Source organism: Bradyrhizobium sp. 14AA (genome assembly GCF_054185205.1).
This window is the reverse complement of the sequence record NZ_JAVAYM010000007.1, coordinates 1-57,671: the sequence shown is the minus strand read 5'-3', so window position 1 is coordinate 57,671 and position 57,671 is coordinate 1. Positions and strand designations below refer to the sequence as shown.

Genomic DNA, 57,671 nt, shown 5'->3' with positions numbered 1-57,671 from the left:
GAGATCGGCATCCTCTGCGACGTCGCGCTCGACCCCTTCACCAGCCACGGCCATGACGGGTTGATTTCCGACGGCAAGATCCTGAACGACGAGACGGTGGCCGTGCTGGTGCGTCAGGCACTGGTGCAAGCCGAAGCCGGTTGCGACATCATCGCGCCCTCCGACATGATGGACGGCCGCGTCGCCGCGATCCGCGAGGGACTGGATCGCTCCGGACTGCTCGACGTGCAGATCATGGCCTATGCGGCCAAGTACGCCTCCGCATTCTACGGTCCGTTTCGCGACGCCATCGGCTCGGCCAAGACGCTCACCGGCGACAAGCGTACTTATCAGATGGACAGCGCCAACACCGACGAAGCGCTGCGCGAGGTCGAGCTCGACATCGCCGAAGGCGCCGACATGGTGATGGTGAAGCCCGGCATGCCCTATCTCGACGTGGTCCGTCGCGTGAAGGACACCTTTGCGATGCCGACCTTCGCCTACCAGGTCTCCGGCGAATACGCGATGATCGCGGCCGCCGCGAACAACGGCTGGCTCGACGGCGAGCGCGCGATGATGGAAAGCCTGCTCGCCTTCAAGCGCGCCGGCGCCGACGGCGTGCTGAGCTATTTTGCGCCGAAGGTAGCGGAGAAGCTGCGGGCGCAGGGGTAAGTTACGCGGGTCGTCCCGGCGAAGGCTTAGCGAAACGCTGAGTGGGTTTTGCGCCCCTGCCTCCACAGCGTCGTCCTGGCGAAAGCCAGGACCCATACCCACCGACTTCCATTTGACGAAGACTCGTGATGGGCGTTTCGCGACGATCACTCCCTCTTGGGGTAATGGGTCCTGGCTTTCGCCAGGACGACACCGGGGTTGATAGCTCGCCCCAGTCCCCCGCCCCCGAATCGCCGGAATATTTCGGCTTGTTAATGTCCGCACCCTTGGCACCGGGATGACCTGTTCCCATGTCGTGCTTCGAGGGTTTGCCCCTCTGTTTCCCCTTGGGAGGACGGACATGTCGTATGACTCGGGTGGTGCCTGGCGCAACGATGGCGGCGCACAGCCGCATGCCTACGATCCCTATCTGCACCCGGAACTGTTCCGCGGCGTTGCGACACGGCGCGCGTTCGCCTTCCTGATCGACATGGTCGTGATCTCGGTACCTGTGATCCTCGGCTACCTTTTCATCGCATTGTTCGGCGTGGTCACGCTCGGCCTCGGCTGGGCGCTGTTCTGGCTGGCCTGGCCGGCGTCCGTGGTCTGGGCCATCGTCTATTACGGTGCCTGCATCGGCGGCCCCTCGTCCGCGACGATCGGCATGCGCGTGATGGATCTGGAATTGCGCACCTGGTACGGCGCGCCCGGCTACTTCGTGCTCGGCGCCACCCATGCCGTACTGTTCTGGGTGACGGTCTCGTTCCTGTCGCCCTTCGTGGTGCTGGTCGGCCTGTTCAACGGCCGCCGGCGCCTGCTGCATGATTTCGTGCTGGGAACGGTCGTGATCAACAATTCCGTCCGCGCACCCGTGCCCCAAGGCGTCAGAACCTAAAGCCGCCAGAACCTACTGAGGATCTGGCGATCAAGGACCTATCAACCAGGACCGGCTAAACTGACTGATCTGACCTGCCGAGTAGACCGATTGACCAGGGGCTTTCGTAGCGCGATGCTGATACCCACTTCGGAGGCCCACGACGTCCCTTGACCCAACACTCGCGCGACACCCCACAATTTTACCTCACTGCGCCCTCTCCCTGCCCCTATCTGCCGGGCCGGCATGAGCGCAAGGTGTTCACGCACCTCGTGGGGGAGCGCGCGGGCGATCTCAACGATCTCCTGACCCATGGCGGGTTCCGCCGCAGCCAGTCGATCGCCTATCGGCCGGCCTGCGACCAATGCCGCGCCTGCGTTTCGGTCCGGGTGGTCGCCAACGAGTTCCGCCCCTCCCGCAACTTCCGCAAGGTGATGGCGCGCAACTCCGACATCATCAGCGAACAGCGCAGCGCAGTGCCGACGTCCGAGCAATATTCGGTTTTCCGCGCCTATCTCGACGCTCGCCACCGCCACGGCGGCATGGCCGACATGACCGTGCTCGACTACGCCATGATGGTCGAGGACAGCCATGTCGAGACCCGCATCATCGAGTACCGCAAGCGCGGCCCCGACAGCGGCATCACCGGCCGCGGCGAGGAGCTGATCGCGGTGGCGCTCACCGACGTGCTCAGCGACGGCCTGTCGATGGTCTATTCGTTCTTCGAGCCGGGCCAGGTCAGCCGCTCGATGGGCACCTTCATGATCCTCGACCACATCGCCCGCGCCCGCCGGCAAGGGTTGCCTTACGTCTATCTCGGCTACTGGATCGAGGGCTCCAAGAAGATGGACTACAAGGCCCGCTTCCTGCCGCAGCAGCGCCTCGCGCCCTCAGGCTGGCTCCGCATCGACGCGCAAGGCGATGCGGCCTCCGAGCCGCAGGATTAGTTCGTTCACCCGAACAGCGTATCCACCAGCAGCTTCACATTCAGCACCACGATGATGCCCGCGACGATCCACGCGATCGCGGCGACGGATGTCGGTATCGCGAACTTGCCCATCTTGCGGCGGTCGGAGACGAAGCGGACCAGCGGGATCACCGCGAAGGGGAGCTGCATCGACAGCACGACCTGGCTGAACACCAGCAGATCCGCGGTGCCGCGCTCGCCATAGATCGCGGTAACGACGATCACGGGAACGATGGCAATGCCGCGCGTGAGCAGGCGGCGCGCCCAGCTCGGCAGGCGCAGGTCGAGAAAGCCCTCCATCACGATCTGGCCGGCGAGCGTCGCCGTCACCGTCGAGTTGAGGCCCGAGGCAAGCAGCGCCACGGCGAACAGCGTCGAGGCGATCCCGAGACCCAGCAGCGGCGACAGCAGCTCGAACGCCTGGCCGATCTCGGCGACATCCGAATGGCCGCTCTTGTGGAATGTCGCAGCCGCCACCACGAGGATCGCGGCGTTGATGAACAGCGCCAGCATCAGGGCGATGGTCGAATCCGTCGTCGCCCATTTGATCGCTTCGCGCCGGCCTTCATCGTTGCGCTCATAGGCGCGCGTCTGCACGATCGAGGAGTGCAAATAGAGATTATGCGGCATCACCGTCGCGCCGATGATGCCGATCGCGATGTAGAGCATCTCCGGATTGGTGAAGATCTCGGTCTTCGGCATGAAGCCGTGCAGAACTTCCGCGACCGGCGGCGCGGCGGCCACGATCTGGACCGCGAAGCACACCGCGATCACGGCGAGCAGCGCCATCACGAAGGCTTCGAGGAAACGGAAGCCGCGGTTCATCAGGAGCAGCAGCAGGAAGGCATCGAGCGCGGCGAGCAGCGCACCGCCGATCAGGGGAATGCCGAACAGAAGCTTGAGCGCGATCGCGGTGCCGATGACCTCGGCGAGGTCGCAGGCGATGATCGCCGCCTCGCAGGCGAGCCAGAGCAGGAAGTTGACGGCGGGTGAATAGGTGGCGCGGCAGGCCTGCGCGAGGTCACGGTCGGTGACGATGCCGAGCCGTGCCGCCAGCGACTGCAGCAGGATCGCCATCAGGTTCGAGAGCAGGATGACCGAGAGCAGCGTGTAGCCGAACTTCGACCCGCCAGCGAGGTCGGTCGCCCAGTTGCCGGGGTCCATATAGCCGACCGAGACCAGATAGCCCGGGCCGACGAAGGCGAGCAGCCGTCGCCACCACACCCCTGCCGTCGGGATGGCAATCGTGGAATTCACCTCGGCGAGGCTCTTGGTGACGGGCGCATCAGCGCGCCAGCCGGCGGCATCCTGGGTCATTTCGGGCGAGCGAGCATCCATAGGGCGAGAATACCGAAGTCGAGGCTTATTGCAACTCATTTGCAACTGCATCTAGCCGCGTCGGTTCCGGCGCGGCCGGTTTGCCCCGCCGTGTCGGGAAGCGGGTGGGTTTGGCGGTCCTCGGAGGCCGATACTGGCGCGAACCCGACTTTGCAGGAAATGAGCCATGTCAAATCCGCTTCGCCTCCCCGACACATTCAACCGTCTCGCCTGGTCGAACCTCGCGGCGCAGTCGGCCGAGCAGATCGCGCTCGCCGCAGCCCCCATCGTCGCCGTGCTCACGCTGGGCGTGGCCGAGGGGCAGACCGGCCTGCTCCAGACCGCGCTGACCCTGCCCTTCGTTCTCTTCGCCATTCCGGCCGGTCTGCTCGCCGACCGCATCTCGCGCCGCTCGCTGATGGCGGGCGCCGAGGCGCTGCGGGCTGCCGCCCTTGCGGCGATCGTGCTCCTGCTCGCGCTCGGCGCGCTCAATCTGCCGCTGCTGGCGCTGCTCGGCTTTGCAGCGGTGTGCGGCACTGTCGTCTACAGCGTGGCCGCGCCGGCCCTCGTGCCCTCGCTGGTGAGTTCGGATCTTCTGCCGGCCGCCAATGCCCGCATCGAGCTTGCGCGCACCATCGCGTTTGCGAGCGGACCTGCGTTCGGCGGCGCGCTGGTGGGATGGTGGGGCGCGAGCCCGGCATTCGGCTTTGCCGCGGCGCTCTCGGCGATCGCCGTGGTGCTGCTCTCCGGCATCTACGAGCCCGCCCGCACACCCGCGCCGCGGCGGCACCCGTTCCAGGACATCCGCGAGGGCGCAGCCTTCGTGTTTCACCATCCGCTGCTGCGGCCGGTGTTCATCACCCAGTTCATCTTCAACACCGGCTGGTTCCTGCAGATCGCGGTATTCGTCCCCTACGCCGTGCGCCATCTCGGCCTGACCGCCGCCGGCGTCGGCGCGGTGCTGACGATGTACGGCGTCGGCATGGTGATCGGCGCGCTGGTCGCCACGCGCGTGATGCAGCGCATCGCGTTCGGCACCGTGGTTGGCCTCGGCCCGGTGACCGGCTTCATCGCCGCGCTGGTGATGGCGCTGACGGTGCTGGTCCCCTCGCCCTGGCTTGCGGCCTTGAGCTTCTTCCTGCTCGGCGTCGGGCCGATCCTGTGGGTGATCTCGACCACGACGCTGCGCCAGTCTGTGACGCCGCCGCGCCTTCTGGGCCGCGTCTCCGCCATCAACATCATGAGCTACGGCGCCCGCCCGCTCGGCTCGGCGCTGGGCGCGATCGTCGGCGGGTTCTGGAGCGCGGAGGCGTGCCTCTATCTCGCGGCGGCGGTGTTCGGCCTGCAGGCATTGGTGATCTGGCTCTCGCCTGCGGTGGCGCTCGACCGGCAGCCGGACATGGTGGGGGATGAGGTGGCGGCAAGGTGTTAGCTGATCCCTCGAACGAGGAGCAAAACAAAACTCCATCGTCGTCCCGGCGAAAGCCGGGACCCATAACCACCGAATTAAATTGGGCGAAGACTCGTAGTTATCAACTCTTCGCGTGGGACTAACGCCAACCCACCACCGATAGATCACGCGGTATGGGTCCCGGCCCCCCGTGCGCAATTGCGCACTAGGCCGGGACGACATCAAGGCTAACTCGCCAGATATCGCTCGTAACTCCCCGTCACCGGCTCGCTCGCGTCAACCTCCGGATCGAGCGTGTAGAGATCCTGCGCGCGGCCGATGCCGCGGAGCGCATAGCGGCCGGTGGAGACGAGGTAGCGGCGGCCGGCGGCATCCAGGCCCTTGTAGAACTCGGACGATGCCAATAGCTCGCGATCGACCGAGCGGCTCATCGAGGCGATGCGGCTGACCTCGTTGACGGTCGGGCCGACCACCGTGAAATCGAGCCGGTCCTCGCTGCCGATATTGCCGTAAAAAACCTGACCGACATGCAGGCCGATATAGGCTGTCGTGGTGGGGCGGCCATCGGCCTCCCGCCGCTTGTTCAGCGCCGCGACGTTCTTGCGAGAGAGGTGTTCGGCGCGCAACGCGGCGCGGCGCGCATCCGCCATGTCCTCGCCCCAGAACATCGCAAGCACGCCGTCGCCGATCAGCTTCAGCACGTCGCCGCCGGCATCGTGGATCGCGTCGATCACGGCCTGCGCATAGTCGTTGAGGAACGGGATAATCTCGTCCGGCCCAATGCTCTCGCTGATCCCGGTCGAGCCGCGCAAATCCGAATACCACAGCACGGCATTGATGCGTTCGGTGACGCCGCGCGAAATGCGCCCGCGCAAGACCTGCTCAGAGGCATCGCGGCCGAGATAGACGCGCCCGAGTGTGCGCACGATGTCGACCTGCTGCGCCGACTTGATCGCGAGCCCCAGCACCGGCACGAGATCGCGCAGCGCGGCAAGCCCGGCTTCCGTAAAGCCGTCATCGCGTCGCGTCGTCCAGTACGAATAGAGACAGTCCATCTGCCCGAGCGCTCCGGTCTCGCCAAAGCGGTGCACGAAAGCGAGGAAATGCCGGTGCCCGTCTTCCGCGAGGTCGCCGATCTGCGAGAAGTCGAGCGAAGGCGCGTCGGCGAGATCGATCACCATCTCGTCGTTGCCATGCTCGAGCAGGTGAAAGAACACCGAGCGGCGCCAGTTCTTGGCCGCGTCGCCCTCCGCCGTCGAGCCGTATTCGATGACGTCGCTCTCGTTGGTCGGTGTATCGCTCCAGCGGAAGGCGCGCCCCTCATAGATTGGGTGCAGCGTATCGATGACGACGAGCCCGCGCGAGAGTTCCAGCCCTTCGGCGCGGCAGCGCTCACAGAAGCCGCGCAAGAGTTCGGGTTCGGGAAGGCCGGTGAGCCCCTGGCCGGCCAGCCAGTTCATCAGCGCAAGGCGGGAGGTCAATTGCATGCGCCATTATGGCGTGCATTCGTGACGAGCGAAAGGCTGCGCGCCGAGCGCGTGCGACGAGGCTCCCGCTCGCAGCAGGTCGAATATGCCGCAGGCGCTGTTGACGCGCTCTCGCCGCCGCTGCAAATGCTGGTCGATGACCCCGCCGACCAGAAATACAGGGATATGAGCCAGCGCCAGCTTCCGATCATCCTGGCGCTCGGCACCACGCAGACCCTGGCCTGGGCTTCCAGCTACTATTTGCCGGCGCTGCTCGCCGACCCCATGGCGCGCGACCTCGGCGTCTCCTCGAACTGGATCTTCGGCGCATTTTCGGCCTCATTGGTGATCTCGGCGATGCTCGGCCCTCGCATCGGGCGGCAGATCGATCTCGTCGGCGGAAGGCAGGTGCTGTCGGCCTCCAACCTGACCATTGCCGCCGGCCTCGCCCTGCTTGGCGTCTCGCAATCCGTTCCGGTGATGGCGTTCGCCTGGCTCGTGCTCGGCATCGGCATGGCGATGGGGCTCTATGACGCCGCCTTCGCCGCACTCGGCCGCATCTACGGAACCGAGGCGCGCAGGCCCATCACCGGCATCACGCTGATGGCGGGCTTCGCCTCGACCGTCGGGTGGCCGCTCACCGCGTGGGGCCTGTCGCATATCGGCTGGCGCGACACCTGCTTTGCCTGGGCGGCCGCCAACATCCTGATCGGCCTGCCCCTCAACTTCTTCATGCTGCCCGCGATCAAGGGGGCGAAGCAGGCCGCGGCAACGGCCGAGAAGCCGCATCTGCCGCTCGATCGCACCATGATCCTGCTCGCCTTCATCTTCGCCGCAGTCTGGACGGTGACCGGCGCGATGGCCGCGCATTTCCCGCGGATCCTGGAGACGACGGGCGCGACGCCGGTCGAGGCGATCGCAGCCGGCGCGCTGATCGGTCCGGCCCAGGTCGGCGCGCGAATCCTCGAAGCGGGATTTCTCAGCCGCTTCCATCCGCTGTGGTCGACGCGGCTCGCCTGCCTCACCCATCCGATCGGCGCGGTGGTCGTGGCGATCTTCGGCGGCGCCGCGGCGAGCGCGTTCGCACTGTTCCACGGCTCGGGCAACGGCATCCTGACGATTGCGCGCGGGACGCTGCCGCTGTCGATCTTCGGACCGAAGGACTTTGGCTACCGGCTCGGCATCATCGGCGCGCCGGCGCGCATGGCGCAAGCGGTGGCACCGCTGGCGTTCGGCCTCCTGATCGACGTCATGGGAGCCAAGGTGCTGATCGTCTCGTCCGCGCTCAGCCTGTCGGCACTGGCGGCGCTGTTCCTGATCCGCCCCGAGCGGCGGCCGGATTGACCGCGCCACGGCTTTCGCGCACAAGCGGGCCATGACTGAAAACGCCGGCCCGCCCCGCACATTCAAAGGCCTCCTGCGCTGGGCGACCACGCCGCCGCAGGCCTGGGGCGTCTATCTCCTCGCCATCCTCCTGGTGTGGCTGCTTTCGTTCTATGCCGGCACGCTGAAGCCGAAGAAGACGCCGGAAGCAAATCCGCCCGCAGCCGCAGCGCCGAAAAGCTAGGTCGCCTTCGCCTCGCTGGTCGCGATCCAGATGCCGGCGAACACGGCGACCAGCCCGATCAGCAGATTTGGCGTGATCGGCTCGCCGATCAGCAGCGCGGCAAGCAAGGCGGCGGCGATCGGATTGACCGTCATCGTATTGGCGACGCGCGTCGGCGTTGCCCGCGCCAGCGCCATGACCCAGAGGATGAAGGCGAGCGCACCGCCGCCAATGCCGAGATAAATGCCGGCGATCCACTGCCCCGTGGTGAAGTGATCGAGCGCCGCATAGCTGCCCTTCACCAGCCCCGCCAGCACCAGCACGACGGCGCCGGCGCCCATGCCGACCGTGAGAAAGCCCAGCGCACTGGAGCGCTGCATCAGCGGCCGCGACAGCACGTTGTAGAGCGCCATGCAGAACACCGCGCCGGTCATGATCAGCTCCCCGCGCCAGGCGCCGGGCGGGCTCTGCGCAAGGCCTGCGGCCAGCGCCGCCGCCACGCCGAGCACGGCGATGCCGACACCGGTGATCTTGCGCGCCGTCAGTCGCTCGACGCCGAGAATTGCGCCGACCACCATGGTGTGGAGCGGCAGCGTCGCCAGCGCGAGGCTGGCGCGCGCGGCCGTCGTGTAGGACACCGCGATGTTGTAGAGGATGAAGAACAGCCCGAAGAAGCAGATGCCGAGCCCCGCGACGGCCGGCCAGTCCGGCCGCTGCGGCCAGCGCACGCCAAGCATCAGCGCGCACGGCAAAAGGCAGAGAAAGCCGATCCCCCAGCGCAGGATCGCCAGCAGGATGGGATCGGCACCGCCGACGAGATAGCGGGTGATCGCCGCGGCCGTGCCGCCGAGGCTGCTCGACGCCAGCGCGATCGCAACCCCTGCCCATTCCCCCACAATCGTCTCCTGTCGCGGAGCTTTTCGCGGGCCCTAGCACGCTGCTGCTGCCAGCATCATGGCAGCAGCATCAGCACAAGGTCAGTCGTAAAACTCCGGCGACATCTTCTGGCTGTCGCGCTGGGCCTTGTCGTGGTTGATCCAGAGCTGCGCCTTTTCCTTGGCGAGCGTGTCGGCGATCTTCTGCATCGAGGCCGCGCTCTGGTCCTTGTTGGCGTTCATGCTGGGCACGCGGCGGTTGTCCCAATTATCCTTGAAGTGCACGGCATCACCGGATAGCACCACCGCGCCGGTCTTCGGCAGCTTCACCAGCAATGACTGGTGTCCCGGCGTGTGGCCGGGCGTCGACAGGATGGTCAGGCTGCCGTCGCCGAACACGTCCTTGTCGCCCGCGAGCAGCTCGACCGGATGCGAGGGCTTGAAGCGCGGCTCGTTATTGGCGCCGGGCCAGTCATATTCGGCCTTCTGCACGTAGAGCGTCGCCTGTGGGAACAGCTCGACGTTGCCGGTGTGATCAGGGTGCGTGTGCGAGACCGCCATCGCCTTGACGTCGTCAGGCTTGAGGCCGAGCTGTTCGAGCTGGGCGGCAAGCGTCTTCGGCCGGCGCCAGGTCACCGCCTTGGGATCGGCGGGCACAAGACCGTTGGGCATGCTTGCGACGGAATCGGCGATGCCGGTGTCCCACAGGAACCAGCCCTTGCTGTGCTTGACGAGATAGCAGGTGTCGACGAAGTCCATCGTCTTGCCTTCGTTCAGGCCCGGCGTCCAGCGCGAGATGTCGCCGGCGGTGCCCTCGCCGCAATTGAGCACGTAGAGCCTTTCGACACCGGGCTTTTCCGATTGCGCCAGCGCCGCAGAGCCGGACAGGACGAGTGCGGCGATGGCGAGAGCGAGCTTGATCCTGGGCATTATGTCATTCTCCCTTGCAGCCCATGCAGGCCGCGACCGAGGATCAACCCCGGCCGCGCCGCAGAATTCCGGTCATGTCAATGCGGGCAGGTCTCGACCTCGACCGTGACGTGGCTGAGGCGTTTCAATCCGGCGAGCCGCCGCTTGTAGACGGCCGGCTGTTTCGGCTTGTCCGACACCACCGAGAGCAGCACCGCACAATGGCCGGGGCCGACCTGCCAGAGGTGCAGGTCGGTGACGCGATCCTCGCCGACCTCCATGCGTGCCCGGATCACCCGCTCCAGCTTCTCGTCGGCACGCACGTCGAGCAGCACCGCGCCCGACGTCTTGATCAGGCCGAACGCCCAGCTCGCGATCACCACGCTGCCGATCAGGCCGACGGCCGGATCGGCCCAGACCCATCCCGAATACATCGCGACAGCGAGAGCCGCGATCGCCAGCACCGAGGTTGCGGCGTCGGCCATGACGTGGACATAGGCCGCGCGAAGGTTGTTGTCGTGATGGTGATGATGATGGTCGTGATGACCGTGATCGTGATCGTCGTGATCATCATGTGCATGGGCGTGGCCGTGATGGTGATGATCGTGGCTGCCCCGCAGCAGCCAGGCGCTGGCGAGATTGACGCACAGCCCGAGTGCCGCCACCGCGATCGCCTCGCCATAGACGATCGGCACCGGGGTAATCAGCCGCAGCACGCTCTCATAGGCGATCTCGACCGCGATCAATCCCAGGATGACCGCGCTGGAGAAGGCGGCGAGATCGCCGAACTTGCCGGTGCCGAAGGTGAAATGCGCGTTGCCGAGATGCCGGCGCGCGAAGCGGTAGGCGAAGGCGGCAATGCCGAGCGCTGCCGCATGCGTGCCCATGTGCCAGCCGTCGGCAAGCAGCGCCATCGAGCCGAACAGCGAGCCCGCCACGATCTCGCCGACCATCATGACCAGCGTCAGCACGACCACGAGCCAGGTGCGCCGCTCGTTCTCGTCGTGCTTCTCGCCGAGAAAGGCGTGGTCGTGGGTCCATTGTTCGATGGAATGGGAATGCATCGGCTCAGATCTCCGGAAAACAGAATCCGCGAGGCCTCAATATAGGCCCCGGCAGCATATCTTTCTAACGTCAATTGCCGGCAAAACCGGCGGTTGACAGGCTGACGCGGTTTCGCTGTAATCAGGCCCATGGGGATTTGAGCGATCTCCCCACGAGGCGACATGCCCAAGTATCGCGTCCCGTTCGATTTATGCGAGGACGCATCATGTCAACGTTCACGACCATATCATCTGACAAATTGGCACGGCTGATCGGCACGGCGAATGCGCCGGCCCTGATCGATGTGCGGACAGACGAGGATTTTACCGCTGACCGGCGGCTGATCCCCGGCTCCATCAGGCGCAGCCACGAGACCGTTGCGGAATGGGGCGGCGAGTTCGCCGGCCGTTCCGCCATCGTCTCCTGCCTGCGTGGCGCAAAGCTCGCGCAGGGCACCGCCGCCTGGCTCCGGCAACTCGGCGTGCAGGCCGAGACGCTCGATGGCGGCTTCGAGGGCTGGAAGGCGGCCAAGCTGCCGTTGCTCGATACGCGCAAGCTGCCGCCCCGCGATGCCAAGGGGCGCACCGTCTGGGTCACGCGGGCACGGCCGAAGGTCGATCGCATCGCCTGCCCCTGGCTGATCCGCCGTTTCGTCGATCCCAACGCGGTGTTCCTCTATGTGGCGCCGTCCGAGGTGGTTGCCGTCGGCGAGCGTTTCAACGCAGCCCCCTTCGACATCGAGAACGTGTTCTGGAGCCACCGCGGCGAGCTCTGCACCTTCGACGTGATGATCGAGGAGTTCGGCATTGCCACCCCGTCCCTCCTCCGGCTCGCGACATTGGTGCGCGGCGCCGACACCGCGCGGCCCGACCTCGCGCCGGAGGCGCCCGGCCTGCTCGCGGCCTCGCTCGGGCTGTCGCGGATGTATGACGACGATCTCGAACAGCTCGAGGCCGGCATCACGCTCTACGACGCGTTCTACCGCTGGTGCCGCGACGCCACCACCGAGACCCACAACTGGCCGACCAACAAGGTGAAGGCGTAATGGATATCCGCGCCAATCAGGCGGGAGCTGATGCCGGTCACGGCATCAGCTTCCGTGAAGCATTTCGCGTCTGGCTCCGCGTCGCCTGCCTCAGCTTCGGAGGGCCCGCGGGCCAGATCGCGGTGATGCACCGCATCCTCGTCGAGGAGAAGAACTGGATCTCCGAAGGCCGCTTCCTGCATGCGCTGAACTACTGCATGCTGCTGCCGGGACCGGAGGCGCAGCAGCTCGCGACCTATGTCGGCTGGCTGATGCATCGTACCGCCGGCGGGCTGATGGCGGGCGGGCTGTTCATCCTGCCCGGCATCATCGCCATCATGGGTTTGAGCTACGTCTATGCCGCCTACGGCAATGTCAGCTTCGTCGAGGCGCTGTTCTTCGGCCTGAAGGCCGCCGTGCTCGCCATCGTCGTCGAGGCCGTGGTGCGCGTCGGCAAGCGCGCGCTGAAGAACCGCATCATGATCGCGCTCGCGGCGATCGCATTCGTCGCGATCTTCTTCTTTGCCGTCCCCTTCCCGATCATCATCATCGCTGCCGGCGTGATCGGATATATCGGCGCGCGGCAAGGCCGTCCGGAGTTTGCCCCGGCAGGTCACGGCCCTGGCGGCAGCAGCGCCGTGATCGACAGCATGCTCGGCGATGCCGTGCCCGATCACGTTCGTCCCGACACGGGTCGCGCGATCCGCGTCGGCGCGCTGTGGCTGGCGCTCTGGCTGGTGCCGGTGATCGCGCTCCTATTGGTCCTCGGGCAAGCCAATGTGTTCAGCCAGATCGCGCTGTTCTTCTCGAAGATGGCGCTGGTCACCTTCGGCGGTGCCTATGCGGTGCTGGCCTATGTCGCCCAGCAGGCGGTCGAGCATTATCACTGGCTGAAGCCGCACGAGATGCTCGACGGGCTCGGCATGGCCGAGACCACGCCGGGCCCCTTGATCATGGTCCTTCAGTTCGTGGGCTTCATGGCCGCCTACCGCGATCCGAGCGGGCTGTCGCCGATGCTTGCGGCCACCCTCGGCGGCCTGCTCGCGACCTGGGTCACCTTCACGCCCTGCTTCCTCTGGATCTTCGTCGGGGCGCCCTATATCGAGCGCCTGCGCGGCAACACGGGATTGGCCGGCGCGCTCAGCGCGATCACCGCCGCCGTCGTCGGCGTGATCCTCAACCTCTCGATCTGGTTCGCGCTGCACACGCTGTTCCGAGAGACCGTGCCGGTGCACGCCTTCCCGCTGGATTTCGACATGCCGGTGCTGAGAAGCGTCGACGTGCCGGCGCTGGTGCTGGCAATCGCTGCGGCGACGGCGATCTTCCGCTTCAAGCTGGGGATGCTGACGGTTCTGGCGGGCAGCTGCGCCGCGGGCGTGGCGCTGCGGCTGGCGGGGGTGATTTAGGAGGTGTAGTCAGTGGTCGCGTTGCGTCCGGTTTGTTGTCGGAAGGCGACGTTGAAGCTGAGGGGCTGCATGGCGGCTTTGGGCCAATGCACAATAACAGACCATCTTCCCTGACCAGGTAGGGTCTGCTCACGGAGACCGTCGTGAGCGGCGGCATTCTCGGTACGTGTGGGGAGGCATCACCGACGTTAACCTTGTCGGCAAATGATTCGGCGTGGGTCGGCAGCCGCCGACAAGTTGCCTTATTGGAGCGGAGAATTCTCAGCGGCACTAACTTAGGTTAGAGGCGCATTATGCTGAGGATGGCGTTGTTGGGCCTCCTTATCCTGTTGAGTGTAGGAATGCTGTCAGCAATGGAACTGATAGCTCCACCACGTCGCGCAGTCGCGATCGTCCAGCCGCTTGCCGAGCAAAATGCGGGCATTTCTGCTTCACATGGCGCCTTGGCAAAGGCCGATCGCCTTGAAGTTGTTGTTGTGAGCAGCGGGATGCCGACGCAGGCTGCTTCGATCGAAGACCGCGTTGCTCCGCCAGAAGACATCCATATTGGTTCGTCCGAGCCGGAGCCGATCGCCCGTCATCGGCACAATTCGAAGAAGATCGCGACCGCTGAACGTCCCAAGCCGAAGCCAAGGGCAACCGTTATCAAGCAAACTGCCAATTTCCAGCGTTCAAAGGCCGCCAGCTACACCGAGCCCTGTCGGCTCAAGGCGTTTGGTGGCTTGCGCAAGGCATTGAATTTGACCGGTTGCGAGATCTGAGGACGCCTCTGGGCGGGGCAGATCGAAGTCGAACGATCTGAGTTCGTGGTCCGCTGTGGGGCAGCGGTGCGATGTCCGCCATGGATCACGGGCTGCGATCAGCAGGCCAATCGCGCGATGTTCGGTCTCCCTCCAACAGCCGACAGGGAAACGGCCCGCGCCTTGTGCAGCTAAGGGCCAAGAGCTTCCCTCCGCGCTCCATTCGCAACCTGCCAGCCAGGGCATGTCGGTGCGATCCTCTCGGCCGACTGGGTCCAACGGGGCTCACGCCCGCGCTTGTTGCTGGTCGCGTTCAGCAGCCTCGCAACCACGATCATCACCAGGATTCCAGTAAGACTGAGCACGATCTGCATCGCAAGCCGGTCCGAGATGTCGAGCGGAGCAAGATGGCTGGCGAGCGCCAGGAGGACGCCGAGACAATAGACGGGCAGCGAATTCTCGCCACAGCACTTCGCGCAGCGCAGCACCGGCGTCGATAGCCCTCGCCAATCCCGAGGAACGAGCCATAATGCCACAATTGCAGCAGCCAAAAAATGTAGCAGCCGCAAGGGACTAAGATTCGATTTGTCCAATGGAAATATCAGGTCCGTCAAAGTTTGCGGGACCAGCGGCTTGATGCCCAAGCTCAATGCGAGGACCAGGCTGAAAATCAGATAGAGAACGGCAAGAACAAGCGCCGAGGGCGACGTCAGCCATGGTCGGAACCTCTCCCCCTCGATGACGCACCACGCGCCCAGCACGATCAGAAGCTGCCAGGCCAATGGATTGAAGAACCAAACGCCGCTGGGCCAAGCCGGAACGCTCCAGCCGGCGACGTGCACGAGCGCATAAAGCAAAAGCGAGATGCCAAGCGTCACGTTTGGTGCTCGCAGCAGCAGCCACAACAGCGGTGCGAACAACAGGTGGAAGATCACGAAAACCGGCAAGACGTCGGTATTGACAGGGCGGTATTGCAGGATCGCGGCGTGCGCAAGCGCCGCGCCCGGACGTTCAAACAGAACCCTCGTATTGCTCTCATCTGCAAGATGATCCCTGCCCGTGAGGTAGACGAGGATTGTACAAGCGATCGTAAGCAGTAGAAACGCGGCATAGATGTCCCATCCCCGCCGCAGCGAACGGCCTATCATCCCGCTCCAGCCTTCGCGCTGACGTGCCCTGCCGTAAGCCAGCGCGCAGGTCACGCCCGAGATGAACATGAATATCTCGGCGGCATCGCAGAAGCCGTAGTTGCGCGGGGTTAGCCAGCTTCCGATGTTATTGGGAACATGGTCAAGAAAGATCCACCACAGCGCGATCCCACGACAGACATCAATGCGCAGGTCGCGGCCGGCCTCCCTGAACTCCGGCGGAGTTTCGCCGATCAACCGCTTCGAGGTGTGAGTTCGATCAAGCATCCGTCGACTTGCCCGCGTGCGTGCACGCTCTCATCAAAGATTGGTCAATGAGACGCTCGAATGCTGCGGGACTGGCGGTACCGAGCGCTCTGAGATCAAGCGATGCGGTTACGAGCCCAAGCTGCCTGATGGTTGAGGGTTGCTTCGTCGCCAACCGCTACTTTGATCACCGAGGTCGGAGGGATCTTCGTCCTTCGAAGGCGCTTGCAGGATTTTGCTGCTGACAGTCGTCACCGAAAGCTGCTTTCGCATTTCGGCGAGGCGGGCACGGCAGAACTCACGGTAAAGCACGTCGATTATGGTGGACATGATCGAACCCTCGCTTGATCATCACCGTTGACGCCACGTGATAGATTTTCGATCATTTCAGCTGGCGGCAAAAACACTCAGTGCCGGAGGTAGTTCGTGTCCGACGAGCTCTGATGACGATGTGGCGACCAAGGCACGACGCGAAATCGGTATCAGAGGACAGCCTGGCTACAGAACGGTCTGCGCGGCGGATCGTTGAGTTCGACCAATCGCGAACAACGTCCTAAATCTGCGCTTGCACTGCCGAAGATGCCTAATCTGGATCCGATGGCGGCAATTAGAAATAGAGCCATCACGACTGCCTCCTCTTAAAGGAGATTTTTGGCACCCCGACCTTCGCAATATTATGGACGTAATTTTCTGGCGGCTACGTGAACCAGTTCATATCAGCATCGACCACAGATTAATGACACTAGCAGGTCAGTGGTGCAGCTTCTTGGACTCATGCGCACGGCTTAAGCTAAGTTCGGTGCGCGAGGTGCAAAATACAGATACCGAAGTGGTTTATCGCGGCTTTTGATCCTGATGTCTTATCAACAAGGCTGGAGGTCCCCATGTCCACGGACGCAGCCGAATTCGTATCGCATCGATTCTCGACACGCGAACTTCCGCAGCAGATGCGGCTCCCGCTATGGCGTGAGGATTTTGGGCGGAGCATAGTCCACGCCGATATCCAGCCTCTATCGAGCGGTCCGTTTCAGGCCGACGCAACGCTGCAAGCGATCCGGGGTTTGCGCCGGCTCGCACTGAAAGGCTCGTCGATGCGTTTCAAGCGCTTGCAAGCGAGCATCGCTGATGGTGATGGTTCGATCGGCCTCATCGTTTGCTCACCCGGCAGAAGTCAGCTGTCACAGCGCGGCCAGGAAATTACGCTTCGCGCTGGCGACGCAATCGCAATTCTGCATTCGGAACCCGCCGCCGTCACCTACGCTGACGGATTGCTATTCGGTCTGGCCGTGCCGCACGACGCGCTTGCAGAGCGCGTGGCGAACGTCGAAAGCCTCTCCATGCGGCCGATTTCCCAGCGAACCGAAGCGCTCCGACTCCTCATGGCCTATCTGAAGTCGGCATTCAACGAGAGTGCTCTGGCCGCCCCCAAGCTGCGTGATGCGGTCGTGGCTCACATCCATGATCTCGTGGCGCTCGCAATCGGTGAGTTCGCTCCCTTGGGCGATAGCGGCGCGAGCGCGGTCGTGGCTGCGCGCCACCGCGCCGCCCTCGACTACATCGCGGCACACTTTCAAGAGCCAGGGCTGAACGTCGAAATGGTAGCTCGTTGCCAGGGCATCTCACCACGCTATCTGCAGCGTCTGATGGAGTCCTCAGGATCATCATTCACCAGGCACGTGAATGAGTTACGTCTCCAACGGGCGCTCAAGCTGCTGACCGAGGTTCGTGCCAGCACGCAGCTCATTTCCGATATTGCCCTGGAGGTCGGCTTCTCGGATGTTTCGCATTTCAATCGCTTGTTCCGAGCTCGCTTCGGCGATTCACCGCGTGGCGTTCGTTACGCCGGCTGAGCCACGCGCCCCCTGGATCGGCGCGCGCGAGATACAGTCACCTAATGACCGCTTTGGGTCATGAGCCGTCGATGATGACCAAGCAGGACGACATCCGCTTTGCCCTCACAGGCTGCCGTTGATGGGTACAGGCTCTCCAGACGAAGCTCGGTACTTGTGCTCCTCATCGGCAGTTTGCCGTCGGGCCAAACAGGAGCGACCGCTACGGCCACATCGCTTGTCAAGTGTCCACCTGAAAATATTCCGCTTTACCGAAATTCTGATTTATCGTACAAGCAAAACACCCTGGCCCGAGACAAGGGCGGATCGCGATCGTCACGAACCGCGGGCTGGGCAGCGATGGACGCGACGGCGTCGGGCGCAGTTGGCATTGCAGGGCGGCTTCGGCCGTGAGCGATGGCCTTCGGCGCGAACGACACGACGCTGACAGCGTCTTCGCATGGCTTCGGGGGCGAGCACACGCCACCCCTCGGAGTTCCAGCGAGGACGTGCGCGGACGGAGAAGTCGTGTGGTCCTGACGCCCGGGGTCTGTGCGTCAAGTCTTGCGGTGATGTTGCGGTCCGACCGGACTTGTACATCAGCTATCCGCCAAGGCGACGGGGGCAATAGTGCATCGCTCCCCGAGGAGAGCACGAAGGACACCGTTAAAACCATTCGCGCAGGGAAGGCCGGGCGATCCGGCGAAACCTGTGGTCCACCCCGTGTGCATTTTTCGTAGCGCACGGACATGCGGGTGCCGCCGGCGCCCAGCCTTCCCTGCGCCCTTGTCTTTGCGAGGGTGTTGCGAGAGCCAAAACTCGGGCGATATGTGCCGCGAGAAGGCGACAGTGTGTCTGCTGTTTGAAATGTGAATCGGGAAGCGATGGTCTCGCCCCTTGCTCCGTTATTGCGAGGTTGAAGCAGTGCGCTCACATCCATCACCGTCACCCTGAGGTGGCCGCTTCTTCAGCGGCCCTCGAAGGGCGACGGCCCGGCTGTCGCTGCTAAGGTATCGAAGCATCTCGGCCGTTCATCCTTCGAGGCTCCCGATGGAGCGCTATCGCGCCCCATCACTCGCTCCTCAGGATGACGGGATAGGTGGAATTTAGCGCGGTAGAAACTACCGCATCATCATCCGCGCGATCGCTTCGCCAATCACCACCGTCGTGAAGTGCGTGTTGGCGCGGCAGTCGGACGGCATGATCGAGGCGTCGGCAACGCGCAGGCCCGCGATGCCCTTCACCGTACCGTCAGGGTTGACGACACCATCGGCATCCCCGACGCCGGTCATGCGACAGCTGCCGGCGGCGTGCTGGATGTCGCCGGTCTCTCGGCGCAACAATGCGGCGAGCTCGTGATCCGGCAGGCTAGCTGCCTGCGGCAACGTCAGATCGGTGTCGGTCAGCCTGATCCAGTCGGCGATGCCTGATAGCGCCGGCTGGGACGTGATCACGGCGAGCCGCCTCACCGCATCCATCATCCGCAGCATGTCGCGGGGATCGGCCAGCATGTTTTCCTCGACAACGGGATCGATACCGGGATCGGTCGAGGCGAGCTTGAGCGTGCCGCGCGAATACGCATTGAACAGCCCGGCGCCGATCGCGCCCGGCACGCCGATGCCGCGGTGATTGAACGCGATCAGGATCATGTCGCGCTTGCCGCCATCGGCGAGGCCGGAGGAATAGGCCACGCAGCAATTGGTGTGACGAGTATCCGGATCGGTGGGCCGCAAGTTTTCGTGGAGCTGGATCGTCGCGCGAAACAGCGGATGGTCGAAGAAGTGCCGCCCGACCGGCAGGTCGCGCTCGACCGCGATCCCCATCGCCTTCAACTCGTCCGCCGGCCCGATGCCCGAGCGCAGCAGGATCGCCGGACTGTGGATGGCGCCGGCGCAGAGCACGATCTGGCGCGCGCTGATCTCGTGGGTGCCCTGCCCCTCGATGTGAACGCGGACGCCGGTCGCCCTTCCGTCGCTGATCAGCACACGATCGACCAGCGCATGCCCGCGAATTTCCAGATTGGCGCGGCCGCGCGCGGGCTCGAGATAGCCTTCATTGGTCGTGATGCGTCGGCTGTTGCGACTGTTGATGGGGTAGCAGGCGACGCCCTCACCGTCCGGGCCGTTGACGTCGGCGCACCAGGGATAGCCGCTCGCCAGTGCCGCATCGCGCAGGCCGCGATCGATCGGGCCCCACTTCTCTGATGGAGCGCGATAGACCGGCAACGGTCCGCCGCTTCCGTGACCTGCGGCGTCGCCGAACTCCAGATCGTCCTCGATCACCGAGAATAGCGGCATCACCTCTTTCGCCGACCAACCGGTGCAGCCATTGGCCGCCCATTCGTCGAACGCGTCGGCAACGCCGCGGATGGCGATCTGGCCGTTCATCATCGATGAGCCGCCGAGCCCCTTGCCGCGCCAGTAGAAGCGCGGCTCCTGCCCCGCCACCCGGCGCGTCAGCAGATCAGGCCACTGCCATTTCTCCTGGTACTCGCGCTTGTGGATGATCGGGATGGGGTTCGGCGTCCTCACTTCCCACGGCGCTTCATCAGCGCGCCAGTCGAGTCCCGCCTCGAGCAGCAGGACGCGCCGTGCGGGATCCTCGGAGAGCCGCGCCGCAACCGCAGCGCCAGCGGAACCGCCGCCGACAACAATGACATCGTACATCGCGTTACTTCTCAACGTTCCAGAAAACCGGGATGGCGGACGGGATCAGATTGCGCCACTCGGCGCGGTAGGCGGCCGGCTGGGCAAACTGGCCCCACGGAATCGCCGGCGCCTGATCGTACATGACGGCCTGGATCTCGGAAGCGATCTTCTTGCGGTCCTCCTCGGCAGGTGCCTTGGCGAAGGCTTCCATCAACGGCGTGATGCGTGCATCGCATTGCCAGCCGGTGAAGTCGGCGCAATTGAACGCGACCATGACGTTGGTGAGCGGCGAGCCGAGATCGTAGCCGCCGGCGTGAACGCCGTAGACGCTCCAGCCCTCCTTCTTGGCGCGGCGCGCCAGCACGCTCGCCCAGTCCATCACCTGGAGATCGACGTTGAAACCGGCCTGCTTCAGCCGCTCCGCCAGCACCTGCGCCGAGACGCGCGGGGCTTCGAGGTCATTGGCCTCCATGACGACGACGGGCTCGCCGGCATATTTCGTCGCCTTCAGCGCAGCACGCGCTGCCTCGATCGACGGGCTCGCCGCAGCTTCAGCGCCGGCCTTGCTCTCGTAGGTGGTTCCGCAAGTGAAGTAGGTCGCGCACGGCATGGCGTATTTGGCGCTCAAGCCGAGCGCATCCAGCACTTCGCGCTGATCGACCAGCTTCCACAGCACGCGCCGGATCGCGGGATCGTCGAACGGCTTTGATGCGGCGTTGAGGCGATAGGCGCCTGCGAACATGTTGCCGCCGGTGAAATTGACGAGTTTGACGCGGGAGTTCTTTTCGAGCGTCGGCAGCAGATCGAACGGCGCGTATTGCATGAAGTCGACCTCGCCGGCCTGCAGCGCCGAAGCAGCGGTCGAGCCGTCGGGAATGACGCGAATCTCGAGCGTGTCGACGTTGACGCGCTTGCCGCCGGCGAGGAAGTCAGCGGGCTCGGGGCGCGGCACATAGTCGGCGAATTTCTTCAGGATCATGCGATCGCCGGTGCGGTGATCGGCCTTGCTGTAGACGAAGGGACCGGAGCCGACGATCTCGGTGATGCGCTGGTCGCCGGGCGTTTTCGCGATGCGCTCGGGCATCATGAAGGCGACGGGGCTGACGGGATTGCCGAGCGCGTCGATGACGAGGCCCGACGGCTCCTTCAGCGTCAGCACGAATGTCTTGGCATCGGTCGGCTCGAGCGAGGCCGTGATCGCGAAGATGCGACGTCCGAGCGCGCTGCGCGTACCCCAGCGGCGCAGCGAGGCCACGCAATCGGCCGCCGTGACCGACTGGCCGTCGTGCCACTTCAAGCCGTCGCGCAGCGTAAAACTGTAGGTCAGGCCGTCGGGCGAGACTTTCCAGTCCTGCACCATCTGCGGCTTGACCTCGCCCTTGGAGTCCTTCGCAAACAGCGTGTCGAACACCATGTAGCCGAAGGTGCGCGAAATATAGGCCGTGGAGAAATGCGGATCGAGCGTGACGATCTCCGCCTCGAGCACCGCGACGAGATTGCCCGCCGCATGCGCCGGCACTGCGACAATCGCGAGGGCGAGCAGCGCCGGAATGAAAGCCTTCGGTTTGAACATTGGTGTGTTTTTGCCTTTTGACTGAAACGTTCGCAGTCGCCAGGAAAAGCAATGTTCGTGCCCGATCGACGGGAGCACTTATGCGCTTGCGGGTATCTGCCAAGCGTTTGCGGGCTACTGCAAACTGGAGAAGCGACGCTGCTACCTCTCGTCATTGCGAGCGCAGCGAAGCAATCCAGAGTCTTTCAGCGGTGGGATTCTGGATTGCTTCGCTGCGCTCGCAAGCAATGACGATCGGGAGGCAGGTGCGCGCCACACTCTCGTGCCCCGGACGTAGCGCAGCGCCACTTGGCGGTGCGCTACAGAGCCGGGGCCCATGTTTCCGAGAGTACCCGTGTGGCATGGGTCCCGGCTCTGCGCAGCAACGCAAAAGCGTTGCAGCGCGTCCGGGACACGAGACCGCCCTACCCGATCACCTTGCCGAACTTGTTCGACTTCGGGAATCCCTTCGGCGGCAGGCGGCCCGCGTCGGCGCGGGTGCCTTGCCACTCGGCGAGCTCCTTCATGGTCGCCGAGAATTCGCGGCCGGCGGAGTCCTTCCAGGTCAGACCGGCCTTGGCCTCGAACACGGCAACGTCCGAGAGGCCGCCGTCCTTGTACTTCTGCAGGCGCACGCCGCGGCCGCGCGCCATCTCGGGCACCTGGTCGAGCGGGAAGATCAGCATCTTGCGGTTCTCGCCGATGACCGCGACGGTGTCGCCGAGCACCTCGGTGACCGAGCGCGCCTCGTTCGGCATGTCGACGTTGAGGACCTGCTTGCCCTTCTTGGTGGTGCCGACGCAATCGTCCTCGTTGACGACGAAGCCCTGGCCCTCGTGGCTCGCGACCAGGAATTTGCGACCGCCCTTGTTGACGAACAGCGCGACGGGCGCGGCCTCCTGCTCGAGGTCGATGAACAGGCGGATCGGCTCGCCGTGTCCGCGGCCGCCCGGAAGTTTCGCGACGTCGAGCGAGTAGAACTTGCCGTTGGTGGCGAACAGCAGCAGCTTCGAGGTCGTCTCCGCGAAGAACGCAAAGCCGAGCTTGTCGTCCTGCTTGAAGGCGAGCCCCGAGAGATCCTCGACATGGCCCTTCATGGTGCGGATCCAGCCCTTGTCGGAGACGACGACCGTCACCGGCTCGCGCTCGACGAAGGCTTCCTCGATCGCGGCGAGATCGTGCTCGGGCGCGTCGGCGAAGGTGGTGCGGCGCTTGCCGAGCGGCGTCTTCGGTCCGAACATGTCGCGGACCTTGCCGACCTGCTCGCCGACCTTCTTCCACTGCTCGGCTTCCGAGGCGAGCACCGCGTTGATGCCCTTGAGCTCGGCGCGGAGGTTCTTGTCCTCGGTGCGGATCTCCATTTCCTCGAGCTTGCGCAAGCTACGCAGGCGCATGTTGAGGATGGCTTCGGCCTGCACTTCGGTGAGCTTGAACTCCTTCATCAAGGCCGGCTTCGGCTCATCCTCGGTGCGGATGATCTTGATGACCTTGTCGATGTTCAGATAGGCGATCAGGAAGCCGCCGAGGACTTCCAGCCGATGCTCGATCTGCGCCTTGCGGTAGTTGCTGCGGCGGACCAGGACGTCGCGCAGATGGTCGAGCCATTCGCGCAGGCACTCCGCCAGCCCCACCACCTTGGGGACGCGGCCCTTGATCAGAACGTTGAGATTCAGCGGAATCTTGTTTTCGAGCTCGGTGAGCCGGAACAGCGATTCCATCATCAGCGCCGGATCGACGTTCTTCGATTTCGGCTCGATCACGATGCGGACGTCTTCGGCCGACTCGTCCCTGATGTCGCCGACCAGCGGCAGCTTCTTCTGGTCCAGCAGCTCGGCGACCTTCTCGATCAGCCGCGACTTCTGCACCAGAAAGGGGATCTCGGTGACGACGACGACCCAGGCGCCTCGCGCGCCCTCTTCCTGCTCCCACCTCGCGCGAACGCGGAACGAGCCGCGGCCCGTGGTATAGGCCTCTGCAATGGCCTGCTTCGAATCGACGCAAATGCCGCCCGTCGGGAAGTCGGGCCCCTTGACCCATTTCATCAGCGCCTTGGACTTGGCGTCGGGCTTCTCGATCAGATGCAGCGCGGCCTCGCAAAGCTCGGCCGCGTTGTGTGGCGGGATCGAGGTCGCCATGCCGACCGCGATGCCTTGCGCGCCGTTGGCGAGAAGGTTCGGGAAGCCGCCCGGCAGCACGACCGGCTCTTTCGACTGGCCGTCGTAATTGGCACGGAACTCGACGCCGTCCTCGTCGATGCCCTCGAGCAGAAGCCGCGCGACATCGGTCATGCGCGCTTCGGTGTAGCGATAGGCGGCCGGGTTATCGCCGTCGATATTGCCGAAATTGCCCTGGCCGTCGACCAGCGGATAGCGCGAGGAGAAATCCTGAGCGAGACGGACCATGGCGTCGTAGATCGCCTGGTCGCCGTGCGGATGGAACGAGCCCATCACGTCGCCGACGATCTTTGCGGATTTCTTGAAAGCCGTGCCGGGATCGAGCCGGAGCAGGCGCATGCCGTAGAGGATGCGCCGGTGCACCGGCTTCAGGCCGTCGCGCGCATCCGGCAGCGCGCGGCCCGTGATGGTGGAGAGCGCATAGGCGAGATAGCGCTCTTCGAGCGCCTCACGCAGCGGCACCTCGTGAATTTCGGCCGGCTCTTCCGGTGGAACTATTCGTTTGCCCATTTAGGCCTTTACTTTCAAAGGTTTCCTGCCAGTTTTCGCTGGCGGCTTGCCACAAACGTACCAATTCTCCCCCGCTGGGGCGCGATTCGGGCGGATATATAGCAGGCCGGGCAGCGACATGCGCCCCCTGCCCCGTGCAGGACCGCCTGGGAGGGTTATCCACAAGGCTCATTGCAAGTTCGGGCAGGATATGGCGCCGGTCTCGCGGACACGTCGCACGGCCCTCATTTGATGCGCTTGTGTTGGGCTGTTTCCTCCAGCCGATAAACGCCAAGCGGTGACCGCGCCACGCACCTGAATCCGATATGGCTGGTCGAGGTATCGATCGGCTCGGCGTGCCGCGCGGCCGGGCGGTAACGGCGGCAATGGTTCGGCGCACAGAGGTGCGAGCCACCTTTCAGCACTTTTCGCGGAATCCCGGTGTTCGGCAGGCGCGGGTCGTAGCTTGCGTCTTCCCGACCACCACGGGGATTCTGGGGAATGCAGCAAGGTTTGGCAGCCTCGGCCGCGTGCCGAGCCGACCACCAGTCAGAGGTCCACTCCCAGACATTGCCGATCATGTCGTAGAGGCCATAACCGTTTGGTGGGAAGGCCATGACCGGCGAGGTACGCTCAAACCCATCCTCGCCGAGATTCTGGACAGGAAACTTGCCCTGCCAGAGATTGGCCATGTGCTTGCCGCCCGGCATCAGCGCGTCGCCCCAGGCGAACTCTTCACCATCGAGGCCGCCGCGCGCGGCGAACTCCCACTCTGCTTCCGTCGGCAGGTCCTTTCCCGCCCAGCGCGCATAGGCCGTCGCGTCGCTGAAGGAGACGTGCACGATCGGGTGGTCGTCGAGCCCCTCAATGTCGCTGCCCGGCCCATAAGGATGGCGCCAATTGGCGCCGCGCATGAAGGACCACCACTGGCTTCCGTCGATAAGATCGGTAATGCGCGGCAGCGGCGAAAACACCAGCGAGCCGGCGTAAAGCATCTCCTTCAGCGCACCAGGATAATCGTTGGGACCGGGGACGATCTGCGCCTCCGTGACATGGCCGGTGGCCTCGACGAATTGCTTGAACTGCCGGTTGGTCACCGGCGTGCGGTCGATCCAGAAGCCATCGACGGAGACCCGATGGCTCGGTGCCTCCTCGGGATAGTGGTGATCAGATCCCATACGGAAGGTTCCGCCGGGAATGAAGACCATCTCGCCGGTCTTCGCGTCATCCGGCAGCCACTCGCAGTGATCGAGGTCCGCTCGCAGCATGGTGGAAACTCCGATACGCGCATTCCACCTGATGCTACGGCGCGGAATTCAGCAGCCGTCGATGACGGCAAATTGCACGGCGCACTGGACGCATTGTCTAGTCCCCCTCTTCCTGGCGCCGAGGGCAGGAAATGCAGATGGCGCGTTGCGTCAACATCTCTCCCTCTTTTGCGCACACGCGTTCCGAGCACGCGGCAACACCCCGCCGCGTGCTCGCTGCGATCCGCGGAGCGATTCCGCGTCGATATCGCTTAGGTTGCAAAAAATATCGAAGGATTGAACGGCTGTGATGTGCGGTTTGTGCCAGTACGCCGCAGCGACGGCTGGCCCTCACGATCCGCGTCCCCGATCCCTCTCGATTGGCAGCTTCGTCGCCAATTTCTCGTGTCAGATTCAGGATCATTTAGCTCAAAACGCGAAGTCTTCTCACCCAATCCACTTCGCGTTGTAGTGGTATTCCGTCGGTGCCTGCCGCACAATTGTCGTGCTTCGGGACGAGTGTGCAGCCATGGAGCAATCCCTTCTGGTTGATTCGCGGAAGCTCGATGGTTTCGAGGGCCTTCACCAGGCCGTGCACGGCTCTCACGTCGACGTCATGCAGCTTGGACGCGGGCGGCTCCGCGGGACGCTGTCCCATGTCGGCATCGGCGATTTCTCTCTCAGCATCGGCTCCTTTAACGTCGGCATGCGCACACAGCGCGTTGCCAGTGACGACAAGCTCATCATCGGGATGCTGCTGGCAGCCGAGCAGCGCGTTGCCCACTGGTCGTTCGACATGCAGCTCAACGACGTGCTCGTGATTCCGCCGCGGCTCGAGCATGACGGCGTGTTTCACGGCGCATCGGCCTACGCGGCCATGCGCTTCGATCTCGATCAGGTGGCGTCACTGTTCGGCGGCGAAGCGCGTCTGAGCGATCCCGAGACATGGCGCAGGCGCAGTCACTTCAGGGCAGATTTGGCGACCGGCGCAATGGCCTCGCATCGTCTCATCCGGATCATGTCTCATCTGAGCACCCACGAGCACGGCCTGACGCCGTCGACAGCCGATTTCTGGAAACGATCGATCGTCGAATGCATGGCTGCCAACGTCATGTCGTCCCTGCCGCCCGATGACTCCGGCAGGCTTCCTTCAGCAAGGCGACTGATCCGCAGGGTCGAGGAGTATCTTGACCGGGCCGGCACGCGCCCGGTGCATGTTTCGGAAATATGCTCCGCATTCGACGTGTCACGACGCACCCTGCATCGCGCCTTTCAAGAGGTGTTCGGGCTCGGCCCGGTCACCTTCCTGCGCCATAAGCGCCTGTGCGCCATCCATTCCATCTTGAGGGAGAGCAGGCCGGGTTCGACCACCGTGGCGGCGGTCGCCATGCAGCAGGGCTTCTACGAGCTCGGGCGTTTCTCGCAGTATTATTCCATGATGTTTGGGGAGCGTCCCTCGCAAACGTTGGGAATCACATCATTCCCCGTCTCAAACGACGGGCTCGCCCAAGTCTAGGCCCAAGTCTAGCTTCGCCCGGCTCCGTTCTCCTCGAGAGACGAAACAACGAGCGGCGCTCGCGGAAAAAACGTCCCCCGTGCCGCCCGGTCAAACCAAGGCGGCGATCGACAGGGTTGGATTGGTGTGTACCGGCTACTGCCCGGCCCAGCCGGCGGTCACGGTCTCAGTCTTTGTCTGTGCCGACGTCGGGGCGTTGGTCAGGCAGCGGCGGGCCGTCTCGATCTCGGCCTCGGTCGCGCCATGAGACCGTGCCCATGTCTCTGCGGCTGCGGCCGAATATTTGGCCACATAGTACCGGACGACTGTGCAGGAGGCGCGCCGAAACACGCCCGGTTGCGGCTCGCCGGCCATCGCGTCCGGCGCAAGCGCAAGCAGCGCCGCCGACAGCGCAAATCCCCTGATCAACATTTCGGCTGTCCCCCGTTGTGGAACCTGAGGAAGCGAACTCGACAGGTCCGAATTCGTTCCGGGGGAACTTCATGTCCAGGGGCAAGGCAGAGACGCAACCAGCTCATGGCGCCGGGATCGCGGCCTTTGCCTGCTGCCGGATCAAGGCGTTGATGAAGCCGGCCCGCGCGTCGGAATGGCCCTGCCCGCGCGGCTCCAGCACATGGCGCAGCAGGAACAGGCCGGTGAGCCGGAAGCCGTCCTGGAGATCCTGGTCGGTGAGCTCGCTGGCGGCATCGCCATGACGCAGGAACGGCGGCAGGCGCAACAGGCGGTCGCGCCAGGGCTCGCCCGCGCCGCGGGACACCGCGCCGCCGGATTTCGGCGAGACATAGATCAGGTCCGTGGTCTCGCCGGTCACTGCGCAATTCTCCAGCGCGAGCCCGAAGCCGAGCTCGGCGAGCATCGCCAGCTCGAAATGGATCAGGTGCACGGCGGCGCTGCCGATGTCGTCGAAATCGTCGAGCGAATGTTCGAGCAGCGCAAAGATCTCCTCGTGCGGATCGCGCTCCGGCAGCAGCCGCGCGATCGACGCGAGATGAGTGACGCCATAGACCCCATGAGACGATCCCAGCAGCGTCGCTGCGCGCAGCTTCAATCCCTCGATGGCATAGGTGCCGAGATGCTCGTCGAGCCGCGCCCGCCATACCGCGCTGACGCTGTTGCCGGGCTGCAGCAAGGGCCGCAGCCGTGAGCTGGCGCCACCGCGCACGAGGCCGAGATGGCGGCCGTGCGCGCGCGTCAAGAGTTCGACGATGGCGCTAGACTCGCCATGCCGCCGCACGCCCAGCACGATGCCTTCGTCGGTCCATTCCATGGGTTGAAGTGTAGCTCAATTCGAGAGGCCGTAGGGTGGGCAAAGCAATGCGTGCCCACCAATTTGATCCACGCCGCGTTATGGTGGGCACGGCGCGCAAGGGCGCGCCTTTGCCCACCCTACGGCCCCGCCCACCGCGCAAGACATCACGCGTTGAACCAGCCCTGCGCGTCGCCGCTGAAGGAGAAATACAATCCCATCGTCGTCAGCACGCAGGAGACGATCTCGATAGCGCTGTCGAGCTCCATGCCCTTCTCACCGATGATCTGCCCGAGCGAGATCACCGACAGCACGAGTGCTGCCGCCAGCACCCAGCGCGGCCAGTTCTTGCGCCAATGCGCGGCCAGCCGGACGAAATAGACCAGGAGCAGGATCATGCCGCCGGCGAGCAAGGTGGCCGTCATGATCATCTGCTCGGTCATCTCGGCATTGGGCGTGCGGTCCTGCACCGCGACCGACAGGGCATCCAGCATCAACGATGCATAGAGCAGCGCTTCGAAGCGCCGGACATTGCTGGGTACGCTCATCGGTGACCGATCTTTTCTTGCTTATTCTTTGGGAAATTCCAGGCCCATCTCGCGATAGCGATCGGGATCGTCGCCCCAGTTCTCGCGCACCTTGACGAACAGGAACAGATGCACCGGCACGCCCAGGATCTCGGCGAGCTCCTTGCGCGAGTCCGCCCCGATCGACTTGATGGTGGCGCCGCCCGCACCGAGCACGATCTTGCGCTGGCTCTCGCGCTCGACGAAGATGGTCTGCTCGATACGCACCGATTTATCCTTGCGCTCCTCCCACTTGTCGGTCTCGACCGTGGACTGGTAGGGCAATTCCTGGTGCAGCTTGCGATAGATCTTTTCGCGCGTGATCTCGGCCGCAAGCTGCCGCATTGGCGCGTCCGACATCTGATCTTCGGGATAGAGGAACGGCCCCGGCGGCACGATCTCGGCCAGCGTGTGCCTGAGGTCGTCGACGCCGTCGCCCGAGATCGCCGCGATCATGAAGGTCTTCGCGAACGGCATGCGCTCGTTGGCGGCCTGCGCCAGCGCCAGCAGCTTCTCGCGCTGGACCAGATCGACCTTGTTGATCACCAGGATCTTCTCGTGTTTCACGCTGGCGACCTTGGTGAGGATCGCCTCGGCCTCCTCGTCGATCCCCGCCTTGGCGTCGAGCAGCACGCAGACGAGGTCGGCGTCATGCGCTCCGCTCCACGCGGTCGAGACCATGGCGCGGTCGAGCCGGCGCTTGGGCAGGAAGATGCCGGGCGTGTCGACCAGGATGATCTGCGCGTTGTTCTCGATCACGATGCCGCGGATCAGCGCGCGCGTGGTCTGCACTTTGCGCGAGACGATCGTGACCTTGGCGCCGACCAGCGCGTTGACCAGCGTGGACTTGCCGACATTGGGCGCGCCGATCAGCGCGACGAAGCCGCAGCGCGTCGCAGTGGGCGCCTCGCCGCTTGTTTCAGCCGTCATTGCCGCCGCCAACGCCTTCACGTTCGATCATCACTGAAGCTGCCACCTTCTCTGCTGCGCGCTTGCTGCCGCCGATGCCTTCGGCCGGCGCAAGCCCCGGCAGGTCCACCGCGACGCGGAATTGCGGATCATGATGCGGGCCGGTGCGCTCGACCTCGCGGTAAACCGGCGTCGGCAGCCCCTTGCCCTGCGCCCATTCCTGCAGCACGGTCTTGGGATCGCGCAACGGACGGCGCGGCTTGTGCATGCGCTCGGTCCAGTTGCGCTTGACGAACTCGGCCGCCGCCGCGTGGCCGCCGTCGAGGAAGATGGCGCCGATCACGGCCTCGCAGATGTCGCCGAGCACGCTCTTGCGCAGGCGCGCGTCGGCGCTGGGACCGACCGAGCCGAGCTTGATGTCGTCGAGCAGACCGAGCGACTTGGCGACGTCGGCGCAACTTTCCTTGCGCACGAGCTCGGCAAGACGCTTGGACAGCTCGCCCTCATCCGCGTTCGGGAAGGCGTGATAGAGCATGTCGGAGACGACGAGCCCGAGCACGTGGTCGCCGAGGAATTCCAGCCGCTGATAGCTGTCGCCGCGCTTGCGCCCGGACTTCAGCGCCGAGACATGCGTGATGCCCTGCATCAGGAGGTTCGGGTCGGCAAAGCTGTGGCCGATTCGTGCCTCAAGGGCCGCGTTCGCATCCGTGTCCTTGGCCTTGCTGCTCCGCGTCCGCTTCTTCTTCGGGGGTGCCTTGCTCACAGCCTCGCTGTCGGGGCCCGCTTGCGCCTCGGTCGGTTGGGTCGCGATGTCCTTGGCTTCGTCTTTCATCGGACGATTTTGAAGAAGCGGTTCCAGCGCACCGCCCACGGCCAGCGCCAGAACATCCAGGCATGCTCGCCTTCGGCGATGGAGAAGAAGATCATCTGGGCGCGGCCGATCAAATTCTCCTGCGGCACATAGCCGACCTGGCCGAGGAAGCGGCTGTCGGTCGAGTTGTCGCGATTGTCGCCCATCATGAAGAAGTGGCCGGCCGGCACGGTGTAGACGTTGGTGTTGTCCATGTAGCCGTTGTCCGCGCAGTCCAGCGTCTCGTAGGAGACGCCGTTCGGCAGCGTTTCCTTCCAGCGCTTCACCCGGGAGATGCCGCCGCCTTCGGAGCCGCAGGGGTCCTCGCCGACATATTCGCTCATGCGCTGTCGTTCGACCGGGGTGTCGTTGATGTAGAGCAGCCCGTCGCGCATCTGGACGCGGTCGCCGGGAAGCCCGATCACGCGCTTGATGTAGTCGGTGGAATCGTCCTTCGGCAGGCGGAACACGACGATGTCGCCGCGGTTCGGGTCCGAGCCCCAGACCCGCCCGGAGAACAGCGGCGGCGAGAACGGGATCGAATAGTGGCTATAGCCGTAGGAATATTTCGAGACGAAGAGATAGTCGCCGACCAGCAGCGTGGCCTTCATCGAGCCGGACGGGATGTTGAACGGCTGGAACAGGAACGTGCGGATCACGAGCGCGATCAGGAGAGCATGGATCACGACCCGGATCGTTTCGCCGACGCCGCTCTCAGTTTTCGTTCCCGAAGTCACGCTCATTGCTCTCTCAATTCCGGCCGGCGGTCACAGAGCGCCCTCCTCCCGCGAACAGCCCATCGGTTCGCGGCCCAAGGAGATTGTCCTGATTCTGATAATGAGGGCCAATTCCGGCGTAAAGCCGAATTCGCCCAGCCTGATTTGCGTCCGCGGACTTTTAGACGGTTGTCGGAGGCCACGCAATCAAGGATCGCATCAAAACTGTGCAAGATATTGATTTTTAACAAGAATTATAAAATCGGCTGGATCCCTTCAGGGTTTCGCCAGCGGGACGGCGGAAATGATGACGAAGGCCTGCGCGAGCGGCCAGTCGTCGGTGATCGACAGGTCGATCCGGGCCTCGAACCCCTCCGGCGTCAGGGCATGGAGCCGGGCCAGGGCGCCGCCGGTCAATTGCATGGTCGGCCGTCCACCCGGCAGGTTGACCACCCCCATGTCGCGCCACCAGACGCCGCGCCTGATGCCGGTGCCGAGCGCCTTGGAGCAGGCCTCCTTGGCAGCGAAGCGCTTGGCGTAGGTCGCCACCACCATCTTCTCGTTCTTGGCCCGCCGCTCCGCCTTGGCGCGCTCGGCCGCCGTGAAGATGCGATCGAGGAAACGCTCGCCATGGCGCTCGATCACCTTGGCGACGCGGGTGATGTCGATCAGGTCGGAGCCGATGCCGATGATCATGTCCGGCTCCGGCCACGGTCCATCGCCGCGCGCATGCTGCGCACCGTCTCGGCGAGACCGACGAACAGCGCTTCGCCGATCATGTAGTAGCCGATGTTGAGCTCCATGATCTCCGGCAGCGCCGCGATCGTCTCCGCCGTCGCATAGTCGAGCCCGTGCCCGGCATGGACCTCGAGCCCGGCGGCCTTCGCGAGCTTAGCCCCGGCCACGATCCGCTGCCATTCGGCGGCGGCCTTCTCCGCGTGGCCGTCGACGACGGCATCGCACCAGGCGCCGGTGTGGATCTCGATCACGGGGGCGCGCAGCCGCGCCGCCATCTCGATCTGCGCGGGATCGGCGGCGATGAACAGCGAGACGCGGATGCCGGCATCGTTCAGCCGCGCGATATATGGCGCCAGCGCATTGTGCTGGCCGACCACGTCGAGCCCGCCCTCGGTCGTCACCTCCTGCCGGCGCTCCGGCACGAGGCATACCGCGTGCGGCTTGGTGGCGAGCGAGATGCGCATCATGTCGTCGGTCGCCGCCATCTCGAAATTGAGCGGCTTGGAGATTTCTGCCTTCAGCCGCGCCATGTCCTCGTCGCGGATGTGCCGGCGATCCTCGCGCAGATGCGCGGTGATGCCGTCGGCGCCGGCCTCGATCGCCAGCAGCGCGGCGCGCACCGGATCGGGATGGCGGCCGCCGCGCGCGTTACGCACGGTTGCGACGTGGTCGATATTGACGCCGAGGCGGAGCGGAGTTGCGGGCATTTCAGGACTCACGAAATCATAGGGACAGACACGTGCGAGAGGCGCCTATCCATTAACACGTTCGACGCGGGCGACGACCGCCTTCGCGCGCAACTGGGCCAGGATCGCGCTCAGGTGCTTCAGGTCGTAGACTTCGAGATCGATCGTCGTCTCCGTGAAATCAGGTGAGCGGCGCTGCATGCTGATGTTGTCGATGTTGCCGTCGTGCTCGGCGATCACGGTCGCGATCTGCGCGAGCGCGCCCGGCTCGTTGACGTTCTCGACCTTGATCCGGGCCGGGAAGCGCTGCGGCGCGGAGTCCTCGATGTCCCAGCGCACGTCGAGCCAGCGCTCCGGCTCCTCCTCGAAATCCTTCAGGGCCGGTGCCTGGATCGGATAGATCGTGATGCCCTCGCCCGGCGTGACGATGCCGACGATGCGGTCTCCGGGCACCGCGCCGCCGTTCGGCGCGAACTTCACCGGCAGGTCGGAATTGATGCCGCGGATCGGGATCGCGACCGGGCTGCGCGGCGGCTCCGACGACTTCTCCTTGAGCTTGGCGGCAAGCCCTTTCTTGACGCCGTAGCGCGCGATGCGCTCCTCCTTATAATCGGGATACATCGCGCGCGCGACGTGGGAGGCCTTGATCTCGCCGCGCCCCACCGCCGCCATGACGTCCTCGATCGAGGTCCGCGCAAGCCGCGGCAGCGCGCCCTTGAGCTTGTCGTCGGCGTATTCGATCTTGGCGCGCTCGAACAGGCGCTCGACGATGCGCCGGCCGAGACCGGCATATTGATCGCGCACCGCAGTCCGGGTGGCGCGGCGGATTGCGGCCCGCGCCTTGCCGGTGACCGCCAACGTCTCCCAGGCCGAGGGCGGCGCCGATTGCGCTTCCGAGGTCAGCACCTCGACCTCGTCGCCGTTCTGGAGTTCCGAGGACAGCGGCGCGAACTGACCGTTGATCTTGCAGCCCACCGCGCTATTGCCGACGTCGGTATGCACGGCGTAGGCGAAATCGATCACATTGGCATGGCGCGGCAGCGCGATCAGCTTGCCCTTCGGGGTGAAGCAGAACACCTGGTCGTGGAACAGCTCGAGCTTGGTGTGCTCGAGGAACTCCTCGGGGTTGGCGCTCTCCGAGAGGATGCCGATGGTGTGACGCAGCCAGGCGAACGCGTTGGACTCGCGCTTGAGGAACTCGGTCGGCGAGCCCACGTCTTCCTTGTAGAAGACGTGCGCGGCGATGCCCCGCTCGGCGATCTGGTCCATCGCCTCGGTGCGGATCTGGAGCTCGACGCGCTGGTTACCCGGACCGATCACCGTGGTGTGGATCGAGCGGTAGTCGTTCTGCTTCGGCGTCGAGATGTAATCTTTGAAGCGTCCGGGCACGACCGGCCAGGTGGTGTGGACGATGCCGAGCGCGCGATAGCAGGCCTCGATGTCGTTGACGACGAGGCGAAAGCCGAAGATGTCGGACAATTGCTCGAAGCCGACGGACTTGCGCTCCATCTTGGTCCAGATCGAGAATGGCTTCTTGCGGCGGCCATAGACCCGTGCGCCCAGACCCCGGTGGCGCAGATTGTTGGAGAGCTGGTCCTCGATCTCGCCGATCAGATTGCGGTTGCGCTCGGCGAGCGCGTCGAGCCGCTGCATCACCACCGAATAGGCTTCGGGATCGAGCGTGCGGAAGGACAGATCCTCCAGCTCCTCGCGCATTTCCTGCATGCCCATGCGCCCCGCCAGCGGCGCATAGATGTCGAGCGTCTCCTCGGCAATGCGTCGTCGCGATTCCGTCGGCACGAAGTCCAGCGTGCGCATGTTGTGCAGGCGGTCGGCGAGCTTGACCAGGAGAACACGGACATCGTCGGCAATGGCCAGCAACAATTTGCGCAGGTTCTCGGCCTGCTTGGCTTCCCGCGACACCAGTTCCAGCCGCTTCAGCTTGGTCAGGCCCTCGACCAGCGCGCCGATCTCGGGCCCGAAGATCTGGTCGATCTCGGCCCGCGTCGCTTCGGTGTCCTCGATCGTGTCGTGCAGCAGCGCCGCCACGATGGTCGCGTCGTCGAGCTTCAGGTCGGTGAGAATCGCCGCCACTTCGAGCGGGTGCGAGAAATACGGATCGCCCGAGGCGCGCGTCTGCGAGCCGTGCGCCTTCATGGCGTAGACATAGGCGCGGTTCAGCAGGTCTTCGTTGGTGTTGGGATTGTAGGACCTGACGCGCTCGACGAGGTCATATTGACGCATCATGCGCGCACGCGGCCTGGCCGGACGCGCGACCTGTGCAGTCGGGGCCACGGCAACCGATTCGGTTGCGGCCTGCATCTGCGTGGATCTGCGGCGCCGATATACCATCCCGTCCTGCCTTCAAACGGGCCTCGAGACAGCCCGTTGTATACATCTTAGCTCCGATCGTGCGCGTGTCCGATCAATTCAGTGACAGGCCGCGGCGCGAACCGACAACACTATGGTAACCACGAAAACGCCAACAAAAGCAAAGGCCCGAACAACGGTTCGGGCCTTTGATAAGATCACAAGAAGTCGATGACTGCGACGGGACGATTACTCGTCCTCCTCGGGCTGCTCCTCGGGCGGCGCGAGGCCTTCGAGACCCTTCAGGAGCTCCTCTTCGGTCATGCGCTCAACGGCAACTTCGGTATCATCCGCATCGACGCTCGCACCCGCGGAACCGATCAGCGGCACCGTGTCTGGCTCGGGCTCGTCGACCTCGACGAACTTCTGGAGCGAGTGGACCAGCTCCTCGCGGAGGTCCTCCGGCGAAATGGTCGTGTCGGCAATTTCACGCAGGGACACAACAGGGTTCTTGTCGTTATCGCGGTCAACCGTTAGTTGTGAACCGGACGAAATCATGCGGGCACGGTGGGCGGCCAGCAGGACCAGGTCAAACCGGTTGTCGACCTTGTCGATACAATCTTCTACGGTGACGCGAGCCATGGACTGTCGCTCCGTTGCAGGTGGGACGAAATATGTGGATGATTGGGGCTAGTTATAGGGGCTGGGGCGATTTCGCAAGGCCAATTTGTGATTTGGCCTCGCCAAACGGCTCTGCTACCCCCACATTGGGGCTGGGACGGGTGGTTTTCCGGGCTGCCATCGAGGGCAGCGGCGGGTGTATGAAAGTCCGCCATAACTATACCTTGTTTGCCCCGACTTCTCCGGATTTGCGGTTTCGACGGGTTTCGGCGGCACTCTAGAACTGCGCGGCTTGCTGCCGCGCCAACAATAAACGATCAATCACGAACACTACGCGAGCAAACTGAATGTCACCTTCCTCTACCGACAAGATCGCGCTCTTCATCGATGGAGCCAATCTGTACGCGACGGCAAAAACTCTGGGCTTCGACATCGATTACAAGCGCCTGCTGAAGGAGTTTCAGAGCCGCGGGACGCTGCTTCGGGCGTTCTATTACACCGCCATCATCGAGGATCAGGAATACTCCTCGATCCGCCCCTTGATCGACTGGCTGGATTACAACGGCTACACCGTCGTCACCAAGGCGACCAAGGAGTTCATCGACGCCTCCGGCCGCCGCAAGGTCAAGGGCAACATGGATATCGAGCTCGCCGTGGACGCCATGGAGCTCGCCGAACACATCGACCAGATGGTGCTGTTCTCGGGTGACGGTGATTTCCGTTCCCTGGTCGAGGCGGTCCAGCGCCGCGGCGTGCGGGTCACCGTGATCTCCACCATCGCCAGCCAGCCGCCGATGATCGCCGACGAGCTGCGCCGCCAGGCCGACGTCTTCACCGACCTCGTCGAGCTGCAATCCAAGCTCGGCCGCGACCCGTCCGAACGCCCCGCCCCGCGTGACCGCGGCGAACGCGAGGCACGCCACCACGCCCCGCAATTCCTCCAGCGCGCGACCACGACGGCGCCGAGGGGCGATGACGACTTCGAGGAGTGAGGCGGCCCGGTCAAGCCGCCAGCCTCCCACCCTCGTCCCCGACCGCAATTGTCCGCTCTGTCCGCGCCTGGTCGCCTTTCGCGAGGCGAACCGCGCGCGCGAGCCGTTGTGGCATAACGCGCCGGTTGCGCCCTTCGGCGACATCAAGGCGCGCCTGTTGATCGTCGGCCTCGCGCCGGGCATGCAGGGGGCCAACCGCACCGGCCGCCCCTTCACCGGCGACTATGCCGGCGACCTGCTCTACGCCACGCTGCTTGAATACGGGTTTGCCAGGGGCTCCTACCAGGCGCGTCCCGACGACGGCCTGAAGCTGGTCGACTGCCGGATCGCCAATGCCGTGCATTGCGTTCCACCGCAGAACAAGCCGCTGCCGGTCGAGATCAATACCTGCCGCCAGTTTCTCGTCGCGAATCTCGCGACCATGCCGAACCTGCGCGCGATCATCGCGCTCGGGCGCATTGCGCACGACAGCGTGCTCAAGCCGCTGAATCTGAAGGCCTCGCAAGCCCCGTTCGGCCACGGCGCCGTGCATGAGGCCGGCGCGTTCAAGCTCTACGACAGCTATCACTGCTCCCGCTACAACACGAACACCCGCGTGCTGACGGCGGACATGTTCCGGAACGTGTTCGCGAAGGTAAAGGCGGATCTCGACTAGGGCTTTGAGTGGCTCTTGACCGGATTGGCCTTCAGCCAGTCCAGGACGTCGCCGGCGTTCCGGTCGGGCGGAAACACCGGATAGAACACATGTGTGATCCTGGCATCGTCGATGATCAGCGCGAGGCGCTTGATCAGCGTCAAGCCCGCGACCTCCATGGTCGGCAAGTTCAGGGCGCGCACGAACGCCAGCTTCTCGTCCGACAGCACGGGGAACGGCAGATGCAGGCGCGAGGCCATCTCGGTCTGATACGCGTTGCTCTGGGTCGAGAGGCCGAACACGTGGGCGGCACCTGCGGCCTTCAGCTCGGCAAACAGATCGCGAAACGCGCAAGTCTGCGGCGTGCACCCCCGTGCGCCCGGAATCATGTCCCAATCATCGACCAGCGCAATCTTGCCGGGCTCGCCGGTGCGCGGATACGCGAACACCACGGTCCGGCCACGCAGCGCCGACAGCGTCACTGACGTATCGTCGGTCGCGAGCAGGCCGATCGGAGGTAACGTCAACCCGATCAGATGCGCAGTGCCGCCATCGTCCTCAGGTGCGGGAATCTGGCTCCAATCGACCTCGAGCAGGTTCCGCTGGTTCATGTCGCTATCCCCTCGCCCGCATCAGGCGACCCTTCTCCCGGCTCCAGTCGCGCTTCTTCTCGGTCTCGCGCTTGTCGTGCAGCTTCTTGCCCTTTGCAACCGCGAGCTGCAGTTTGGCACGACCGCGCTCGTTGAAGTAGAGCTTGAGTGGGATCAGCGTCATACCTTCGCGGTCCACTGCGCCCATCAGCTTGTTGATCTGCCGGCGATGGAGCAGCAGCTTTCGCGGCCGCTTGGGCTCGTGATTGAAGCGGTTGCCCTGGAGATATTCGGGAATGGTGGCGTTGATCAGCCAGATCTCGCCGTCCTTGGAATCGGCATAGGATTCCGCGATCGTGCTCTTGCCGTTGCGGATCGACTTGACCTCGGTTCCGGTCAGCGCAATGCCGGCCTCGATCGTATCCTCGATCGCATAGTTGAAGCGGGCCTTGCGATTTTCCGCCATGACCTTGATAGGACGTTCGTTCTTATCGGCCATGGTCGACAAACCTGATCGAGATGCGCAGCGATGCTAACAGTTTGGATGAAGCGCGCGCGTCACTTCTTGAGGAGATCGCGGATCTCGGTGAGCAGCACGACCTCCGCCGACGGCTTCAGCGGCTCCGCGGGTGCCACCTCTTCCTTGCGCTTCAATTTGTTCATCGCACGGATCACCAGGAACAGCACGAAGGCAACGATGATGAAGTTGATCGTTAGCGTGAGGAAGCTACCCCAAGCCAAGACGGCACCCTGCTTTTTTGCGTCCGCGAGATTTGCGGCGGTGACCTTGCTCGACAGCGGCGTGAAGTAGTTCGAGAAGTCGAGGCCGCCGGTCGCGGCGCCGATGATCGGCATAATGACGTCACCGACCAGCGACGTGACGATGGCGCCGAAGGCCGCGCCGATGATGACGCCGACAGCGAGATCGACGACATTGCCCTTCATGGCGAACTCGCGGAACTCCGTGAGCATCCGCCTGCCCTTATCGTCGATGCTCATGAACCGCTCCCCGATTGGCTAGCGCATCAGTTGATCAGGCCGGCGTGCACCATGGCGCTGCGCACTGCGACGCGGGTCGGTTCGGAGACCGGCACCATCGGCAGCCGCAGCGTCTCGTCCAGCTTGCCGAGCAGCGACAGCGCGTACTTGATCGGCGCCGGATTGCTCTCGATGAAGAGGTTGTTGTGCAGCGGCATCAGCTTGTCGTGGATCGCGAGCGCCGCCTTGGTGTCGCCCTTCTGCCAGGCGATGTGGAACTCCGAGCACAGGCGCGGCGCGACATTCGAGGTCACCGAGATGCAGCCGTGGCCGCCATGGGCCATGTAGCCGAGGATGGTCGCGTCCTCGCCGGAGAGCTGGTTGAAATCCTCGCCCATCGCCGCGCGCTGCTGGGAGACGCGGACCATGCTGGCGGTCGCGTCCTTCACGCCGGCAATGTTCTTCAGCTCCCACAGCCGGTTCATGGTGTCGACCGACATGTCGATCACCGAGCGCGGCGGGATGTTGTAGATGATGATCGGGATGCCGATGGCATCGTTGATCGCCTTGAAGTGCTGATACATCCCTTCCTGGGTCGGCTTGTTGTAGTAGGGCGTCACCACCAGCACGGCATTCGCGCCCGCCTTCTCGGCATGCTGGGCGAGCTCGACCGCTTCCCTGGTCGAATTGGAGCCGGCGCCGGCGACCACGGGCACGCGGCCCTTGGCCTCCTCGATGCACCATTCGACCACCTTCTTGTGCTCGTCATGGCTGAGCGTCGGGCTCTCGCCGGTGGTGCCGACCGGGACCAGGCCATTGGTGCCCTCCGAGATCTGCCAGTTGACCAGGGAGCGGAACGCCGCCTCGTCCAGCGAGCCGTTCTTGAACGGCGTGACCAAGGCGGTGAACGACCCCCGGAATTTCGTCTTGGCTGCCATGGACTTCCTCCGTACGCGGCGATCTCTTGAGCAAGCCCCCTTCATATCGGGTCTATCCCGCCGGTAAAAGGGCCGCTTCCGCGCGACGCACCGTTTAAGCCGCGATTTTGCCGCGGTGGTGGTGCAAACCCGGCAAAGGTAAGCGGCTGTTGGTATTTTTGTTGGTATTTTGTCCGCATATTCAATCGAATACAGCTAGGTCTTGTGCCACTTGACTGATTCGGGGCGACGAAACGCCGTGACCTCCTTTCCTCGTGCCGCATGGCGATCCACCGGCCTGGTCGTGTGCCTGATGGCAGGGCTGACGGTCGGCTGCGCCGCCCTCGCCAAGTCGAACGAGACGACCGCGGAAGGGGCCGGCGACACCGCGAAACCAGCCGCCAAGGACGCAGCGAAGGGCAAGGGAACCGGCAAGGAAACCCCGAAAGACGCAGCCAAGGGCGCGACCAAGGGTACGGCCGGCGCCCCCGCCAAGGATGCTGCGAAGAAGCCGGCCAAAGATGCCGGCAAGGATGCTACCAAGGATGCCGGCAAGAAGGACGGCACCAAGAACGCTGGTAAGGACGCAGCGAAGGACAAGCCCAAGCCCGCGGCAGCGACCAAGCCGGCGGCAGCGGCTTCCGCGCCAAAATCACAGCCGGCCGCCAGTGGTTCGCCCCCCAAGGCCGCACCCGCGCCGGCCGTGACGGCCACCGTCAGACCGACAGCGCCGGCCCCCGCCAAACCCGCCGCGGCTCCCGTGCTTGCACCTGCGACCCGCCAGCACGCGGCGCCGCGCAAGCCGGTGACGCCGGCTGCGGTCGCTGCGACCTCGTCGACGCCCCAAGCCGACAAGGACACGCTGGAGACCGTCATCGAGCTCGTGCGCAAGCGCAAGTCGGGCGACGCCACCAACTACGCCGCCTCGATCTCTGACCCAGTTGCGCGAAAACTCGCCGAATGGATCATCCTGCGCAGCGAGGACAATGGCGCGACCGTGGAGCGCTACCGCGCCTTCCTCTCCGCCAATCCGAGCTGGCCGTCGCAGACGTTCCTGCGCCGGCGCCTGGAAGCCGCGATGTGGGACGACAGGCGCGACGATTCGGTTGCGTGGTCGTGGTTCGAGAACGAGTCTCCTGTGTCGGCCAAGGGCCGCTTCACGCTCGCCAAGGCGATGCTGGCGCGTGGCGATCGCGCCAATGCCGAACGGCTGGTGCGCGAGGCCTGGCGCAGCGATCCGATGTCGGAGGACACCGAGAACAATGCGCTCGACCAGTTCGGCGCGCTGCTCACGCCGGGCGACCAGAAGGCGCGAATGGACACGCTGCTCTACGGCAGCGAAAACGAGGCCGCGCTGCGCGCCGCCAAGCGCCTCGGTGCCGGCTACGTCGCGCTCGCCAAGGCCCGCATCGCCGCCGTCAAGAAAGCGCCGAACGCGCACGCGCTGCTCGACGCCGTGCCGCGCGAGCTGCACAATGATCCCGGCTTCATCTTCAGCAAGATCCAGCTGCTGCGCCGCGAGGAGAAGTTTGCCGAAGCGGCCCAGCTCATGTTGTCGGCGCCAAAGGATCCGAACCGGCTCTACAATCTCGACGAATGGTGGATCGAGCGGCGCCTTTTGGCGCGCAAGATGATCGACACCGAGGAATTCCGCAGCGCCTATCTGATTGCGCGCGATGCGGCCCTGCCCTCGCGCGACATCTACAAGACCGAGCAGGAATTCACCGCGGGCTGGATCGCGCTGCGCTTCCTCAACGATCCCGCGGCCGCCACCCAGCATTTTGCCCGCATCGGGGTCGGCAGCGTCAATCCGACCACGCTGGCGCGCGCCGGCTATTGGCAGGGCCGCGCCGCGGAAGCGGCGGGCCGCCAGCAGGAGGCGCGCAACGCCTACGCGCGGGCCGCCGAACAGTCCACGAGCTATTACGGCCAGCTTGCACGCGCAAAACTCGGCCTGCCGCAGATCGAGCTCAACAGCCAGCCGCGCGGCCGCGGCGCCGAACGGCTGGAGATCGTGCGCGCCGCACAATTGCTCTATGAGCTCGACGAGCGCGAGATGGCGATCCCGATGCTTGCCGACATGGGCGAGAACGGCGATCCCGAAGCGCTTGCCGGCCTCGGCGAGCTCAGCCAGCGCTACAGCGACGCGCGCGGCATGCTGCTGCTCGGCAAGGCCGCGCTCAATCGCGGGCTGCCGTTCGACTTCTACGCCTACCCCGTCAACGGCATTCCGCAGTTCACGCCGATCGGCCCCGAGGTCGAGCGCAGCATCGTCTACGCCATCGCGCGGCAGGAAAGCGCCTTCAACCCCTCGGTGGTCTCGCCGGCGCAGGCCTACGGGTTGATGCAGGTGACACCGGACGCCGCGCGCTATGTCTGCAAGCGCCACGGCGCCACCTACGATCTCGGGCGGCTGAAGAACGATTCGGTCTACAACGCCACGCTCGGCTCGGCCGAGCTCGGCGGGCTGCTCGAGGATTATCGCGGCTCCTACATCATGACGTTCGCCGCCTACAATGCCGGCCGCGGCAGCGTGAAGAAGTGGGTCGACCGCTACGGCGATCCGCGTGACCCGAAGGTCGATGCGGTCGACTGGGTCGAGCTAATTCCGTTCTCCGAGACGCGCAACTACGTGCAGCGCATCATGGAGAACCTTCAGGTTTACCGCGCCCGCTTCGGCGGCGGCACGCGCTTGCAGATCGAGGCCGACCTGCGCCGCGGCGCCGGCGGCGTGGAGTAGGAACGGCCGTCCCTCGATTCGCTGCCGGGAGCATCGGTCGCAAGCGCCGGACATGCGCCGTCGTCCGGCTTTGGGCCGTCGAGGAATATTCTATGGTCGAACCTGATCGTGAGGCGAGCCACCCCAGAGCGCGCAGCTTGAGAGCTGCCGACGTGACTGGTCAGGTCGGCAGTTCGCGCCACTCCCGGGCTTGCGCCGCATATCCTACTTGCCAGCGTGCGACTGTATGGCCTTCTCGATCTGCTCCTTCACGGCTTCGAGGTTGAAGCTCGCCCCCTTCTGCATCGGTGGGAACTCGATTGCAGTTTGGGCGAGCTTGCCCACCTCCTGCTGCACGAACTGGAACCGCCAGAACTCGTAAGCAAACCAGTTGTAGAATGCCAACGATCCCTTATCGCCGTTGGGCAAGTTCGTCCGTTCGAAGGGATCAAGGCGGATATTGGTGAGGATCGGCCAATCAACCTTGACCGTGCCGCCCAACCAGCCGCTGGGCTGATCGGTGAAGCGATATTTGAAGTCGTCGATGCGCACCGCGCTCAGTGTGCCCTCGGTGAAATAGAAAATCGAGTGGCGGGCTGAGGGGCCTTTTCCGGTAATAAGGTCCATCTGGTTGTACCCGTCGAGGTAGACCTTGTAGGTCTTGTCACCGAGCTGCTTTCCCTTCCTCAACTCGTCGGCGATATTCGGATTGCCGGCGGCGGCGACGAAGGTCGGGAACCAGTCTAGTCCCGAGATCATGCCGTTCTCGACCTTTCCCGCCGGCACCTTGCCCGGCCATCGGATCATGCAGGGCACGCGGAAGCCGCCTTCCAGCGCCGTTCCCTTGCCACCCGCAAATGGCGTCTGTCCGCCATCGGGCCAGGTGAAGTTCTCCGCGCCGTTGTCCGTTGTAAACGCGATGATCGTGTTGTCGTCGAAGCCCTCGTCCTTGAGTTTCTTGATGACGGCGCCGACGATGTCGTCGAGCTGGGCGAACCCACCCTCGGAAACCGACCAGCCGTTTTCCGAGTTGCGCATGTTCTCGTATTTTTCAGAGAGGTGGGTGACGACGTGCATGCGCGTCGGGTTGAGCCAGACGAAGAACGGCTTGTTGTCCCGCTTGGCCTTGTCGATGAAGTCGAACGTGACCTTCAGGATTTCGTCATCCACCGTCTCCATCCGCTTTGGATAAAGCGGTCCGGAGTCCTCGATCCTTTGCTTACCGATCTTGCCCCAGCGCGTCTGCACCGTCGGATCGTCGACGTTGGTCGCCCAGGAATGAACCATGTTGCGTGGACCGACGGTGGCCAAGAGCGCTTGCGGATAGTTGCGGTGGGCCGGGTCTTCCATCGCGTCGAGGTGGTACAAATAGCCGAAGAACTCGTCGAAGCCGTGCATGGTCGGCAGGAACTCGTTGAGGTCGCCGAGGTGGTTCTTGCCGAACTGTCCCGTGGTGTAACCCATGGATTTCAGCGCGGTCGCGATGGTCGGCGCCTGCGCCGGCATGCCGATCGGGGAGCCCGCCTGGCCGACCGTGGTAAGCCCGGTACGGATCGGCAGCTCTCCGGTGATGAAGTTGGCGCGGCCCGCCGTGCAGCTCGCTTCGGCGTAGTAGTCGGTGAAGCGCATGCCTTCCGCGGCGAGCTTGTCGAGGTTCGGTGTCCGGCTTGCCATGATGCCCTGGTGGTAGGCGCCGATATTGAACCAGCCGATGTCGTCACCCATGATGAAGACGATGTTTGGTCGCTGGCCGGCCGCTGCGGGCGCTGGTGCGGGTTGCTGTGCTTGCGCAGGGCTCGTCAATCCGACGGCCGAGAGCGCCGAAGCGGCGACGAGAGAACTGCCACTCAACAAGAGATCGCGGCGTTTCAATTCTCCGCCGATTGGTCTCGTGCTCATCTCAGGCTTTTCCGGAATCCTATCTGTACTCATGATGTGATCCTCTTCCTGGTGATGCACCTGAAGCCGAGATGGCTTGCTGAGGTGTCGATCGGCTCGGCATGACGCGCGGCCGGACGATAGCGGCGGCAGTAGTTGGGAGCGCATAGATGCGAGCCGCCTTTAAGCACCTTGCGCGGAATCCTGAGGTTTGGCTGACGAGAATCGTAGCTCGCGCTCTCGGGCCCGCCGCGAGGATTTTGCGGGATGCAGCAGACTTTCGGGGCGTCGGCTTCGTGCTTCTGCGAATACCAATCGGCCGTCCATTCCCAGACATTGCCGATCATGTCGTGCAGGCCGTAACCGTTGGCGGGGAATGCGGTGACGGGCGAAGTGCGTTCGAAGCCATCAGCCGCGAGATTCTGGTGAGGGAAATTGCCCTGCCAGGCGTTTGCCATATGCCTGCCGCCGGGGAATTGCTCGTCACCCCAGGCGAATTCCGCGCCGTCCAGTCCGCCGCGAGCGGCGAATTCCCATTCGGCCTCGGTCGGCAATTCCTTGCCGGCCCATTTGGCATAGGCTTCGACGTCCCGGTAAGCGATGTGGACGACCGGGTGGTCGTCGAGCCCGCTGACGTTGCTGCGCGGACCATAGGGACGGCGCCAGTTGGCGCCGAATTTGAACGTCCACCATTGCCCCCAGTTACGCAAGTCTACGGCTCGCTTAGGCGGCGTGAAGACCAGCGAGCCGGCCTTGAGCATGTGCGGCAGAGCGCCCGGATAGTCCTTCGCATCAGGTGTAATTTCGGCGAAAGTGACGTAACCGGTCGCGTTCACGAATTTGCGGAATTGGCGGTTGGTGACCGGCGTGCGATCCATCCAGAATCCGTCAACGGTAACGCGATGGGCCGGCGCTTCCTCCGGATAATGCCGATCCGAGCCCATCCGAAACGTGCCGCCCGGCACGTAAAGCATCCCCTCACCTGCTGGATGCTCGAACGATTGTCCGGAGCCAGACAACGATTTCGTATCAGCCAGATTCATCCCGCCCCTCCCCCGGGCCCATGCATCAGCGGCCTGCGTTGCTTCACACCGCTCGAAGGGTTGTTTCGCTTGATATGCGCTTTTCGATAGTGGGTCTTTGACGGATGGTGAGGCGCACAGAAACGGAGCGGCACTACTCCGGGTTGATCCAGATCAAAGGTCCGTTTCGGGCCCATAAGCAGACAGAACCTAGAGCAGTGAAATGTCGGCCACAACGCTGTGCGGCTGTCGCGAGCTCGGCGGCCGCGGAGGCACAAACCTGAGAAGCTCGAAATTTGCCCTGCGTGCAGAGCAGTCGCCGGCTCCTCTGCAACGGCCGCGACCTGAGCCCTAGCGAGCGACCGGTCACGGAAGCGTCGCGCCGGCTCGGCCGACATTGCTGGCTCGCAAGCCAATGCACCAGAAGAAAAGCCCCGGCGGTTTCCCGCCGGGGCTCTCTGTCAGGTCGTTAGACCAAACTTACCAGTTGCGCTGAGCGCGGAGGAGCAGAACGAGCGAGTCCTGATCCTTCAACTCGTAGGCCGCGACCGGCTTGGCCGGGACGGCGATCAGCGCCGGCGGAGTGATCACGCCGGAATACTTCTGATCGAGGTGGGTCCAGGCGAGATCAGCCGAGAACGTCAGGTTCTTGACGGGAGTCCAGCGGGTGATGATACCGACCTGGCCGATGGCAAAGTCAGGATTACAACCCGTGAGGCCTGCCGCGCCTCCGATCAGACCACCACCGATGCCGCCGGCACCGCAGATCGTAGTCTTGGCGAGCGACCCGAGCTGAGCCTGAGCGTAAGCACCGTAGATCGCGGTGTTCCAGAACGCATCCCAGTTATGGGTGTAAGCACCACGGAAGCCCCAGGTCTTGACCGTCTCCTGCTGGGAGCCCGTGACGAACACGGTATCCGGAGCAGAAGCAAAGCCGAGGCTCTGATAAGCCACGCCCGAGCTGCCGAACATCGCGTAAGTGCTGCCCGCCAGGTTCTGGAAGTTGTAGCGGGTCGCGCCGTCGGTGTAGACAGCCGAAACGTTGATCACGTCACCCGCACCGGTCGGGATGTTCTTGATCGACAGAGCGAGCTGAACCGCCCAACCCCACTTGTCGTCGGGGTGACCAGTGGTCTCGGTCGCACCGTAGTAGGCAACGTGGTTGTCATGCGCAACCACCGACGCCTGGAAGAGGCCCCAGGCTTGGTCGACACGCACCATACCGATGAGGTCCGGAGAACGCGAACCACCGATGCTGCCGCTACCGCCGATCGATCCGCTGAAGTACCCGTAGAACGAACCACCGGTCAGATTCAGGTTACCTGCCTGCGTGTACTGGGTCGGATCCTGCGCCGAGAACGCCGCCGTGATGCCCTGACCGAAGTCAGCGGTGTAGGAGAACTGGTTGACACCAGTGACCGTGCCGCTGCCGCCGACGAGACCGTCGAAGTTGTTGCCGGGATAGTTGGTCCAGGGCGCGTCGAACTGCGACACGGCCTTACCCATCGTGAAGCCGGCGAACTGGATGAAGGCGTAGTACACGCCGAGCGAACCGGCCGAGGTGTTGCCGTCGGTGCCGTTCACCGAGCCAGAGCCCGAACCGTAGAGGGTCGCAGCGCCGGTCAGCGGGTTGGTACCAGCAGCCAGAGTGCCCGAATACTGCGTCGTGCCAGAAGCGCTGTTGGTGCCGACGTAGTTGCCGGTGGTCCAGGAGAACACGCCGTCGAAGAAGGTACGGACGACGCCGTACTCGGTCGCGGTGCGCGTGTCGATGTTGAGATCTTCACGAGCGCGAGCGGTGTAGTAGTTCGTCAGACGGTTACGTGCACCGTTGGCGCCCTGGCTCGAGACGTTCTGGTTCAGGGTGAAGTCCGAGTTGCTGCCCAGCGCGACTTCAGCGCGCAGGTAACCACCCAGCTTGATGCAGGTGTCGGTGCCGGGGATGTAGTAGAAACCCGCACCGTACAGGGAGCAGATCTTCACGTATTCGACCGCTTTGGCCTTCACGGGGAGATCGGCTGCCTGCGCTCCGCCAACGGCGATCAGACCCGCCGCTGAACCGAGCAAAAGGCTCTTAACCAACTTCATGTTAAACCTCCAAGTTTGCTCTATAGGGAAGGTTCCGGATCCGCTGGGTGAAACACCCTAAGGTTGGTTCCCTTGTCCCTTAACTCACCGCTTAGTCGCTTCGCGCCTTCGGACACACCCGCTGAACGCGAGGGACTTAAGCGAACCACCTAAAACGGGACGACCTCGGGATGCCCCCCTCCGTCGCTCAGTCACAATTACCGAACGTCCTTGCACACACAACAACAGAACGCTCCGAAACGGGCCAATGAAGCGTGTTTTCCAACGGGTGTTGCACAAATAACACGCAGATGTGATCAAACCATCCCCGTAACATGCTGTTTTTGCTATCGTTTTTGAGACGGTTCCATTTGCCGTCGAAATTCCTCACTTGAGGCACTGCGGGCCGGGCACCGCAAAGTTGCGGTTCTGACGCGCTCGAATCGTGGAATCGGCCACGGCCCCGGCGGGTATGCAGCCGGCAAGAATCGACTGATCTGGAAGGATGCCGCCACGTCAGCGGCCCCCCCAAAGGGCACCGATCTCGGCCGAAAGGGGCGGTTCCTCAGCGCAGGCGGAGTCGGCTCCCCCCGATCAGGAATCCCCTCCCTCCCGTCGGGGCGCGCAGGCCAGGAACCGGGGTGAGAAAACCCGGGAATAATGAGACAGGCGACCAGCGGCTCTCGGCGGATCGGTTCGCGCCAGTCCTGGAGGCACATCAGTCGCGGTGATTTCGATCCCCGAGGGGATCGGCCCTACGGATATCCCCTACCCGATTGACCAAGCCGGCGAAGGACTGGCGCAGTTAGACCGGCCCGTGACCAATTTCGCTCGATCAAGCCGACGTCGGGACGGGCACGGTCGGCATTGAGCGCTGCCTGGTGCGTCCGCGCAGGCAACATCAAACGCACACAGGATCTTCGTTATCCCAGTGTCTGAATGTCGATGTGATCTGGCGACAATCCAGCCTGGTGTCTTTGATGCATGGTCTCAAAGGCGGCTTCCAGGTGCTTCGTATAGCGTGCCGCATCAAACAATGGTGCCGTCAAGCGACTCTCCTGCAACCTCTCGCGAATGGCCTGAAGCTTTTGCCTGTTCAGCGCCAGCTCAATTACGAGCTCTTCATATTCGTCGCGTGTTTGCGCGATCAACTCAGGCAAGCCGACGGCATTGACCAGGCTCGCCGCGACGCGGCCCGCGAAACTGTCTCCGATCTGCGTCACGACCGGCAGGCCAGCCCACAACGCATCGCTCGCAGTCGTATGTGCGTTGTAGGGCAGTGTATCCAGGAAGAGATCGGCAAGGCGATGGCGCGCCAGGTGGTCGGATGATGACGCAAGCCGCTTGGCAAACACCAGGCGATCCGGATCGATGCCCCGGCTCCTGGCTTCTTTTCGCAGGTTAGACTTTGCAGGCGCATTCACGGGGTCAGGGCTTTTTCGATCCGGAAATCCCGGCGGGGGCGCCCTGCCCCATCGGCGATCCGGTGCTCCCGGAGTCAGTGCAGGCTGCCGTCGACGCGGGACACAAGGGCGTGCGGAGGCCGACCTCGGCCCGGCGGCGCTCCGCCTCACTGAGGCGGAGATTGCGGATGTTGGCTCGCCGCCTCGGCGTCGCGCTTCGGCCGGTTGAGCCGAACAGAGACTGACCCTGACGAGCTCGAATCCAGCCGATGCGGGCGGCGCAAACCGGTAGATTGCACCGCCCGTTCCCTTAGTGATGAAGAATATCGGCCGACGTCACATTGGTGACGCCCGTCAGGTGGATCTCCATGTCAACGGCCGACAGGCTTTCAGCCGAATTCGTCGCGTTGGCATAGATGATGGTGTTGCCGCCGCTGGTGACGATCTCGATCGTATGAGCTGCGATCGACGACGGCGCCGAGGTCGCGGAGGCAACCGTGGTGAGGCCCGTGATCGCCGTGAAATCGATCTTGTCCGATCCATGGGCAAAGCCCAGGATCGTATCGAAATTCCCGGCGACCGGCTTTGAGTCGGCGGTTGAGTTGTAGACAAAGGTATCGCTGCCCGGGCCTCCGGTCAGCGTATCGCCCTTGCCGCCGCCGATGATGCGGTCACCGCTGGCCCCGCCGACAATGACGTCGGCGAAATTGCTGCCGGTAATCGTAAAGCCCTCGCTCTGGCTATGCAGATCGATGGTGACGCCGGACGCAGCGCTCGCTGCCGAAATTGCTTCAACATTCACGATTTGCCCGTCAAGCGCATTGCCCAGATCGATAGACGTCGCCGTCAGTACGATCGTGTCGGTACCGGTCCCGCCATCGATCTTGTCTGCCCCGACGAAGCCGTTGATGGTGTCGTTGCCGCCACCGGTAACAACAAGGTCGGCCCCGTTCGTCCCCGTCGTGACGTTGTCGTTGCCCGAGCTGCCAAAGATCGCGACTGTCGATCCGACGTTGCCAGCAGCATCCGTCTCCGTGATGCTGAATGTGTGGAGAACATCCGCGAACTTCGGCCCTGTGGTGAAGCTCCAGCTGCCATTTGAAGCGGTCGCCGCACCCAGTGCCGAGCCATTGTCGGTGATGGAAACCGCGCCATCGGTGTCGGAGGTGCCGGTCAAGGTCAATTTGCCGTTGCCGCTCAGCGCTTCACTGGTCGCCGAGAGAACAGGTGCGTGGAGATCGACTGTGACGCTGTAGAGCGACGAGACAACACTCCCATTGCCGGCCTTGTCCGTGTCTATGACCGTGAACGAATGCAGACCTTCCGATAGAAGGCCCGTTGCGACGCTCCACGCACCGTTCGCGGCAACTGTCGTCGTGCCGAGGACATTTGCACCCTCGTAGAGGGTGATGGTCGTACCGGCCTCGCCATTCCCGCTGAGCAAGAGATTGGTGTCGTTGGTCGATCCGCCGTTGGCGACATTGCCCGTCTGCGGCGCCACATCATCGGTTGCAGACGTAATCGTCGGCTTGTTGGGGGCCGCAGTATCGATCGTAATCGCCTGGGACGCGGTATTGCCGTCAACATTTCCAGCCGCGTCGACGATGCGCACCTGGTAAGTGAAGCTCGAGGTGTGCACCGCTGGATCGACATAGCTCCACGTTGAGGAGGTCGTCGAGGTTACATCCACCCAGGTCGTGCCGCCATTCGTGGTGATCTGGATTTTTTCGCCGGACGCAAGGCTGCCGTGCGTGCCTGAAATCGTCAACGTCGTGTCATTGGTGACGAAGTCCGTCGACGAGCTTCCGGTATCATTTGTAATCGCGGAGATCGCGAGCGCCGCAGTCGGTGCCGTGTTGTCGACAATGACCTCGATCGCATTGCCGGTCGAGCCGTTGCCAGCTGCGTCCGTCACCACGGCTCGGAACTGATAGTCCCCGTCACCCAGATTGGTCTGCGTGTTTGTCGTCGCCGACCAGCTGGTCCCACCATTGGTCGACACCTGGTAGGCGACCGTGGTCCCGGCCCCCTGACCAGACAGGCTCAGGCTGAAGTTGTTGTCCTGCGTGACCGGCGGGCTGTTGGCCGTGCCGGTATCCGTCAGATTCGTGAACGACAGCGTGCCTGCTGCAGGCGCGGTGTTGTCCACTGTCACAGCTATCGCGTTGCTGGTCGAGCTGTTGCCCGCGGCATCGGTCAGCACGGCACGGAACTGGTAATTGCCGTCCGCGAGGCCGGTCTGCGTGCTTGAAGTCGCCGACCAGCTGGTCCCGCCATTGGTCGATACCTGATAGGTGACCGTCGTTCCGGCCTCCTGACCGGACAGGTTCAGGCTGAAGTCGTTGTCCTGCGTGACCGGCGGATTGTTGACCGTGCCGGTATCCGTCAGGTTCGCGAACGACAGCGTACCCGCGACAGGTGCGGTGTTGTCCACGGTCACGGCAATCGCGTTGCTGATCGAGTTGTTGCCCGCAGCATCGGTCACCACGGCGCGGAACTGGTAGTTGCCGTCCACCAGGCTGGTCTGATTGCTCGAAGTCGTCGACCAGCTGGTCCCGCCATTGGTCGACACCTGGTAGGCGACCGTCGTCCCGACCTCCTGACCGGACAGGCTCAGGCTGAAGGTGTTGTCCTGCGTGACCGGCGGGGTGTTGGCCGCGCCGGTGTCAATGAGACTGGCGAACGCCAATATGCCCGCAGCCGGCGCAGTCGTGTCAACCGTAACTGCGTACGCAGCAGAGGTCGAACTGATATTGCCGGCGGCATCTGTCGCAGTGGCCGTAAAGCTGTGTGCCCCCTCCAACAGCCCGCTTGCAGTATAGGTCCATTGACCATTTCCAGCCGTGGTGACCGTGCCGAGAAGGTTGGCGCCATCGTAGATGGCGATGGAGCTATTCGCTTCGGCGGTACCGTTGAGTACCAGGGACGTGTCATTGGTGTAACCGCTATTGGAAACCGTTCCAACGACCGGAGCAACGTCATCGACCACCGATGCGATGGTCGGAGCGTTCGGAGCGACCGTATCGACGGTGAAGGCCCCCGAGCTGCCCGCACCACCCGGATTGCCGGCCAAGTCGGTGTAGCTGTGGTCAACCACGCCTACTGACGCTGCGGTCGTCGTCGTCCCCGCGCTGGGCGTGAAAGTTGCCGTCCAGTGCGATTGATCGACTTCATGGAAATTGCTCAGAGTTCCGCCGATAATTGTCACATCAGCGCTGCTGGACGGATCAAAGCCGGTCACGTCCTCGCTGAAGCTGAAGTGGACCGTCGTCGTCTCGCTGGCATTGATCACGACGTCATCGATCGTCACCGTCACTGTGGGAGGGGTGGTGTCGGCGGTGTTGATGGTGAAATTGGCCGAGCTGCTGCTCCCGCTCGAGGCATTTCCGGCCTGGTCCTGCCAATCGGTCCCGACCGTAAACGTATTGGTGTTGTCCAGGATTCCCGAGTACGGGGTAAAGGTTGCAGTCCAGGTCTTGCCGGACGGATCGCTACCGAGATCCTGAGTCAGTCCGGAGAGCGAACCGTTGCTCGTGTCGTAAGTGACATCGGTCAGCGCGAAATTTGCAGGCACCTCGCTGAAGGTAAAGGTGACGGTTTCGGTTTCTCCACTCGTCAGGTTGAGATCGGCGATCTCGACCGCAACCGTCGGGTTCGCCGTGTCGATCGTGACGGAGGCCGAGCCGGTGCCGCCGGCGTTGCCGGCCGCGTCGGTGTAGCTCGCCGCAATGACCGTGACCGCGCCCTGGCCCTCGAAGCCGTCATCGGCGGTGAAGGTCGCGGTGTAGACCTTCGGATCGGCGGTGGCGGTCAGGCCGGTGACGATGCCGTGGGTCGCGCTGATGCCGGCGGCGGTGAAGCCGACCGGCGCCTCGCTGAAGCTGAAGGTCACGACCGAGCTGCCGGTGCCGTCGCTGAGCGCGGCTTCGGCGATCTCGACCGCAACCGTCGGGTTCGCCGTGTCGATCGTGACGGAGTCCGAGCCGGTGCCGCCGGCGTTGCCGGCCGCGTCGGTGTAGCTCGCCGCAATGACCGTGACCGCGCCCTGGCCCTCGAAGCCGTCATCGGCGGTGAAGGTCGCGGTGTAGACCTTCGGATCCGCGGTGGCGGTCAGGCCGGTGACGATGCCGTGGGTCGCGCTGATGCCGGCGGCGGTGAAGCCGACCGGCGCCTCGCTGAAGCTGAAGGTCACGACCGAGCTGCCGGTGCCGTCGCTGAGCGCAGCTTCGGCGATCTCGACCGCAACCGTCGGGTTCGCCGTGTCGATCGTGACGGAGTCCGAGCCGGTGCCGCCGGCGTTGCCGGCCGCGTCGGTGTAGCTTGCCGCAATGACCGTGACCGCGCCCTGGCCCTCGAAGCCGTCATCGGCGGTGAAGGTCGCGGTGTAGACCTTCGGATCCGCGGTGGCGGTCAGGCCGGTGACGGTGCCGTGGGTCGCGCTGATGCCGGCGGCGGTGAAGCCGACCGGCGCCTCGCTGAAGCTGAAGGTCACGACCGAGCTGCCGGTGCCGTCGCTGAGCGCAGCTTCGGCGATCTCGACCGCAACCGTCGGGTTCGCCGTGTCGATCGTGACGGAATGACTGGCGGTAGTACCGATATTTCCGGCGGTGTCGACGATCCGCGCCTGATAGGTGAAGCTCGTGCTGTGCACCGTGCCGGTGTCGTCGTAGCTCCAGGTCGTCGAGGTGTCCTGCGTGACGTCGTGCCAGGTGCTGCCACCGTCACTGCTGACCTGGATCTTCTCGCCAGATCCCAGCGACCCATTCGTGCCGGACACTATCAACGTGGTGTCGTTGGTGACAAAGTCGGATGACGAGTTGCCGCTGTCGGTGCCGATCGCCGTGATCGCGACCGCCGCCGTCGGCGCCGTGGTGTCCACCACCACCGTGACGATGTTGCTGGTCGAACTGTTGCCGGCGGGATCGGTGACGGTCGCGCGGAACTGGTAGCTGCCATCGGCCAGATCGCTCTGTGCGGCTGTGGTCGTGGTCCAGCTCGCGCCACCGTCGGTCGAGACCTCATAGGCCACCGTTGTGCCGTTGGTATCGGCGTTGCCGCTCAGAGACAGATCGAAGGCCTTGTCGGTCGAGTTGAGGTCCACAGACGACGACCCGCTGTCGTCATAGCTCGACAGCGACAGGGTCCCCGCCGTCGGCGCCGTGGTGTCGACCACCACCGCGACGACATTGCTGGTCGAGGAGTTGCCGGCGGGATCGGTGACGGTCGCGCGGAACTGGTAGCTGCCGTCAGCGAGGTCACCCTGCGCGGCCGTCGTCGTGGTCCAGCTCGCGCCGCCGTCGGTCGAGACCTCATAAGTCACACCGGTGCCGTTGGTATCGGCATTGCCGTTCAGCGACAGATCGAAGGCCTTGTCGGTCGAGTTGAGGTCCACAGACGACGACCCGCTGTCGTCATAGCTCGACAGCGACAGGGTCCCCGCCGTCGGCGCCGTGGTGTCGACCACCACCGCGACGACATTGCTGGTCGAGGAGTTGCCGGCGGGATCGGTGACGGTCGCGCGGAACTGGTAGCTGCCGTCAGCGAGGTCACCCTGCGCGGCCGTCGTCGAACTCCAGGTGCTGCCGCCGTCGGTCGAGACCTCATAAGCCACATTGGTGCCGTTGGCATCGGCATTGCCGTTCAGCGACAGATCGAAGGCCTTGTCGGTCGAGTTGAGGTCCACAGACGACGACCCGCTGTCGTCATAGTTCGACAGAGAGAGCGTCCCCGCCGTCGGCGCCGACGTGTCGACCACCACCGTGACGACATTGCTGGTCGAGGAGTTGCCGGCAGGATCGCTGACGGTCGCGCGGAACTGGTAGCTGCCATCGGCGAGGTTGCTCTGCGCGGCTGTGGTCGTCGACCAGCTCGCGCCGCCGTCGGTCGAGACCTCATAGGCCACACTGGTGCCGTTGGCATCGGCGTTGCCGCTCAGCGACAGATCGAAGGCCTTGTCGGTCGAGTTGAGGTCCACAGACGACGACCCGCTGTCGTCATAGTTCGACAGAGAGAGCGTTCCCGCCGTCGGCGCCGACGTGTCGACCACCACCGCGACGACATTGCTGGTCGAGGAGTTGCCGGCGGGATCGGTGACGGTCGCGCGGAACTGGTAGCTGCCGTCGGCCAGATCGCTCTGTGCGGCCGTGGTCGTCGACCAGGTCCCGCCGCCGTTGGTCGAGACCTGATAGACCACTGTCGCGCCGTTGGTATCGGCGTTGCCGCTGAGCGACAGATCGAAGGCCTTGTCGGTCGAGTTGAAGTCGGACGAGGATGAGCCCGAGTCCGTATAGCTCGACAGCGAGAGTGTCCCTGCCGTCGGCGCGGTGTTATCGACCACCACCGTGACGACGTTGCTGGTCGCGCTGTTGCCGGCAGGATCGCTGACGACGGCGCGGAACTTGTAGCTGCCGTCAGTCAGGTTGCTTTGCGCCGAGGTCGTGGTCGACCAGTTGCCGCCGCCGTCGGTCGAGACTTCATAGGCCACATTGGTGCCGTTGGCATCGGCGTTGCCGCTCAGCGACAGATCGAAGGTCTTGTCGGTCGAGTTGAAGTCCACAGACGACGACCCGCTGTCGCTGTAGTTCGACAGCGAGAGCGTCCCCGCCGTCGGCGCGGTGGTGTCGACCACCACCGTGACGACATTGCTGGTCGAACTGTTACCGGCGGGATCGCTGACCACGGCGCGGAACTGGTAGCTGCCGTCAGCGAGGTCACCCTGTGCGGCCGTCGTCGCGGTCCAGCTCGCGCCGCCGTCGGTCGAGACCTCATAGGCCACGTTGGTGCCGTTGGTATCGGCGTTGCCGGTCAGCGACAGGTCGAAGGTCTTGTCGGTCGAGTTGAAGTCGGACGAGGATGAGCCCGAGTCCGTATAGCTCGACAGCGACAGTGTCCCCGCGGTCGGCGCCGTGGTGTCCACCACCACCGTGACGATGTTGCTGGTCGAGGAGTTGCCGGCGGGATCGCTGACGGTCGCGCGGAACTGGTAGCTGCCGTCGGCGAGGTTGCTCTGCGCGGCTGTGGTCGTCGACCAGCTCGCGCCGCCGTCGGTCGACACCTCATAGGCCACACTGGTGCCGTTGGCATCGGCGTTGCCGGTCAGCGACAGGTCGAAGGCCTTGTCGGTCGAGTTGAAGTCCGCAGACGACGACCCGCTGTCGTCATAGTTCGACAGAGAGAGCGTCCCCGCCGTCGGCGCCGACGTGTCGACCACCACCGCGACGATGTTGCTGGTCACGCTGTTGCCGGCGGGATCGGTGACGGTCGCGCGGAACTGGTAGCTGCCGTCGGCCAGATCGCTCTGCGCGGCCGTGGTCGCGGTCCAGGTGCTACCGCCGTCGGTCGACACCTCATAGGCCACCGTTGTGCCGTTGGTATCGGCGTTGCCGCTCAGCGACAGATCGAAGGCCTTGTCGGTCGAGTTGAAGTCGGACGAGGATGAGCCCGAGTCCGTATAGCTCGACAGCGAGAGTGTCCCTGCCGTCGGCGCGGTGGTATCGACCACCACCGTGACGACGTTGCTGGTCGCGCTGTTGCCGGCAGGATCGCTGACGACGGCGCGGAACTTGTAGCTGCCGTCGGCGAGGTTGCTCTGCGCGGCTGTGGTCGTCGACCAGCTCGCGCCGCCGTCGGTCGAGACCTGATAGACCACCGTCGTACCGTTGGTATCGGCGTTGCCGCTCAGCGACAGGTCGAAGGCCTTGTCGGTCGAGTTGAAGTCGGACGAGGATGAGCCCGAGTCCGTATAGCTCGACAGCGACAGTGTCCCCGCCGTCGGCGCCGTGGTGTCCACCACCACCGTGACGGTGTTGCTGGTCGAACTGTTGCCGGCGGGATCGGTGACGACGGCGCGGAACTTGTAGCTGCCGTCGGCCAGATCGCTCTGTGCGGCCGTCGTCGTGGTCCAGCTCGCGCCGCCGTCGGTCGAGACCTCATAAGCCACACCGGTGCCGTTGGTATCGGCATTGCCGTTCAGCGACAGATCGAAGGCCTTGTCGGTCGAGTTGAGGTCCACAGACGACGACCCGCTGTCGTCATAGTTCGACAGAGAGAGCGTCCCCGCCGTCGGCGCCGACGTGTCGACCACCACCGCGACGATGTTGCTGGTCGCGCTGTTGCCGGCAGGATCGGTGACGGTCGCGCGGAACTGGTAGCTGCCGTCGGCCAGATCGCTCTGTGCGGCCGTGGTCGTCGACCAGCTCGCGCCGCCGTCGGTCGAGACCTCATAGGCCACACTGGTGCCGTTGGCATCGGCGTTGCCGCTCAGTGACAGGTCGAAGGCCCTGTCGGTCGAGTTGAGGTCCACAGACGACGACCCGCTGTCGTCATAGTTCGACAGAGAGAGCGTTCCCGCCGTCGGCGCCGACGTGTCGACCACCACCGCGACGACATTGCTGGTCGAGGAGTTGCCGGCGGGATCGGTGACGGTCGCGCGGAACTGGTAGCTGCCGTCGGCCAGATCGCTCTGTGCGGCCGTGGTCGTCGACCAGCTCGCGCCGCCGTCGGTCGAGACCTCATAGGCCACACTGGTGCCGTTGGTATCGGCATTGCCGCTCAGCGACAGATCGAAGGCCTTGTCGGTCGAGTTGAAGTCCGCAGACGACGACCCGCTGTCGTCATAGTTCGACAGCGACAGCGTCCCTGCCGCCGGCGCCGACGTGTCGACCACCACCGCGACGACATTGCTGGTCGAACTGTTACCGGCGGGATCGGTGACCACGGCACGGAACTGGTAGCTGCCGTCGGCCAGCTCGCTCTGCGCGGCCGTGGTCGTC

At 64.2% G+C, this 57,671-nt stretch carries 43 protein-coding genes (1 of these 43 running past the window's edge); 14 read left to right on the top strand and 29 right to left on the bottom strand.

Annotated features, from left to right (window positions below):
• From hemB to RAD15_RS14970, 3 genes are all read left to right on the top strand, one after another.
• Nucleotides 1-651: the 3' portion of a porphobilinogen synthase gene (gene hemB, locus RAD15_RS14980; RefSeq protein ID WP_458178667.1), read on the top strand. 411 nt of this gene lie to the left of the window's left edge; only the last 651 of its 1,062 coding nucleotides appear in the window; the start codon falls outside the window, past its left edge; its stop codon occupies nucleotides 649-651.
• 340 nt (nucleotides 652-991) lie between these two features.
• Entirely contained in the window at nucleotides 992-1,525 is a 534-nt protein-coding gene (locus tag RAD15_RS14975) for an RDD family protein (RefSeq protein ID WP_458178665.1), read from the top strand.
• Nucleotides 1,526-1,674: 149 nt separating this feature from the next.
• The gene (locus RAD15_RS14970; protein WP_458178663.1) at nucleotides 1,675-2,451 is read left to right on the top strand and encodes an arginyltransferase; all 777 of its coding nucleotides are present in this window, start codon (nucleotides 1,675-1,677) and stop codon (nucleotides 2,449-2,451) included.
• A gap of 5 nt (nucleotides 2,452-2,456) precedes the next feature.
• Here RAD15_RS14970 and RAD15_RS14965 read toward each other — a convergent pair whose 3' ends face one another.
• On the bottom strand, nucleotides 2,457-3,809 hold the full coding sequence (locus RAD15_RS14965; protein WP_458178660.1) for an Nramp family divalent metal transporter: 1,353 nt from the start codon (nucleotides 3,807-3,809) through the stop codon (nucleotides 2,457-2,459).
• A 166-nt stretch (nucleotides 3,810-3,975) separates the two neighbouring features.
• On the opposite strand from RAD15_RS14965, the gene RAD15_RS14960 reads away from it, so the two are divergent.
• A complete protein-coding gene (locus tag RAD15_RS14960; RefSeq protein ID WP_458178658.1) occupies nucleotides 3,976-5,220 on the top strand; it encodes an MFS transporter in 1,245 nt (414 codons plus the stop codon).
• A gap of 206 nt (nucleotides 5,221-5,426) precedes the next feature.
• On the opposite strand, the gene RAD15_RS14955 is transcribed toward RAD15_RS14960, so the two are convergent.
• A complete protein-coding gene (locus RAD15_RS14955) occupies nucleotides 5,427-6,686 on the bottom strand; it encodes an adenylate/guanylate cyclase domain-containing protein (protein ID WP_458178656.1) in 1,260 nt (419 codons plus the stop codon).
• A 165-nt stretch (nucleotides 6,687-6,851) separates the two neighbouring features.
• Here RAD15_RS14955 and RAD15_RS14950 point away from each other — a divergent pair, with 165 nt between their 5' ends.
• Together RAD15_RS14950 and RAD15_RS14945 are read left to right on the top strand one after the other, a co-directional pair.
• Nucleotides 6,852-8,009: an MFS transporter gene (locus RAD15_RS14950; protein WP_458179113.1), complete on the top strand. Its 1,158-nt coding sequence runs from the start codon at nucleotides 6,852-6,854 to the stop codon at nucleotides 8,007-8,009.
• A 31-nt stretch (nucleotides 8,010-8,040) separates the two neighbouring features.
• A complete protein-coding gene (locus tag RAD15_RS14945) occupies nucleotides 8,041-8,232 on the top strand; it encodes a hypothetical protein (RefSeq protein ID WP_458178654.1) in 192 nt (63 codons plus the stop codon).
• Here the strand turns inward: RAD15_RS14945 and RAD15_RS14940 are convergent.
• The 3 genes from RAD15_RS14940 to dmeF form a co-directional block, all read right to left on the bottom strand.
• Nucleotides 8,229-9,107 carry a DMT family transporter gene (locus RAD15_RS14940; protein WP_458178652.1) on the bottom strand — a complete coding sequence of 293 codons (879 nt, stop codon included), beginning with the start codon at nucleotides 9,105-9,107 and terminating at the stop codon, nucleotides 8,229-8,231. The two genes, RAD15_RS14945 and RAD15_RS14940, sit on opposite strands and share 4 nt — an antisense overlap.
• A gap of 81 nt (nucleotides 9,108-9,188) precedes the next feature.
• Nucleotides 9,189-10,019: an N-acyl homoserine lactonase family protein gene (locus RAD15_RS14935; protein WP_458179111.1), complete on the bottom strand. Its 831-nt coding sequence runs from the start codon at nucleotides 10,017-10,019 to the stop codon at nucleotides 9,189-9,191.
• A gap of 74 nt (nucleotides 10,020-10,093) precedes the next feature.
• Nucleotides 10,094-11,059 (bottom strand): CDF family Co(II)/Ni(II) efflux transporter DmeF, encoded by a 966-nt coding sequence (dmeF, locus tag RAD15_RS14930; protein WP_458178650.1) that lies wholly within the window; start codon nucleotides 11,057-11,059, stop codon nucleotides 10,094-10,096.
• A gap of 206 nt (nucleotides 11,060-11,265) precedes the next feature.
• Between dmeF and RAD15_RS14925 the strand changes: the two genes are divergently transcribed.
• The 3 genes from RAD15_RS14925 (at nucleotide 11,266) to RAD15_RS14915 (ending at nucleotide 14,230) form a co-directional block, all read left to right on the top strand.
• Nucleotides 11,266-12,084, top strand: coding sequence for a chromate resistance protein ChrB domain-containing protein (locus tag RAD15_RS14925; RefSeq protein WP_458178648.1), 819 nt, complete (start codon nucleotides 11,266-11,268; stop codon nucleotides 12,082-12,084).
• Nucleotides 12,084-13,469, top strand: a complete 1,386-nt coding sequence (chrA, locus tag RAD15_RS14920; protein WP_458178646.1) for a chromate efflux transporter — start codon at nucleotides 12,084-12,086, stop codon at nucleotides 13,467-13,469. The genes RAD15_RS14925 and chrA overlap by 1 nt, the downstream gene beginning before the upstream one ends.
• 341 nt (nucleotides 13,470-13,810) lie before the next feature.
• Nucleotides 13,811-14,230, top strand: a complete 420-nt coding sequence (locus RAD15_RS14915; protein WP_458178644.1) for a hypothetical protein — start codon at nucleotides 13,811-13,813, stop codon at nucleotides 14,228-14,230.
• 170 nt (nucleotides 14,231-14,400) lie between these two features.
• On the opposite strand, the gene RAD15_RS14910 is transcribed toward RAD15_RS14915, so the two are convergent.
• Entirely contained in the window at nucleotides 14,401-15,624 is a 1,224-nt protein-coding gene (locus RAD15_RS14910) for an OpgC family protein (RefSeq protein ID WP_458178642.1), read from the bottom strand.
• 863 nt (nucleotides 15,625-16,487) lie between these two features.
• Here RAD15_RS14910 and RAD15_RS14905 point away from each other — a divergent pair.
• The gene (locus tag RAD15_RS14905) at nucleotides 16,488-17,453 is read left to right on the top strand and encodes an AraC family transcriptional regulator (RefSeq protein ID WP_458178640.1); all 966 of its coding nucleotides are present in this window, start codon (nucleotides 16,488-16,490) and stop codon (nucleotides 17,451-17,453) included.
• 1,100 nt (nucleotides 17,454-18,553) lie between these two features.
• Here RAD15_RS14905 and RAD15_RS14900 read toward each other — a convergent pair.
• The 4 genes from RAD15_RS14900 to RAD15_RS14885 form a co-directional block, all read right to left on the bottom strand.
• Nucleotides 18,554-20,098 (bottom strand): GMC family oxidoreductase, encoded by a 1,545-nt coding sequence (locus tag RAD15_RS14900; RefSeq protein ID WP_458178638.1) that lies wholly within the window; start codon nucleotides 20,096-20,098, stop codon nucleotides 18,554-18,556.
• A gap of 4 nt (nucleotides 20,099-20,102) precedes the next feature.
• Nucleotides 20,103-21,653 (bottom strand): ABC transporter substrate-binding protein, encoded by a 1,551-nt coding sequence (locus RAD15_RS14895; protein WP_458178636.1) that lies wholly within the window; start codon nucleotides 21,651-21,653, stop codon nucleotides 20,103-20,105.
• A 404-nt stretch (nucleotides 21,654-22,057) separates the two neighbouring features.
• Nucleotides 22,058-24,316 carry a DNA topoisomerase IV subunit A gene (gene parC / locus RAD15_RS14890; protein WP_458178634.1) on the bottom strand — a complete coding sequence of 753 codons (2,259 nt, stop codon included), beginning with the start codon at nucleotides 24,314-24,316 and terminating at the stop codon, nucleotides 22,058-22,060.
• Between the two features lie 224 nt (nucleotides 24,317-24,540).
• Entirely contained in the window at nucleotides 24,541-25,563 is a 1,023-nt protein-coding gene (locus RAD15_RS14885; RefSeq protein ID WP_458178632.1) for a formylglycine-generating enzyme family protein, read from the bottom strand.
• 508 nt (nucleotides 25,564-26,071) lie between these two features.
• Here RAD15_RS14885 and RAD15_RS14880 point away from each other — a divergent pair.
• Nucleotides 26,072-27,058 carry a helix-turn-helix domain-containing protein gene (locus tag RAD15_RS14880; protein ID WP_458178630.1) on the top strand — a complete coding sequence of 329 codons (987 nt, stop codon included), beginning with the start codon at nucleotides 26,072-26,074 and terminating at the stop codon, nucleotides 27,056-27,058.
• 135 nt (nucleotides 27,059-27,193) lie between these two features.
• Here RAD15_RS14880 and RAD15_RS14875 read toward each other — a convergent pair whose 3' ends face one another.
• The 10 genes from RAD15_RS14875 to rpoZ form a co-directional block, all read right to left on the bottom strand.
• Nucleotides 27,194-27,469: a hypothetical protein gene (locus tag RAD15_RS14875; protein WP_458178628.1), complete on the bottom strand. Its 276-nt coding sequence runs from the start codon at nucleotides 27,467-27,469 to the stop codon at nucleotides 27,194-27,196.
• Between the two features lie 103 nt (nucleotides 27,470-27,572).
• Complete coding sequence (recO, locus tag RAD15_RS14870) at nucleotides 27,573-28,325, bottom strand: DNA repair protein RecO (protein ID WP_458178626.1); 753 nt, start codon at nucleotides 28,323-28,325, stop codon at nucleotides 27,573-27,575.
• 146 nt (nucleotides 28,326-28,471) lie between these two features.
• Complete coding sequence (locus tag RAD15_RS14865; RefSeq protein WP_458178624.1) at nucleotides 28,472-28,852, bottom strand: hypothetical protein; 381 nt, start codon at nucleotides 28,850-28,852, stop codon at nucleotides 28,472-28,474.
• 21 nt (nucleotides 28,853-28,873) lie between these two features.
• Nucleotides 28,874-29,800 (bottom strand): GTPase Era, encoded by a 927-nt coding sequence (era, locus tag RAD15_RS14860; RefSeq protein ID WP_458178622.1) that lies wholly within the window; start codon nucleotides 29,798-29,800, stop codon nucleotides 28,874-28,876.
• Entirely contained in the window at nucleotides 29,790-30,611 is an 822-nt protein-coding gene (gene rnc / locus RAD15_RS14855; RefSeq protein WP_458178620.1) for a ribonuclease III, read from the bottom strand. Before rnc ends, era begins: the two co-directional genes overlap by 11 nt.
• Complete coding sequence (gene lepB / locus RAD15_RS14850; protein WP_211402244.1) at nucleotides 30,608-31,372, bottom strand: signal peptidase I; 765 nt, start codon at nucleotides 31,370-31,372, stop codon at nucleotides 30,608-30,610. Before lepB ends, rnc begins: the two co-directional genes overlap by 4 nt.
• A 249-nt stretch (nucleotides 31,373-31,621) precedes the next feature.
• Complete coding sequence (gene acpS / locus RAD15_RS14845; protein WP_458178618.1) at nucleotides 31,622-32,041, bottom strand: holo-ACP synthase; 420 nt, start codon at nucleotides 32,039-32,041, stop codon at nucleotides 31,622-31,624.
• Nucleotides 32,038-32,790: a pyridoxine 5'-phosphate synthase gene (locus RAD15_RS14840; protein ID WP_458178616.1), complete on the bottom strand. Its 753-nt coding sequence runs from the start codon at nucleotides 32,788-32,790 to the stop codon at nucleotides 32,038-32,040. Before RAD15_RS14840 ends, acpS begins: the two co-directional genes overlap by 4 nt.
• A gap of 45 nt (nucleotides 32,791-32,835) precedes the next feature.
• Entirely contained in the window at nucleotides 32,836-35,121 is a 2,286-nt protein-coding gene (locus RAD15_RS14835; protein ID WP_458178614.1) for a RelA/SpoT family protein, read from the bottom strand.
• A gap of 207 nt (nucleotides 35,122-35,328) precedes the next feature.
• Nucleotides 35,329-35,721, bottom strand: a complete 393-nt coding sequence (rpoZ, locus tag RAD15_RS14830; protein WP_008133017.1) for a DNA-directed RNA polymerase subunit omega — start codon at nucleotides 35,719-35,721, stop codon at nucleotides 35,329-35,331.
• A 326-nt stretch (nucleotides 35,722-36,047) separates the two neighbouring features.
• Here rpoZ and RAD15_RS14825 point away from each other — a divergent pair, with 326 nt between their 5' ends.
• Together RAD15_RS14825 and RAD15_RS14820 are read left to right on the top strand one after the other, a co-directional pair.
• Nucleotides 36,048-36,692, top strand: coding sequence for a LabA-like NYN domain-containing protein (locus RAD15_RS14825; RefSeq protein WP_458178612.1), 645 nt, complete (start codon nucleotides 36,048-36,050; stop codon nucleotides 36,690-36,692).
• On the top strand, nucleotides 36,673-37,347 hold the full coding sequence (locus tag RAD15_RS14820; RefSeq protein ID WP_458178610.1) for a uracil-DNA glycosylase: 675 nt from the start codon (nucleotides 36,673-36,675) through the stop codon (nucleotides 37,345-37,347). The genes RAD15_RS14825 and RAD15_RS14820 overlap by 20 nt, the downstream gene beginning before the upstream one ends.
• On the opposite strand, the gene RAD15_RS14815 is transcribed toward RAD15_RS14820, so the two are convergent.
• From RAD15_RS14815 to dapA, 4 genes are read right to left on the bottom strand one after another with little or no spacing between them, the layout of a single operon-like run.
• The gene (locus RAD15_RS14815) at nucleotides 37,344-37,937 is read right to left on the bottom strand and encodes a peroxiredoxin (protein ID WP_458178608.1); all 594 of its coding nucleotides are present in this window, start codon (nucleotides 37,935-37,937) and stop codon (nucleotides 37,344-37,346) included. The genes RAD15_RS14820 and RAD15_RS14815 overlap by 4 nt on opposite strands.
• A 4-nt stretch (nucleotides 37,938-37,941) precedes the next feature.
• On the bottom strand, nucleotides 37,942-38,415 hold the full coding sequence (gene smpB, locus RAD15_RS14810; protein ID WP_027530006.1) for an SsrA-binding protein SmpB: 474 nt from the start codon (nucleotides 38,413-38,415) through the stop codon (nucleotides 37,942-37,944).
• A 59-nt stretch (nucleotides 38,416-38,474) separates the two neighbouring features.
• Nucleotides 38,475-38,888 carry a large conductance mechanosensitive channel protein MscL gene (mscL, locus tag RAD15_RS14805; RefSeq protein ID WP_458179109.1) on the bottom strand — a complete coding sequence of 138 codons (414 nt, stop codon included), beginning with the start codon at nucleotides 38,886-38,888 and terminating at the stop codon, nucleotides 38,475-38,477.
• Between the two features lie 53 nt (nucleotides 38,889-38,941).
• Nucleotides 38,942-39,832, bottom strand: a complete 891-nt coding sequence (gene dapA / locus RAD15_RS14800) for a 4-hydroxy-tetrahydrodipicolinate synthase (RefSeq protein WP_458178606.1) — start codon at nucleotides 39,830-39,832, stop codon at nucleotides 38,942-38,944.
• 292 nt (nucleotides 39,833-40,124) lie between these two features.
• On the opposite strand from dapA, the gene RAD15_RS14795 reads away from it, so the two are divergent.
• Nucleotides 40,125-42,551, top strand: coding sequence for a transglycosylase SLT domain-containing protein (locus tag RAD15_RS14795; RefSeq protein ID WP_458179107.1), 2,427 nt, complete (start codon nucleotides 40,125-40,127; stop codon nucleotides 42,549-42,551).
• A 204-nt stretch (nucleotides 42,552-42,755) separates the two neighbouring features.
• Here RAD15_RS14795 and RAD15_RS14790 read toward each other — a convergent pair whose 3' ends face one another.
• The 5 genes from RAD15_RS14790 to RAD15_RS14770 form a co-directional block, all read right to left on the bottom strand.
• Complete coding sequence (locus RAD15_RS14790) at nucleotides 42,756-44,429, bottom strand: arylsulfatase (RefSeq protein ID WP_458178604.1); 1,674 nt, start codon at nucleotides 44,427-44,429, stop codon at nucleotides 42,756-42,758.
• 29 nt (nucleotides 44,430-44,458) lie between these two features.
• Nucleotides 44,459-45,451 carry a formylglycine-generating enzyme family protein gene (locus RAD15_RS14785; protein WP_458178602.1) on the bottom strand — a complete coding sequence of 331 codons (993 nt, stop codon included), beginning with the start codon at nucleotides 45,449-45,451 and terminating at the stop codon, nucleotides 44,459-44,461.
• 459 nt (nucleotides 45,452-45,910) lie between these two features.
• Nucleotides 45,911-47,518 carry a porin gene (locus RAD15_RS14780; RefSeq protein ID WP_458178600.1) on the bottom strand — a complete coding sequence of 536 codons (1,608 nt, stop codon included), beginning with the start codon at nucleotides 47,516-47,518 and terminating at the stop codon, nucleotides 45,911-45,913.
• A gap of 902 nt (nucleotides 47,519-48,420) precedes the next feature.
• Nucleotides 48,421-48,921 carry an O-linked N-acetylglucosamine transferase family protein gene (locus RAD15_RS14775; protein ID WP_458178598.1) on the bottom strand — a complete coding sequence of 167 codons (501 nt, stop codon included), beginning with the start codon at nucleotides 48,919-48,921 and terminating at the stop codon, nucleotides 48,421-48,423.
• Nucleotides 48,922-49,210: 289 nt separating this feature from the next.
• A complete protein-coding gene (locus RAD15_RS14770) occupies nucleotides 49,211-57,616 on the bottom strand; it encodes an Ig-like domain-containing protein (protein ID WP_458178596.1) in 8,406 nt (2,801 codons plus the stop codon).
• Nucleotides 57,617-57,671 lie beyond the last annotated feature (55 nt).

Excerpts from the sequence above, each read along its gene's own strand:
- RAD15_RS14925 (WP_458178648.1), top strand. The coding sequence starts at position 11,266 with ATGTCAACGTTCACGACCATATCATCTGACAAATTGGCACGGCTGATC.
- RAD15_RS14835 (WP_458178614.1), bottom strand. The coding sequence starts at position 35,121 with ATGGTATATCGGCGCCGCAGATCCACGCAGATGCAGGCCGCAACCGAA.
- era (WP_458178622.1), bottom strand. The coding sequence starts at position 29,800 with ATGACGGCTGAAACAAGCGGCGAGGCGCCCACTGCGACGCGCTGCGGC.
- RAD15_RS14915 (WP_458178644.1), top strand. The coding sequence starts at position 13,811 with ATGCTGTCAGCAATGGAACTGATAGCTCCACCACGTCGCGCAGTCGCG.
- RAD15_RS14955 (WP_458178656.1), bottom strand. The coding sequence starts at position 6,686 with ATGCAATTGACCTCCCGCCTTGCGCTGATGAACTGGCTGGCCGGCCAG.
- RAD15_RS14965 (WP_458178660.1), bottom strand. The coding sequence starts at position 3,809 with ATGGATGCTCGCTCGCCCGAAATGACCCAGGATGCCGCCGGCTGGCGC.
- RAD15_RS14945 (WP_458178654.1), top strand. The coding sequence starts at position 8,041 with ATGACTGAAAACGCCGGCCCGCCCCGCACATTCAAAGGCCTCCTGCGC.
- chrA (WP_458178646.1), top strand. The coding sequence starts at position 12,084 with ATGGATATCCGCGCCAATCAGGCGGGAGCTGATGCCGGTCACGGCATC.
- RAD15_RS14975 (WP_458178665.1), top strand. The coding sequence starts at position 992 with ATGTCGTATGACTCGGGTGGTGCCTGGCGCAACGATGGCGGCGCACAG.
- rnc (WP_458178620.1), bottom strand. The coding sequence starts at position 30,611 with ATGAAAGACGAAGCCAAGGACATCGCGACCCAACCGACCGAGGCGCAA.
- RAD15_RS14795 (WP_458179107.1), top strand. The coding sequence starts at position 40,125 with ATGGCAGGGCTGACGGTCGGCTGCGCCGCCCTCGCCAAGTCGAACGAG.
- RAD15_RS14785 (WP_458178602.1), bottom strand. The coding sequence starts at position 45,451 with ATGAATCTGGCTGATACGAAATCGTTGTCTGGCTCCGGACAATCGTTC.
- rpoZ (WP_008133017.1), bottom strand. The coding sequence starts at position 35,721 with ATGGCTCGCGTCACCGTAGAAGATTGTATCGACAAGGTCGACAACCGG.
- RAD15_RS14905 (WP_458178640.1), top strand. The coding sequence starts at position 16,488 with ATGTCCACGGACGCAGCCGAATTCGTATCGCATCGATTCTCGACACGC.
- RAD15_RS14790 (WP_458178604.1), bottom strand. The coding sequence starts at position 44,429 with ATGAGCACGAGACCAATCGGCGGAGAATTGAAACGCCGCGATCTCTTG.
- RAD15_RS14840 (WP_458178616.1), bottom strand. The coding sequence starts at position 32,790 with ATGCCCGCAACTCCGCTCCGCCTCGGCGTCAATATCGACCACGTCGCA.
- acpS (WP_458178618.1), bottom strand. The coding sequence starts at position 32,041 with ATGATCATCGGCATCGGCTCCGACCTGATCGACATCACCCGCGTCGCC.
- mscL (WP_458179109.1), bottom strand. The coding sequence starts at position 38,888 with ATGCTCACGGAGTTCCGCGAGTTCGCCATGAAGGGCAATGTCGTCGAT.
- lepB (WP_211402244.1), bottom strand. The coding sequence starts at position 31,372 with ATGAGCGTGACTTCGGGAACGAAAACTGAGAGCGGCGTCGGCGAAACG.
- RAD15_RS14885 (WP_458178632.1), bottom strand. The coding sequence starts at position 25,563 with ATGCTGCGAGCGGACCTCGATCACTGCGAGTGGCTGCCGGATGACGCG.
- RAD15_RS14910 (WP_458178642.1), bottom strand. The coding sequence starts at position 15,624 with ATGCTTGATCGAACTCACACCTCGAAGCGGTTGATCGGCGAAACTCCG.
- RAD15_RS14820 (WP_458178610.1), top strand. The coding sequence starts at position 36,673 with ATGACGACTTCGAGGAGTGAGGCGGCCCGGTCAAGCCGCCAGCCTCCC.
- RAD15_RS14865 (WP_458178624.1), bottom strand. The coding sequence starts at position 28,852 with ATGAGCGTACCCAGCAATGTCCGGCGCTTCGAAGCGCTGCTCTATGCA.
- smpB (WP_027530006.1), bottom strand. The coding sequence starts at position 38,415 with ATGGCCGATAAGAACGAACGTCCTATCAAGGTCATGGCGGAAAATCGC.
- dapA (WP_458178606.1), bottom strand. The coding sequence starts at position 39,832 with ATGGCAGCCAAGACGAAATTCCGGGGGTCGTTCACCGCCTTGGTCACG.
- RAD15_RS14950 (WP_458179113.1), top strand. The coding sequence starts at position 6,852 with ATGAGCCAGCGCCAGCTTCCGATCATCCTGGCGCTCGGCACCACGCAG.
- RAD15_RS14880 (WP_458178630.1), top strand. The coding sequence starts at position 26,072 with ATGGAGCAATCCCTTCTGGTTGATTCGCGGAAGCTCGATGGTTTCGAG.
- recO (WP_458178626.1), bottom strand. The coding sequence starts at position 28,325 with ATGGAATGGACCGACGAAGGCATCGTGCTGGGCGTGCGGCGGCATGGC.
- RAD15_RS14895 (WP_458178636.1), bottom strand. The coding sequence starts at position 21,653 with ATGTTCAAACCGAAGGCTTTCATTCCGGCGCTGCTCGCCCTCGCGATT.
- RAD15_RS14900 (WP_458178638.1), bottom strand. The coding sequence starts at position 20,098 with ATGTACGATGTCATTGTTGTCGGCGGCGGTTCCGCTGGCGCTGCGGTT.
- RAD15_RS14875 (WP_458178628.1), bottom strand. The coding sequence starts at position 27,469 with ATGTTGATCAGGGGATTTGCGCTGTCGGCGGCGCTGCTTGCGCTTGCG.
- dmeF (WP_458178650.1), bottom strand. The coding sequence starts at position 11,059 with ATGCATTCCCATTCCATCGAACAATGGACCCACGACCACGCCTTTCTC.
- RAD15_RS14825 (WP_458178612.1), top strand. The coding sequence starts at position 36,048 with ATGTCACCTTCCTCTACCGACAAGATCGCGCTCTTCATCGATGGAGCC.
- RAD15_RS14815 (WP_458178608.1), bottom strand. The coding sequence starts at position 37,937 with ATGAACCAGCGGAACCTGCTCGAGGTCGATTGGAGCCAGATTCCCGCA.
- RAD15_RS14780 (WP_458178600.1), bottom strand. The coding sequence starts at position 47,518 with ATGAAGTTGGTTAAGAGCCTTTTGCTCGGTTCAGCGGCGGGTCTGATC.
- RAD15_RS14960 (WP_458178658.1), top strand. The coding sequence starts at position 3,976 with ATGTCAAATCCGCTTCGCCTCCCCGACACATTCAACCGTCTCGCCTGG.
- parC (WP_458178634.1), bottom strand. The coding sequence starts at position 24,316 with ATGGGCAAACGAATAGTTCCACCGGAAGAGCCGGCCGAAATTCACGAG.